At 60.2% G+C, this 56,504-nt stretch carries 55 protein-coding genes (2 of these 55 only partly in view); 27 read left to right on the top strand and 28 right to left on the bottom strand.

Annotation, left to right across the window (positions count from 1 at the left end; genetic code table 11):
• The 3 genes in view from H8F22_RS24355 to H8F22_RS24345 are tightly spaced (at most 3 nt apart) and all read left to right on the top strand, a layout consistent with a single transcriptional unit that may run on beyond the window.
• Nucleotides 1-978, top strand: the 3' portion of a protein-coding gene (locus H8F22_RS24355) for an alpha-2-macroglobulin family protein (protein WP_194940776.1). The gene continues 3,588 nt to the left of window position 1, outside the view; the window shows 978 of its 4,566 coding nt (coding positions 3,589-4,566); the start codon falls outside the window, past its left edge; it ends in the stop codon at nt 976-978.
• 1 nt (nt 979) lies between these two features.
• Nucleotides 980-2,599 carry a DUF2300 domain-containing protein gene (locus tag H8F22_RS24350; RefSeq protein WP_194940775.1) on the top strand — a complete coding sequence of 540 codons (1,620 nt, stop codon included), beginning with the start codon at nt 980-982 and terminating at the stop codon, nt 2,597-2,599.
• Nucleotides 2,600-2,602: 3 nt separating this feature from the next.
• A complete protein-coding gene (locus H8F22_RS24345) occupies nt 2,603-3,418 on the top strand; it encodes a YfaP family protein (protein WP_027924324.1) in 816 nt (271 codons plus the stop codon).
• A gap of 380 nt (nt 3,419-3,798) precedes the next feature.
• Here H8F22_RS24345 and H8F22_RS24340 read toward each other — a convergent pair whose 3' ends face one another.
• The 9 genes from H8F22_RS24340 to exaC form a co-directional block, all read right to left on the bottom strand.
• Nucleotides 3,799-4,545 carry a S24 family peptidase gene (locus tag H8F22_RS24340; RefSeq protein ID WP_027924323.1) on the bottom strand — a complete coding sequence of 249 codons (747 nt, stop codon included), beginning with the start codon at nt 4,543-4,545 and terminating at the stop codon, nt 3,799-3,801.
• Nucleotides 4,546-4,774: 229 nt separating this feature from the next.
• Complete coding sequence (ppa, locus tag H8F22_RS24335; RefSeq protein ID WP_027924322.1) at nt 4,775-5,302, bottom strand: inorganic diphosphatase; 528 nt, start codon at nt 5,300-5,302, stop codon at nt 4,775-4,777.
• A gap of 113 nt (nt 5,303-5,415) precedes the next feature.
• Nucleotides 5,416-6,228, bottom strand: a complete 813-nt coding sequence (locus H8F22_RS24330) for a M90 family metallopeptidase (protein ID WP_194940774.1) — start codon at nt 6,226-6,228, stop codon at nt 5,416-5,418.
• A gap of 6 nt (nt 6,229-6,234) precedes the next feature.
• On the bottom strand, nt 6,235-6,891 hold the full coding sequence (locus tag H8F22_RS24325; protein ID WP_027924320.1) for a DedA family protein: 657 nt from the start codon (nt 6,889-6,891) through the stop codon (nt 6,235-6,237).
• A 223-nt stretch (nt 6,892-7,114) separates the two neighbouring features.
• Entirely contained in the window at nt 7,115-7,576 is a 462-nt protein-coding gene (locus H8F22_RS24320) for a GNAT family N-acetyltransferase (protein WP_027924319.1), read from the bottom strand.
• Nucleotides 7,577-7,691: 115 nt separating this feature from the next.
• Complete coding sequence (eutC, locus tag H8F22_RS24315) at nt 7,692-8,516, bottom strand: ethanolamine ammonia-lyase subunit EutC (RefSeq protein ID WP_194940773.1); 825 nt, start codon at nt 8,514-8,516, stop codon at nt 7,692-7,694.
• Nucleotides 8,517-8,524: 8 nt separating this feature from the next.
• Nucleotides 8,525-9,919: an ethanolamine ammonia-lyase subunit EutB gene (locus H8F22_RS24310; RefSeq protein WP_194940772.1), complete on the bottom strand. Its 1,395-nt coding sequence runs from the start codon at nt 9,917-9,919 to the stop codon at nt 8,525-8,527.
• Between the two features lie 137 nt (nt 9,920-10,056).
• A complete protein-coding gene (gene eat, locus H8F22_RS24305; protein ID WP_027924316.1) occupies nt 10,057-11,427 on the bottom strand; it encodes an ethanolamine permease in 1,371 nt (456 codons plus the stop codon).
• Nucleotides 11,428-11,692: 265 nt separating this feature from the next.
• Complete coding sequence (gene exaC / locus H8F22_RS24300; protein WP_027924315.1) at nt 11,693-13,213, bottom strand: acetaldehyde dehydrogenase ExaC; 1,521 nt, start codon at nt 13,211-13,213, stop codon at nt 11,693-11,695.
• A gap of 423 nt (nt 13,214-13,636) precedes the next feature.
• Here exaC and H8F22_RS24295 point away from each other — a divergent pair, with 423 nt between their 5' ends.
• The 4 genes from H8F22_RS24295 to H8F22_RS24280 all read left to right on the top strand — a co-directional run bounded on the left by H8F22_RS24295 (nt 13,637) and on the right by H8F22_RS24280 (nt 17,994).
• Entirely contained in the window at nt 13,637-15,550 is a 1,914-nt protein-coding gene (locus H8F22_RS24295; protein ID WP_027924314.1) for a sigma-54-dependent Fis family transcriptional regulator, read from the top strand.
• 188 nt (nt 15,551-15,738) lie between these two features.
• Nucleotides 15,739-17,088 (top strand): UDP-N-acetylmuramate:L-alanyl-gamma-D-glutamyl-meso-diaminopimelate ligase, encoded by a 1,350-nt coding sequence (gene mpl / locus H8F22_RS24290; RefSeq protein ID WP_027924313.1) that lies wholly within the window; start codon nt 15,739-15,741, stop codon nt 17,086-17,088.
• Nucleotides 17,085-17,717, top strand: a complete 633-nt coding sequence (ubiX, locus tag H8F22_RS24285; RefSeq protein WP_027924312.1) for a flavin prenyltransferase UbiX — start codon at nt 17,085-17,087, stop codon at nt 17,715-17,717. The genes mpl and ubiX overlap by 4 nt, the downstream gene beginning before the upstream one ends.
• The gene (locus H8F22_RS24280) at nt 17,710-17,994 is read left to right on the top strand and encodes a YceK/YidQ family lipoprotein (protein WP_027924311.1); all 285 of its coding nucleotides are present in this window, start codon (nt 17,710-17,712) and stop codon (nt 17,992-17,994) included. Before ubiX ends, H8F22_RS24280 begins: the two co-directional genes overlap by 8 nt.
• A gap of 39 nt (nt 17,995-18,033) precedes the next feature.
• On the opposite strand, the gene H8F22_RS24275 is transcribed toward H8F22_RS24280, so the two are convergent.
• The 3 genes from H8F22_RS24275 to H8F22_RS24265 all read right to left on the bottom strand — a co-directional run bounded on the left by H8F22_RS24275 (nt 18,034) and on the right by H8F22_RS24265 (nt 20,978).
• A complete protein-coding gene (locus H8F22_RS24275; protein WP_027924310.1) occupies nt 18,034-18,675 on the bottom strand; it encodes an oxidoreductase in 642 nt (213 codons plus the stop codon).
• A 27-nt stretch (nt 18,676-18,702) separates the two neighbouring features.
• Complete coding sequence (locus tag H8F22_RS24270) at nt 18,703-20,421, bottom strand: C13 family peptidase (protein ID WP_194940771.1); 1,719 nt, start codon at nt 20,419-20,421, stop codon at nt 18,703-18,705.
• Between the two features lie 101 nt (nt 20,422-20,522).
• A complete protein-coding gene (locus tag H8F22_RS24265) occupies nt 20,523-20,978 on the bottom strand; it encodes a MaoC family dehydratase (protein WP_027924308.1) in 456 nt (151 codons plus the stop codon).
• A 196-nt stretch (nt 20,979-21,174) separates the two neighbouring features.
• Between H8F22_RS24265 and H8F22_RS24260 the strand changes: the two genes are divergently transcribed.
• Genes H8F22_RS24260 through H8F22_RS24250 form a run of 3 tightly spaced genes read left to right on the top strand, consistent with a single transcriptional unit; the run spans nt 21,175 to nt 22,851 of the window.
• The gene (locus H8F22_RS24260; protein ID WP_027924307.1) at nt 21,175-21,537 is read left to right on the top strand and encodes a CidA/LrgA family protein; all 363 of its coding nucleotides are present in this window, start codon (nt 21,175-21,177) and stop codon (nt 21,535-21,537) included.
• Between the two features lie 2 nt (nt 21,538-21,539).
• Nucleotides 21,540-22,250: an LrgB family protein gene (locus tag H8F22_RS24255; protein ID WP_172825967.1), complete on the top strand. Its 711-nt coding sequence runs from the start codon at nt 21,540-21,542 to the stop codon at nt 22,248-22,250.
• A 10-nt stretch (nt 22,251-22,260) separates the two neighbouring features.
• Nucleotides 22,261-22,851 carry an LON peptidase substrate-binding domain-containing protein gene (locus H8F22_RS24250; protein ID WP_027924305.1) on the top strand — a complete coding sequence of 197 codons (591 nt, stop codon included), beginning with the start codon at nt 22,261-22,263 and terminating at the stop codon, nt 22,849-22,851.
• 41 nt (nt 22,852-22,892) lie between these two features.
• On the opposite strand, the gene H8F22_RS24245 is transcribed toward H8F22_RS24250, so the two are convergent.
• Nucleotides 22,893-24,209 (bottom strand): bifunctional DedA family/phosphatase PAP2 family protein, encoded by a 1,317-nt coding sequence (locus tag H8F22_RS24245; protein WP_027924304.1) that lies wholly within the window; start codon nt 24,207-24,209, stop codon nt 22,893-22,895.
• Nucleotides 24,210-24,383: 174 nt separating this feature from the next.
• Nucleotides 24,384-25,082: a DNA-3-methyladenine glycosylase gene (locus H8F22_RS24240; RefSeq protein WP_194940770.1), complete on the bottom strand. Its 699-nt coding sequence runs from the start codon at nt 25,080-25,082 to the stop codon at nt 24,384-24,386.
• Between the two features lie 189 nt (nt 25,083-25,271).
• Between H8F22_RS24240 and H8F22_RS24235 the strand changes: the two genes are divergently transcribed.
• The 13 genes from H8F22_RS24235 to H8F22_RS24175 all read left to right on the top strand — a co-directional run bounded on the left by H8F22_RS24235 (nt 25,272) and on the right by H8F22_RS24175 (nt 38,002).
• The gene (locus tag H8F22_RS24235) at nt 25,272-26,543 is read left to right on the top strand and encodes a glutamate-5-semialdehyde dehydrogenase (RefSeq protein WP_194940769.1); all 1,272 of its coding nucleotides are present in this window, start codon (nt 25,272-25,274) and stop codon (nt 26,541-26,543) included.
• A 1-nt stretch (nt 26,544) separates the two neighbouring features.
• The gene (nadD, locus tag H8F22_RS24230) at nt 26,545-27,234 is read left to right on the top strand and encodes a nicotinate-nucleotide adenylyltransferase (protein WP_228758930.1); all 690 of its coding nucleotides are present in this window, start codon (nt 26,545-26,547) and stop codon (nt 27,232-27,234) included.
• A gap of 71 nt (nt 27,235-27,305) precedes the next feature.
• Nucleotides 27,306-27,800 (top strand): ribosome silencing factor, encoded by a 495-nt coding sequence (gene rsfS / locus H8F22_RS24225; RefSeq protein WP_194940768.1) that lies wholly within the window; start codon nt 27,306-27,308, stop codon nt 27,798-27,800.
• Between the two features lie 9 nt (nt 27,801-27,809).
• The gene (gene rlmH / locus H8F22_RS24220; RefSeq protein ID WP_007937439.1) at nt 27,810-28,277 is read left to right on the top strand and encodes a 23S rRNA (pseudouridine(1915)-N(3))-methyltransferase RlmH; all 468 of its coding nucleotides are present in this window, start codon (nt 27,810-27,812) and stop codon (nt 28,275-28,277) included.
• Between the two features lie 10 nt (nt 28,278-28,287).
• Nucleotides 28,288-30,183, top strand: coding sequence for a penicillin-binding protein 2 (gene mrdA / locus H8F22_RS24215; RefSeq protein ID WP_027924299.1), 1,896 nt, complete (start codon nt 28,288-28,290; stop codon nt 30,181-30,183).
• 31 nt (nt 30,184-30,214) lie between these two features.
• On the top strand, nt 30,215-31,318 hold the full coding sequence (gene rodA / locus H8F22_RS24210; RefSeq protein ID WP_050590204.1) for a rod shape-determining protein RodA: 1,104 nt from the start codon (nt 30,215-30,217) through the stop codon (nt 31,316-31,318).
• Between the two features lie 17 nt (nt 31,319-31,335).
• A complete protein-coding gene (mltB, locus tag H8F22_RS24205) occupies nt 31,336-32,346 on the top strand; it encodes a lytic murein transglycosylase B (protein ID WP_027924297.1) in 1,011 nt (336 codons plus the stop codon).
• Complete coding sequence (locus tag H8F22_RS24200; protein ID WP_027924296.1) at nt 32,346-33,359, top strand: septal ring lytic transglycosylase RlpA family protein; 1,014 nt, start codon at nt 32,346-32,348, stop codon at nt 33,357-33,359. Before mltB ends, H8F22_RS24200 begins: the two co-directional genes overlap by 1 nt.
• A 322-nt stretch (nt 33,360-33,681) precedes the next feature.
• A complete protein-coding gene (locus tag H8F22_RS24195; protein WP_027924295.1) occupies nt 33,682-34,839 on the top strand; it encodes a D-alanyl-D-alanine carboxypeptidase family protein in 1,158 nt (385 codons plus the stop codon).
• A gap of 87 nt (nt 34,840-34,926) precedes the next feature.
• Nucleotides 34,927-35,202, top strand: coding sequence for a DUF493 domain-containing protein (locus H8F22_RS24190; RefSeq protein WP_027924294.1), 276 nt, complete (start codon nt 34,927-34,929; stop codon nt 35,200-35,202).
• Entirely contained in the window at nt 35,202-35,849 is a 648-nt protein-coding gene (gene lipB, locus H8F22_RS24185; RefSeq protein ID WP_027924293.1) for a lipoyl(octanoyl) transferase LipB, read from the top strand. The genes H8F22_RS24190 and lipB overlap by 1 nt, the downstream gene beginning before the upstream one ends.
• 1 nt (nt 35,850) lies before the next feature.
• A complete protein-coding gene (gene lipA, locus H8F22_RS24180; RefSeq protein WP_027924292.1) occupies nt 35,851-36,876 on the top strand; it encodes a lipoyl synthase in 1,026 nt (341 codons plus the stop codon).
• Between the two features lie 175 nt (nt 36,877-37,051).
• A complete protein-coding gene (locus tag H8F22_RS24175; RefSeq protein WP_027924291.1) occupies nt 37,052-38,002 on the top strand; it encodes a S66 peptidase family protein in 951 nt (316 codons plus the stop codon).
• Nucleotides 38,003-38,132: 130 nt separating this feature from the next.
• On the opposite strand, the gene H8F22_RS24170 is transcribed toward H8F22_RS24175, so the two are convergent.
• From H8F22_RS24170 to leuS, 5 genes are all read right to left on the bottom strand, one after another.
• Nucleotides 38,133-39,455, bottom strand: coding sequence for a lytic murein transglycosylase (locus tag H8F22_RS24170; RefSeq protein ID WP_194940767.1), 1,323 nt, complete (start codon nt 39,453-39,455; stop codon nt 38,133-38,135).
• A 61-nt stretch (nt 39,456-39,516) separates the two neighbouring features.
• The gene (gene arfA / locus H8F22_RS24165) at nt 39,517-39,681 is read right to left on the bottom strand and encodes an alternative ribosome rescue factor ArfA (protein ID WP_003176285.1); all 165 of its coding nucleotides are present in this window, start codon (nt 39,679-39,681) and stop codon (nt 39,517-39,519) included.
• Between the two features lie 140 nt (nt 39,682-39,821).
• Nucleotides 39,822-40,859, bottom strand: a complete 1,038-nt coding sequence (gene holA / locus H8F22_RS24160; protein WP_027924289.1) for a DNA polymerase III subunit delta — start codon at nt 40,857-40,859, stop codon at nt 39,822-39,824.
• 39 nt (nt 40,860-40,898) lie between these two features.
• Complete coding sequence (locus H8F22_RS24155; RefSeq protein WP_027924288.1) at nt 40,899-41,504, bottom strand: LPS-assembly lipoprotein LptE; 606 nt, start codon at nt 41,502-41,504, stop codon at nt 40,899-40,901.
• A gap of 88 nt (nt 41,505-41,592) precedes the next feature.
• Nucleotides 41,593-44,199 carry a leucine--tRNA ligase gene (leuS, locus tag H8F22_RS24150; RefSeq protein WP_027924287.1) on the bottom strand — a complete coding sequence of 869 codons (2,607 nt, stop codon included), beginning with the start codon at nt 44,197-44,199 and terminating at the stop codon, nt 41,593-41,595.
• Between the two features lie 279 nt (nt 44,200-44,478).
• Here leuS and H8F22_RS24145 point away from each other — a divergent pair, with 279 nt between their 5' ends.
• Both H8F22_RS24145 and H8F22_RS24140 read left to right on the top strand, forming a co-directional pair.
• Complete coding sequence (locus tag H8F22_RS24145) at nt 44,479-44,799, top strand: hypothetical protein (RefSeq protein ID WP_027924286.1); 321 nt, start codon at nt 44,479-44,481, stop codon at nt 44,797-44,799.
• Nucleotides 44,800-44,915: 116 nt separating this feature from the next.
• Nucleotides 44,916-45,677 (top strand): YdcF family protein, encoded by a 762-nt coding sequence (locus tag H8F22_RS24140; RefSeq protein WP_027924285.1) that lies wholly within the window; start codon nt 44,916-44,918, stop codon nt 45,675-45,677.
• A gap of 40 nt (nt 45,678-45,717) precedes the next feature.
• Here H8F22_RS24140 and lnt read toward each other — a convergent pair whose 3' ends face one another.
• From lnt to miaB, 5 genes are all read right to left on the bottom strand, one after another.
• Entirely contained in the window at nt 45,718-47,241 is a 1,524-nt protein-coding gene (gene lnt, locus H8F22_RS24135; RefSeq protein ID WP_059182105.1) for an apolipoprotein N-acyltransferase, read from the bottom strand.
• A gap of 8 nt (nt 47,242-47,249) precedes the next feature.
• Nucleotides 47,250-48,089, bottom strand: coding sequence for an HlyC/CorC family transporter (locus H8F22_RS24130; protein WP_027924283.1), 840 nt, complete (start codon nt 48,087-48,089; stop codon nt 47,250-47,252).
• A 5-nt stretch (nt 48,090-48,094) separates the two neighbouring features.
• The gene (gene ybeY, locus H8F22_RS24125) at nt 48,095-48,589 is read right to left on the bottom strand and encodes an rRNA maturation RNase YbeY (RefSeq protein ID WP_027924282.1); all 495 of its coding nucleotides are present in this window, start codon (nt 48,587-48,589) and stop codon (nt 48,095-48,097) included.
• The gene (locus H8F22_RS24120) at nt 48,582-49,586 is read right to left on the bottom strand and encodes a PhoH family protein (protein WP_027924281.1); all 1,005 of its coding nucleotides are present in this window, start codon (nt 49,584-49,586) and stop codon (nt 48,582-48,584) included. The genes ybeY and H8F22_RS24120 overlap by 8 nt, the downstream gene beginning before the upstream one ends.
• Nucleotides 49,587-49,729: 143 nt before the next feature.
• A complete protein-coding gene (miaB, locus tag H8F22_RS24115) occupies nt 49,730-51,058 on the bottom strand; it encodes a tRNA (N6-isopentenyl adenosine(37)-C2)-methylthiotransferase MiaB (RefSeq protein WP_032833561.1) in 1,329 nt (442 codons plus the stop codon).
• Between the two features lie 134 nt (nt 51,059-51,192).
• On the opposite strand from miaB, the gene H8F22_RS24110 reads away from it, so the two are divergent.
• Nucleotides 51,193-51,522: a DUF1820 family protein gene (locus H8F22_RS24110; RefSeq protein ID WP_007894425.1), complete on the top strand. Its 330-nt coding sequence runs from the start codon at nt 51,193-51,195 to the stop codon at nt 51,520-51,522.
• 64 nt (nt 51,523-51,586) lie between these two features.
• On the opposite strand, the gene H8F22_RS24105 is transcribed toward H8F22_RS24110, so the two are convergent.
• From H8F22_RS24105 to H8F22_RS24090, 4 genes are all read right to left on the bottom strand, one after another.
• Nucleotides 51,587-52,141, bottom strand: coding sequence for a tetratricopeptide repeat protein (locus H8F22_RS24105; RefSeq protein WP_027924279.1), 555 nt, complete (start codon nt 52,139-52,141; stop codon nt 51,587-51,589).
• 225 nt (nt 52,142-52,366) lie between these two features.
• Nucleotides 52,367-53,650: a glutamate-1-semialdehyde 2,1-aminomutase gene (hemL, locus tag H8F22_RS24100; RefSeq protein ID WP_027924278.1), complete on the bottom strand. Its 1,284-nt coding sequence runs from the start codon at nt 53,648-53,650 to the stop codon at nt 52,367-52,369.
• Nucleotides 53,651-53,665: 15 nt separating this feature from the next.
• Nucleotides 53,666-54,289: a thiamine phosphate synthase gene (gene thiE, locus H8F22_RS24095; RefSeq protein ID WP_027924277.1), complete on the bottom strand. Its 624-nt coding sequence runs from the start codon at nt 54,287-54,289 to the stop codon at nt 53,666-53,668.
• Between the two features lie 32 nt (nt 54,290-54,321).
• Entirely contained in the window at nt 54,322-55,119 is a 798-nt protein-coding gene (locus tag H8F22_RS24090; protein ID WP_027924276.1) for a hydroxymethylpyrimidine/phosphomethylpyrimidine kinase, read from the bottom strand.
• A gap of 325 nt (nt 55,120-55,444) precedes the next feature.
• On the opposite strand from H8F22_RS24090, the gene H8F22_RS24085 reads away from it, so the two are divergent.
• Nucleotides 55,445-56,504, top strand: the start of a protein-coding gene (locus tag H8F22_RS24085; RefSeq protein ID WP_027924275.1) for a hybrid sensor histidine kinase/response regulator. Its footprint extends 1,325 nt past the window's final position; 1,060 of the gene's 2,385 nt are visible here — the first part of the coding sequence; it begins with the start codon at nt 55,445-55,447; the stop codon falls past the right edge of the window.

Genomic DNA, 56,504 nt, shown 5'->3' with positions numbered 1-56,504 from the left:
GGTAATGCCGCGAACCTGATGGAAGATGGCGAAGACAGCATCGTCATGAGCGATCCGGATTCGGCGCTCGGCCTGGCCGCTGCCCGTGTGTTGACGGCATCGCTGGCGCGTCAGTCCAAGGTGACGCTGCCGGAGGCTTTCAATCGTCAACTGGCGGATGCGCAACAGCGTCTGGCGGTCAGCTCGCAGCCGTTCGCCGAAGCGCTGAACCTGTCGCTGCAACCCTTCGATCAGGCACACGCGCAAGCCTTGCTGCAACGCTTGCTGCCCCAGCAATCGACGCTGGAGCGCGCCCTGGCGTTGACCTGGCTGCAACGCAGTATTGAACAAGCTTCGCCGACCATCGCACTGGCGCCGGGTGAAGGCTGGAAGAAACAGTACGGCGATACCGGTGAGATGTACTGGACGTGGCAGGGTGCTGCGCCCGTGCCAGCGGTGTTGTCCTTGGCCGGGACGCAGGAGCGGCCATTGCGTGCCGTGTTGAGCTTCCAGACCAAACAACCTGCGATTGATCCGATGGCCGTGACCATCACTCGTCGCCTGTCGCGCTTGGTGCCGGGTGATGAAGCCTTCACCTTCAAACTCGAAGCGGTCGGCACCCAGCCGTTGTCCAGCGACAGCCTGTATCTGGATGAAGTGATCATCACCAGCAAAGCCGCGAAACCGTTGCGCTACGGCATGCTCGAAGTGCCGCTGCCGCCGGGCGCCGATGTCGAACGCACGACGTGGGGCATCAAATTGATGGGCAAGGCCGGCACCGAACCGACCGCGCTGGAGAAGGCGCGTTTTGAGCCGGGTCAGATGGCTTATGCGATTCCGGTGGATGCCTTGAGCGGTGAGTTGCGCCTGCGACATTTGGTGCGCTTCTCGCAGAAGGGTCAGTTCAATCTGCCGCCGGTGCGCTTCACGCAGGTCTATGCGCCGCAACATCAGGCGCAGGAACAGAAACCGGCCCTCGGTCAGGTCACGGTCAACTGACATGACCCGGCCTCTGGTCTGGTTGCTGCTGTGTTTGATTCCTGCGCTGGCGACAGCGCAGGACGAACCGCTGCGGCTGGGCTTCAAGGGTGAACTGATTTCGTTGAACCGGACTCAGGTTATTTCACGCGAGCCCTTGCCTGCTGATGTGCAGGCGCCGTTGGGCAGTTTGTGGAAGTTGTTTGTGTACGGTTGGCTGGTGGATACCGGCGCCCGTGAACCTGCGTATGAATGTCGCGGGCAGTCGAAAGATGAAGTTTATTGCTGCACCGCCGGCGGCAAGATCGCGCGTGATCAGGCATTGGTGAAATCGTGCGGTTTGTATTTTGAACCGGCACGCTTGGGCATCACTGCCACTGACTGGCGTACGTATTGGCAGGCGCGACAGGCGCCGGAGTGGTTGCTGGACTTGCCGTCGTTAAAGCCCTCTACGCGAGTGTCCGTCGCTGAATTGCTCAAGGTGTTGGCCGTGATGCCGGCGCAGGATCAGGCGCGGCGGGTGTTGCTGGACGTGGTGCTTAATGCCGCCGACGGCAATGTCGTGGGCGAACTCGGTGGTCGGTTGCGGGTGAAAACCTGGAGCTGGCTGGGGGATCAGGATCCGTCGTCGCGTCAGGGCGGTTTTGCCGGTTGGATGGTGGACGGCACGCCGATCTGGGCGGGTGGGCGCGGGACCAGTCAGAGGGTGCTGCGTCATTACGCTGAAGCGTTGGCCGCAGTGCTGCCGGTTGATTGGCCCGCGGACACGGGACGCTGCGTCGAAGTCGGACTGTTTTCTCGCTATCCGATTGAGCGGGTTCTGGCGGGGGATCGTGTTGTTTCTTCCGGCCCATTGCAGGGCGACTATCGAGTCGAATTCAGCAACGGCAACCAACTCGATATCCACAGTGACGGCGAACTCTTCTTGCTCAAGGATCAGCTTGTCGCCCGTCTGGACCGCGAAGAATACGTCGCCCGCGTCCTCCAGCGCGAAGCCAAACCTGAGCCCGTCGAAGCCGCCAAAGCCCTGGCCATCGCCATCCGCACCTACCTCCTGCAAAACGCCACGCACCACGGCGACTGCCTGAGCATCGACGACAGCAGCAGCCGTCAACGCGTCGCCCCGCGCCCGGCCACCAGCGAATCACGCCATATCGCCGCATGGACCAGCGACCTCGTATTGGCCGGCAGCACCGTCACCTACCATTCCGACCAACCCGGCCCGGACAAACTCGCCTGGCAGCAAGCCGTCGAACAGGCCAACGCCGGCCAGCGCTACGACGCCATTCTGCTGCACGCCTACCCACGCGCCAGCCTCAGCCGCTGGGACAATCCCGTCGCCTCCTGCGAAGCACTGCCCTCCGCGCAAGACTGGCTGCAAACCCAACGCCGCGGCTGGCGTGCGCGGCTGGAAAGCGAGGTTGGCTACAACGAAGTCAGCACCTTCGCCGTCTGCCGCCTGACCTTCGGCCGCCCCTATGTCGACCGTGAACGCCAGCGCATCTACGTGCGCGGCGTGCTGTCGCTGCAAGACCGCCTCGACCTGACCCACGAATACCTGCACCTGGCCTTCGAAGCACACCCCAACGGCCAGGATGAAACCTACATCGAAGGGCTCGCCCGCCACCTCTTGCTGGAATAGGCCATGAAACTCCGTTATCCACAGGTCTTCCTGTTCCTTTGTACTCTTTGCGCGATGCCGACGATGTTCGCCGCAGACGCCGCCGTCAAACTCGACACCCCCGTCGGAGGCTGGCGCACGGGCGCGGTTGAAGGCGAAGGTGAAAACTTCCGCCAGACCGTCAACTATCCCGCTTCATCGGTGAACACCCCGGTAGGGCAGGCCAACACCGCGCGCATCAGCGGCCAGATCAAATCCACGCCCAAATCAAAGGAGCCTGGTCGTTTGATCGTCAACGGCGTGAGCATGCCGCTGAAGATCGATCCCGCCGGCCGCTTTGATCGCCCGTTCTCGTTTCCCAATGGCAGCAACAGCGTCGAAGTGCGCAGCCCTGATGGACAACAGCGGCATCGCACGCAGTTCCTCAATGCCAGTGGTGGTGCCACGCCGGCCAAGTTGCGGGTGTTGTTGTCGTGGGACAGTGACGGCACGGACCTCGACCTGCATTTGATTACGCCGGATGGGGCGCATATCTGGTACGGCGATCGGGTTGCGCCCAATGGTGCGGCGCTGGATGTTGACGTGACGACCGGGTATGGGCCGGAGATCTTTGCCATGCCAGCGCCGATCAAGGGGCAGTATCTGGTGTATGTGAATTACTTTGGCGGTGGGTATAGCCGTGATGAGGAAGGACAGGAGGATGCGGTTCAGCCGCTGACGACTGCGCAGGTGACGGTGATTACCGAGGAAGGGACGCCGAGCGAGAAGATGGAGACGTTTCTGGTGCCGATGCGGGCGGTGGGGGAGTTGACGTTGGTTAAGTCGTTTAGTTATCCGTGAAGTTGTATGACGGTTCCTCAAATCGCAGGCATTAAAAAGCCGGCTTGTGGCCGGCTTCTCGGGGACTGGCTTGGTTCATTTTTGGTAAACCGCGCCAGCCTTCAAAACGTACACCCGGATCTGCGTCCGGCTGTGGGACTCGGCGAGAAAATCATCTGCCTTGTCGGTGCGATCTGAGCCGCGGGGCGGGTCGATGCGCAAATGTGGGGCGCAGCATACTGATTATTTGAGGAAATTCCCAGCGTGGAGTGTGGTGTAGAGCGATTGGTGCATTGAGTTCAGTCACCCGTCCGGGTTTGTAGGGCGAATGTTCAGCCGCCATCGCGAGCAGGCTCGCTCCCACATTTGATCGCATTCCAATGTGGGCGCGACGGCGTGTGTTACAGGAACGGCACCGCCGGTCGCCGTTTGTTGAGTGTCGACCACCAGAACACCCACCCCAGCACCCTGATGTTCTGCTTATCAATCTGCTCGGCACTGAAAATCTCATCCGGGTGCTCGGTTTTGTTGTAGCTGCGTAACCGCAGCGCATTCCCGGGCATTCGGTGCAGGTATTTGATGCGCAGCATCCCGTCATGGTCGAGGGCGTAAATCTCCCCATCAATCACTTTGGTCAGCCCACGGTCGATGGCGAGGATAGAGCCGTCCTCAATCCTTGCGCCCATGCTATTGCCGAGCATGTGAATACAGATCGCATCGGCATGGTTGATTTCCAGGGAGTCGAGGTGGCTTTTGGGGAGGCGGATGAATTGGCCGGTGTCTTCCACGATGTGGGTTTTGTGAGACCCCGGGGCGATGGGTGTTTCTTTGTAGAGGGGCAGTTCGACGTCGGTCGGCTCGATCACCGTGTAGATGCCACGAATCGCCTGGGCGTCGAAGGTGTTGCCGGACTCGTCGAGCAGGCGCAGGTGTTTGGCGTCTTCCGGGCCTTCGCCGGTTTTGAGCCAGTGGCTGTTGACCGAAAGTAATCTGGAAACCTCTTCCATGCGGTAAGCGGGCACACCACGGGTGTACCAGTTGTGGATGTTTTGAGCTTCCGTGTCGAAAAAAGCGGCAAATCCTGTCGTCGTGATCTTGGCTTTTTCGAGCAATGCTTTGAACCGTGGGCCGCTAGTGTTCTTTTTCATAAACACGAGTCTACGGGCGCAGGGCGGGGCTTTGAATAAACGAACCGTTCAAATTTCGAGGGAAATTTACGACCGGATGTAAGACGTATTTGGAACAAATTAAACAGAGAAAAACCGCAGTGGCGAAAAGATAAACACGCTGTTTAAAGCCCTTTATGAGCGCCCACAAAAAACCCCGGATCAACCGGGGTTTTTTTCAAGTCGTCAGTGGCGCAAGGCCAATGGCGTCTTAGCCTTTGTAGGCGGCAGCCGACTTGGTGATCGCTTCGCGGGCGGCATCAGCGCCGGCCCAGCCTTCGATCTTCACCCATTTGCCTTTTTCGAGATCTTTGTAGTTCGCGAAGAAGTGCTCGATCTGCTGGATCAGCAGTGGTGGCAGGTCGGTGTATTCCTTCACGTCGACGTACAGCTGGGACAGCTTGTCGTGTGGGACTGCGATGACTTTGGCATCGCCGCCGCCGTCGTCGGTCATGTTCAGGATGCCGACTGGACGAGCGCGGATGACCGAGCCTGGAGCAACCGGGTAAGGGGTTACAACCAGCACGTCGAGGGGATCACCGTCGTCAGCCAGGGTGTTCGGGATGTAACCGTAGTTGGCCGGGTAGAACATCGGGGTGGCCATGAAACGGTCAACGAACAGGCAATCGCTGTCTTTGTCGATTTCGTATTTGATCGGCGCGTGGTTGGCCGGGATCTCGATCGCGACGTAGATGTCGTTCGGCAGGTCTTTGCCAGCCGGAATCTTGCTGTAGCTCATTGGGCGGTGCCCCCGTTAGTTGACCAAAAACACTTGGCCGGATTGACCAAAAAGTGGCGGCGATTATAGGCATATTCCGCCGATGACGCCATGTGCCAGAAGTCGTGTAGACCTTAGTCGCGTGCCTGATAGACCGGGTCCTCGGCCAGAAGTTGCTGCAACCGGCTCAGCGGGTCCTGTCGGTAAAACAACTTCAGCTGTTCATACACCTTTGGATAAGCCTCATGCAGCAAATCCGGGGCACTGAAGAAGTATTCGCTGGTGACGGCGAAAAACTCGGCAGGGTTTTCCGCCGCATACGGATCGATCGCGGTTTCGGCGTCCGGATTGCGCTCCAGTTGCCGGTCGAGGTCGTCGTAGGCCTCTTGCATCACCTTGGCCCAATCGCTGACCCGCATGTCCGGGTGCAGCGGCGGCAGGCCGTTGGCGACGCCGTTGAGCATGTCGAGTTTGTGCGCGAGTTCGTGGATGACCAGGTTGTAGCCTTCCCAGCCACCACTGGCCATCACGCCCGGCCAGGCGAGGATGATCGGGCCTTGCTGCCACGCCTCGCCACTGTGTTCGCCGTCCCACTCGTGCTCAACGCCGCTGGCATCGCGATGGCGCTGGGGGCTGAGGAAGTCGTCGGGGTAGAGGATGATTTCGTGGAAACCCTGGTACCAGTTCAAATCGCCCAGGTTCAGCAGCGGCAATTGCGCTTGCGCGGCCAGCAGCAGGCGCTGCTCCTGGTGCAGTTCGACGCCGGGCAGGGCGGTCAGGTGTTTGTCTTCGAGGAACAACACACTGGCTTCGCGCAACCACTGGTCTTCAGTGGCGCTGATGCCATCGAGGAAGCTCAGGTGATGGCGCACCCGCTGCCACATGTCGTCGGCAATCGGGTGCTTGGCCAGGGTGCGCTGGCGACGCCAGGCGCTAAGCGACCACATCGCCTGTCAGCGCGATTGGGCTTTGGACGCGGCGTTGCCGAGGCGGCTGCGGACCATGCTGATGATCATCGGCACCAGCGACAGCAGGATGATGCCGACCACCAGCAACGACAGGTTTTTCTTGATGAACGGTACGTTGCCGAAGAAGTAACCGAGGGTCACCAGGCCGCCGACCCAGAGGATCGTGCCGAGCACGCTGAAGAAAAAGAACCGCGGGTAAGGCATCTTGCCGACACCGGCGACGAACGGTGCAAAGGTACGAATGATCGGCAGGAACCGCGCCAGGGTCACGGTTTTACCGCCGTGCTTGTCGTAGAAATCGTGGGTTTGTTGCAGGTAGTCACGGCGGAAGATCTTCGAGTCCGGGTTACTGAACAGTTTTTCGCCGGCCGTTCGACCAATCAGGTAGTTGGTGCTGTCGCCGAGAATCGCCGCGAGCATCAACAGGCCGCCCAGCAATACCGGATCCATGCCGCCACCGGCCGCCACGGCACCGGCGATGAACAACAGCGAGTCGCCCGGCAAGAACGGCATGACCACCAGACCGGTTTCACAGAAAATCACCAGAAACAGGATGGCGTAAATCCAGGTCCCATAGTTGGTCACCAGCATGTCGAGGTAAACGTCGAGATGCAGAACAATATCGATCGGGTTGAAATCCATGGGGGCACCTGTGGTGACGGCCCGACTCAGCAGGCCTGTGCGGATGACTGCGTATAAGACTACACGGGGGTGTAGTTTTTCTTACAAGTCGGAAAGATCGGGATTATACGGACTGAAAAGTGAAAAGAGCGTTCAGTTTGTAGCGGGGGATGTCGCATTAGACCGATGGTCCAGGCAGGTTTTCTGTGGGAGCGAGCTCGCTCCCACAATCGACGGTCGGGGCTCAGAGCTCGTCGCTGATCGGCAACACGTAGTTCTTGAACTCGGTGTCTTCCTTGAACCCGATGGATTCATAGGTTTTACGCGCGACTTCGTTGTTGCTGCTGGTGGAAACGCGCATGCGCACGGCATTGGTTTCCTTGGCCATTTTTTTTGCGGTACGGATCAAGTTGTCAGCCACCAATTGGCGGCGGGCGTCTTCGGCGACATAAATGTCGTTGAGGATCCATACACGTTTCAGCGAAAGGGACGAAAAGCTCGGGTACAACTGGCAGAAACCCATCAGTTTGTTGCTATCGTCATCGGACAACGCCAGATAAATCACCGACTCTTTGCGGCGCAGGCGTTTTTCGAGGAACGCTCGGGACGAGTCCGGGTACGGCAGGGATCCATAAAATTCACGATATTTGACGAACATTGGCGCCAATAGGTCCAGGTGTTCGAGGGTCGCTTGAATAATCCGCATGGTAGGTCTCGTCTTCAAGTGGCTGTCTTACGTGCGTTGACGGCGATGGGAAACCCGTGGCGGCCGTTCGTCGATCCTGCCTGAAACCCATTCCCAAACGCAATGCGGAAACGGTTCAGGCATCTGACTGTCCCAACAGGAAGTTTCGTTTCATGTCCGCTCCGGCGTCCGATTCCAGCGTCTGAAGCTGCGCTTCGTCCTTGAGATTGACTCCCGACAGCTGTCTACGGCAGGCCTCTCGCATCAAATACAGCAAACGGTGTGCGGCCATGCCGTAACTCAGGCCCTCGAGCCGAACGTTGGAGATGCAATTGCGATAAGCATCCGTCAGGCCAACCTTTGGATTGTAAGTGAAATATAAACCCAGACTATCGGGGGAGCTGAGCCCGGGGCGTTCACCGATCAGGATGACCGTCATTTTCGCCCCCATCAGTTCACCGATCTCGTCGGCCACCGCGACGCGGCCCTGTTCCACCAGCATCACCGGTGCCACAGACCAGCCTTCAGCCAGCACCTGCTCTTCCAGGCGTGAGAGAAACGGCAGGGTATGGCGATGCACGGCCAGTGCCGACAGTCCGTCGGCCACCACAATCACCAGATCGATGCCGCCGGGATTGGCCGTCGCATACGTGCGCAGGGTATGCGCGGATTCATCGCTCAACTTGCGCCCCAGATCAGGGCGCTGCAAATAGCTGTCCCGGTTCGTGGCGGCGCTGTGCAGCAACAAACTGTCGCGCCCGATCTCGGTCAGTTGAGCGCTGAGCCCCGCCGAGTCGAACGGCAAATGCACCGCATCCCGTGCCTGCGCATGGGCGTACTGGAAGTCCAGTTGGGCGCTGGTCGGCATGCTGGTGCCTGTGCGCCCCAAGGCAATCCGCGCGGGTGTCAGCCGGCGCAACTCCAGCAGCGGGTTCTGCGGATCAACGGGTGGTTTATCCATGAATGCACTCATCCCAATTGCGCCATCGCCTGGCGGAAAGCCGGGGGCAGGCTGTCGCCGAAGTGAATTTTGCCGTCCGTCTGGGTAAAGATGCCCATTTTCGTCAGCCACTGCTCGAATTCCGGCGCGGGTTTCAGGCCCAGCGTCTGACGGGCGTAGAGGGCGTCGTGGAACGAGGTGGTCTGGTAGTTGAGCATGATGTCGTCGGAACCGGGGATGCCCATGATGAAGTTGATCCCGGCCACGCCCAGCAAGGTCAGCAGGGTGTCCATGTCGTCCTGGTCGGCTTCGGCGTGGTTGGTGTAGCAGATGTCACAGCCCATTGGCACGCCCAGCAACTTGCCGCAGAAGTGGTCTTCGAGGCCGGCGCGAATGATCTGTTTGCCGTTGTAGAGGTATTCCGGGCCGATGAAACCGACCACCGTGTTCACCAAAAACGGCTTGAAGTGGCGCGCCACGGCGTAGGCGCGGGTTTCGCAGGTTTGCTGATCGATACCGTGGTGGGCGTTGGCGGACAGCGCACTGCCTTGGCCGGTTTCGAAATACATCAGGTTCTGGCCCAGCGTGCCGCGATTCAGGCTCAAACCGGCGTCGTAACCTTCCTTCAACACATTCAGGTTGATGCCAAAACTGGCGTTGGCCGCTTCGGTGCCGGCAATCGACTGGAACACCAGGTCCAGCGGAACACCGCGATTAATTGCCTCGATCGAGGTGGTGACGTGGGTCAGCACACAGGCCTGAGTCGGGATTTCATAGCGCTGGATGATCGCGTCGAGCATGTCCAGCATGGCGCAGATCGAGGCGATGCTGTCGGTAGCCGGGTTGATGCCGATCATCGCATCGCCGTTTCCGTAGAGCAGGCCGTCGAGGATGCTCGCCGCGATACCGGCGGGTTCGTCGGTGGGGTGATTGGGTTGCAGGCGCGTGGATAAGCGTCCGCGCAAGCCCATGGTGCCGCGAAACTTCGTGACCACGCGGATTTTCTGCGCTACCAGCACCAGGTCCTGGACGCGCATGATCTTCGACACGGCGGCGACCATTTCCGGGGTCAGGCCGGGGGCGAGCGCGCGCAGGCTCTGTTCATCGGCGGCATCGCTGAGCAGCCAGTCGCGAAAACCGCCGACGGTAAGGTGGCTGACCACGGCGAAGGCGTGTGTGTCGTGTGTGTCGATGATCAGTCGGGTGACTTCATCGGACTCATAGGGAATCAGTACTTCCTGCAGGAAGTGGCTCAGCGGGATGTCAGCCAGGGCCATTTGCGCGGCCACACGCTCGCCATCGTTGAGCGCGGCGACGCCCGCCAGGAAATCCCCGGAGCGCGCCGGACTGGCCTTGGCCATGACGTCCTTGAGGCTCTCGAAGCGGTAGGTCTGAGCGCCGACGGAGTGGGCAAATGCGGCCATGGGGCGATTTCTCCAGTTTTGGACAAGTCTCAATAACAGTGACATTCCCTGTGGGAGCGAGCTTGCTCGCTCCCACAGGGGCTTGCATGCACTTCAATAACGCAGGCGCCAGGCTGCAAGCCCGGCGCCGGTGCAACTTAAATGCCTTCGAGCATCGCATCGGCCGGCGCGTCGGCGCGTTGCTTGGCGGTCAGCTGGAAATACAGGTAACCGGCGGCCATGAAGCCCAGGAACACACAGCCAATCAGCGTGTTGAACCACGCCATCGCCACCAGGCACACCACCGCCAGGAACAGCGCGATCCCCGGAACAATCGGGTAGCCCGGTGCGCGGAAGGTGCGTTCCAGGTTCGGTTCGGTTTTACGCAGTTTGAACAGGCTCAGCATACTGATGATGTACATCACGATGGCACCGAATACCGACATGGTGATCATCGCCGCCGTCAGGGTCATGCCTTGCAGGTTGACCAGGCCATCGCTGTAAATCGCCGCGATGCCGATCACGCCGCCGGCCAGAATGGCGCGGTGCGGGGTCTGGAAACGCGAGAGTTTGGCCAGGCCACTCGGCAGGTAACCGGCCCGCGCCAGGGCGAAGAACTGCCGCGAGTAGCCGAGGATGATCCCGTGAAAGCTCGCCACCAGGCCGAACAGACCGATCCAGACCAGCATGTGCATCCAGCTAGAGTTGTTGCCGACCACGGCTTTCATCGCTTGAGGCAGCGGATCGTTGATGTTCGACAGCTGACGCCAGTCGCCGACGCCGCCGGCCATCACCATCACGCCGATGGCCAGGAACACCAGGGTCAGAATGCCGCTGACGTAAGCCTTGGGAATCGTGCGTTTCGGGTCCTTGGCTTCTTCAGCGGCCATCGCCGCGCCTTCGATCGCGAGAAAAAACCAGATCGCGAAGGGAATGGCGGCAAAGATGCCGGGAATGGAAGCGATGGTGAATTCATTGGAACCCGACCAGCCATTGAGCACGAAATTACTGAAGCTGAAGCCCGGAGCCACGACGCCCATGAACACCAGCAACTCGGCGACCGCCAGCACGGTGACCACCAGTTCGAAGGTGGCCGCGATGCTGACGCCGAGGATATTCAGGCCCATGAACACGAAATACGCGCCAACCGCCGCGATCTTGGGGTCAAGTTCCGGGTACTGCACGTTGAGGTAGGCACCAATCGCCATCGCAATGGCCGGGGGGGCAAACACGAATTCGATCAGGGTGGCGATGCCGGCGATCAGTCCGCCTTTCTCGCCAAACGCCCGCCGGCTGTAGGCAAACGGCCCTCCAGCGTGGGGGATCGCGGTCGTCAATTCGGTGAAGCTGAAGATGAAGCAGGTGTACATCGTCGCTACCATCAGGGCGGTGACGAGAAAGCCCAATGTGCCGGCGGTGCCCCAGCCGTAACTCCAGCCGAAGTACTCGCCGGAAATCACCAGGCCGACGGCAATACCCCATAGGTGCAGGGTGCCGAGTGTGGGTTTGAGCTGTGTGGAAGAAGTCATAAGTCCTCGCTGTCTTTTTTATTGTTTGATCTTTTGGACTTGCGGTACGACGTTTGGGTGTGGAGCGGGCACGCAAGGCCCGTGCCAGTGGGGCAGGGCGATGTTTTGATGTTGTCGTTAAGGGCGCCATCGCGGGCAAGCCCGCTCCCACAGGGTATTGGGGTAAACCAATATTTTGGGGATAACCACAAATCACTGTGGGAGCGGGCTTGCCCGCGATGGCATTCTGAAGGGCGACACAGGAATACCTGTATCGCCCCCGGTTTTAGAAGAAGCCCAACGGATTGATGTCGTAGCTCACCAGCAGGTTTTTGGTCTGCTGATAGTGGTCGAGCATCATTTTGTGGGTTTCACGGCCGACACCGGACTTTTTGTAACCGCCGAACGCGGCGTGCGCCGGGTACAGGTGGTAGCAGTTGGTCCACACGCGGCCGGCCTTGATGGCGCGGCCCATGCGATAGGCGCGGTTGATGTCGCGGGTCCAGAGGCCGGCGCCGAGGCCGAACTCGGTGTCGTTGGCGATGGCCAGGGCTTCGGCTTCGTCCTTGAAGGTGGTGATGCTCACCACCGGGCCAAAGATTTCTTCCTGGAACACCCGCATTTTGTTGGTGCCCTTGAGCAGGGTCGGCTGGATGTAATACCCGGTCGCCAGGTTGCCCTCGAGTTTTTCGATTTTCCCGCCGGTCAGCAGCTCGGCGCCTTCGCCCTTGGCGATTTCCAGGTACGAAAGGATTTTGTCGAATTGCTGCTCGGACGCCTGGGCGCCGACCATGGTGTCGGTGTCCAGCGGGTCGCCACGTTTGATCGACAGGACTTTTTTCATCACGACTTTCATGAAGTCGTCGTAGATCGACTCTTGCACCAGCGCGCGCGACGGGCAGGTGCAGACTTCGCCCTGGTTGAAGAACGCCAGCACCAGGCCTTCAGCGGCTTTCTCGATGAAGGTCGGCTCGGCTTGCATGATGTCTTCGAAGAAGATGTTCGGCGACTTGCCACCCAGCTCCACGGTGGACGGGATGATGTTTTCGGCGGCGCATTTCATGATATGCGAGCCGACCGGGGTCGAACCGGTGAAGGCAATCTTGGCGATACGTTTACTGGTGGCGAGGGCTTCGCCGGCTTCTTTGCCGAAGCCTTGCACCACGTTCAGCACGCCCGGCGGCAGCAGGTCGCCGATCAGCTCCATCAGCACGGTAATGCCCAGCGGCGTCTGCTCGGCAGGCTTGAGCACCACGCAGTTACCGGCGGCCAGGGCCGGGGCGAGTTTCCAGGCGGCCATCAGGATCGGGAAGTTCCACGGGATGATCTGCCCGACCACGCCCAGCGGTTCGTGTATGTGATAAGCCACGGTGTTGCCGTCGATCTCGGCGGCGCTGCCTTCCTGCGCGCGGATGCAGCCGGCGAAGTAGCGGAAGTGGTCAGCCGCCAGCGGGATGTCGGCGTTGAGGGTTTCGCGGACGGCTTTGCCATTGTCCCAGGATTCGGTGATTGCCAGCAGTTCCAGGTTCTGCTCGATGCGGTCGGCGATTTTCAGCAGCACCAGCGAGCGAGCCTGGGCGGACGTGGCGCCCCAGGCATCGGCGGCGGCGTGGGCCGCGTCCAGGGCCTTGTCGATGTCTTCGGCGGTGGAGCGTGGGAATTCGGCAATCGGTTGGCCATTCACTGGCGAGGTATTGGTGAAGTACTGACCTTTGACAGGCGCGACGAACTCGCCGCCGATGTAGTTACCGTATTTGCTCTTGAACGAAACGATAGCGCCTTCAGTACCGGGGTGAGCGTAACGCATGGTGGGGTTCTCCTTGGCTTTTGTGCTTATAAGGGAGAGCGCATGTGCGCTTGTATAAGCGTAGAGCAAAGGTCGGGCCACCGCCTTGCAGGGCAGGTAAATCAAGGCCTTGCGCAGTTTTTGTCGGACCGGCGGAGGCGCGCTGTGACGCTTTCGGTACGGCGCCCGTGACACTTTGTACCGCTTGTGGCACAGGGTGTGACTGGCGGGTCTTGCCAGCATTGCAATGCGGGCCAGGCTGGAGGATGCTCGGACACGCGCTTCCTGTAGCAGCTGCCGAAGGCTGCGTCCGAGAGCGCAGCGCTTGCCTCGTTTTCGGCCCTGCACACGGGACACAGGTTTTACGACTGCTTCGCAGCCGGACGCAGCCTTCGGCAGCTGCTACACGGGGCGAGCCAGACCTTGTGGAGAGAATAATAAGAAATGCACGACAACCATTTGAGTCGCCATGCCCGGCAGGTCCTGACCGTCACCCAGGGCAAATCGCACCTGCATGGCCCCGGCAGCGATCCTTCCATCGCCCGGTCCTGGCTGCGCTGTCTTGAGGACTATCACCTCGACCCGGCCCTGACCATCGCGCCCACGGTGCTGGAACATGGCCGAGTGCTGGAGAGCCGCGAACGCTTGCAGCAAGTGCTGCAGATCGCCGGCAATGAAATGACCAGCCTCCATCAACAACTTTCCGGCGCCGGCCACGCCGTGCTGCTGACAGATGCCCGTGGCGTGATCCTCAATTGCGTCACCGCCCCCGCCGAACGGAAGATTTTCGAGCGTGCCGGCCTCTGGCTTGGCGCTGACTGGAGCGAGGCCTGCGAAGGCACCAACGGCATCGGCACCTGCCTGGTGGAGCGCCAGTCTCTGACCATCCATCAAGACGAACATTTTCGCGGTCGCCACACCGGCCTGACCTGCTCGGCGAGCCCGGTGTTCGACCCCCATGGCGAATTGCTGGCGGTGCTCGACGTGTCATCGGCGCGCCACGATGTCTCGCGCCAGAGTCAATTCCACACCATGGCCCTGGTCAATCTGTCGGCGAAGATGATCGAGAGCTGCTATTTTCTGCGCTATTTCGACAATCAATGGTTGCTGCGTTTTCACTTGCAGGCCGAGTCCGTCGGGCTGTTCAGCGAAGGGCTGCTGGCGTTCGACGGGGAAGGGCGGATCTGTGCGGTCAATCAAAGTGCGCTGAACCTGCTCGGGCACATTCGCGGCGGCCTGCTGGGCAAACCGGTGGAAGCGTTTTTCGATTGCTCGCTGGATGAGTTGCTCGGTCGCGCCAGTGTGAATGCCAGCGCCAGTTGGCCGCTGCGCACCCGTGACGGTCGCAGTCTGTTTGCCGTTTTACGTGGACAACCTCGCAGTATCCCGGTTCCGGTGGTGCAACGCCCGGCGATTGCCGAGCGTCCAAGGCTGTCGGGCATCTGCATCGGTGATGCTGCGCTGCAGGAAGATTTTCGCAAGTCGCTGCGGGTGTTCGAGCGCGATGTACCGCTATTGATCAACGGCGAAACCGGTTCCGGCAAAGAAGCCTTCGCCAAAGCCGTGCATCAGGCCAGTCAACGGGCGGAAAAAGCCTTCGTCGCCCTTAACTGCGCGGCCATTCCTGAAAGCCTGATCGAAAGCGAACTGTTCGGTTATCGCGGCGGCAGCTTCACCGGCGCGCGCAAGGAAGGCATGCGGGGCAAGTTGCAGCAGGCCGATGGCGGGACCCTGTTTCTCGACGAAATCGGCGACATGCCCTTGGCCTTGCAGACCCGGCTGTTAAGGGTGCTGGAGGACCGACAGGTGGTGCCGATTGGCGGCGAGCCGGAGGCGGTCAACGTTCGAATCATCAGCGCGACTCACCGTAATCTGCTGGACCGGGTGCAGGACGGCAGCTTCCGTGAGGACTTGTATTACCGGCTCAACGGGCTGGAAGTCGCGTTGCCGGCGTTGCGTGATCGCAGTGATAAATCCCGGTTGCTCGATTTTTTGCTGGCGGAAGAGGCGGGTGGGGAAACGGTTTTGATCGACGGGCCGGCGCGGGAAGCCTTGTTGGGGTTTGCCTGGCCGGGCAACGTGCGGCAGCTGCGCAATGTGCTGCGTACGTTGGCGGCGTTGTGTGACGGCGGGCGAATCGGGCTGGAGGATTTGCCGGCGATGATTCGTCAGGCGCGGCCGGCGGTTTCATCGACGGTCGAAGCGCCGTCCGAGCATCCGTTGGACGATGCCGAGCGGCTGGCGTTGTTGAATGCGCTGGAGCATACGCGTTGGCATATGACCCATACCGCCGAGCAGCTGGGTGTCAGCCGTAATACGCTTTATAGAAAGCTGCGTAAGCACGGTATCGAGCGCTAGACCGCGTCGCGGCCATTCGCGAGCAGTCTCGCTCCCGCATTTGATCTTCAGCGGACACACATTATGTGAGCACCGCTGAACCCCTGTGGGAGCGAGCCTGCTCGCGAAGGCGTCTTCAAATCCGAAACACAAGGTGCGATTTTCCCCTCCCTACGCTAACCTGCGGCCATGTTTTACGAGGTCGACTAATGCACATTCATATTCTGGGTATCTGCGGCACCTTCATGGGTTCGATGGCGGTTCTGGCCAAGGAACTGGGCCATCACGTGACGGGTTCCGACGCCAACGTCTATCCGCCAATGAGCACTCAGCTTGAGGCTCAGGGCATTGAGTTGACCCAAGGCTACGACCCTTCCCAGCTCGATCCGGCCCCGGACCTGGTGGTCATCGGCAATGCCATGTCGCGCGGCAACCCCGCCGTCGAATACGTGTTGAACAAAGGCCTGCCGTACGTTTCCGGCCCGCAATGGCTGGCGGATCACGTGCTGCAAGGTCGCTGGGTGCTGGCTGTCGCCGGCACTCACGGCAAAACCACCACCAGCAGCATGCTCGCCTGGGTGCTTGAGCATGCCGGCATGAGCCCGGGCTTCTTGATCGGTGGCGTACCGCAGAACTTCTCGGTCTCCGCTCGCTTGGGCGGCACGCCGTTCTTCGTGATCGAAGCCGACGAATACGACAGTGCCTTCTTCGACAAACGCTCCAAGTTCGTTCACTACCGTCCGCGCACGGCGATCCTGAACAACCTTGAGTTCGATCACGCAGACATCTTCCCCGATTTGCCAGCCATCGAGCGGCAATTCCACCATCTGGTGCGGACCATTCCAAGCGAAGGCCTGGTGATCCACCCGACCACTGAGCCGGCGTTGCAGCGCGTCATCGAAATGGGCTGCTGGACCCCGGTGCAGACCACCGGAGCGGGCGGGCAGTGGCAAGTCAAACTGTTGAGCGAAGACGGTTCGAAGTTTGAAGTGATGTTTGAAGGTGTCGCTCAGGGCGTGGTCGAGTGGGACATGACCGGTCAGCACAACGTGGCCAATGCCTTGGCTACATTGGCGGCCGCGCGCCATGTCGGCGTGGTGCCTTCCATGGGCATCGCCGCGTTGAGCGCGTTCAAAAGCGTGAAGCGCCGGATGGAAAAAGTCGCCGAAGTGCGCGGCATCACCATTTATGACGACTTCGCGCACCACCCGACTGCCATTGCGACGACCCTCGACGGCCTGCGCAAACACATCGGCGATGCGCCGTTGATCGCGATCATCGAGCCGCGCTCCAACTCCATGAAGCTCGGCGCGCACCGCGACGGCTTGCCGGAAAGCGTGGTCGATGCTGATCAGGTGATCTGGTACGCGCCAGCCAACCTCGGTTGGGACCTGGCCGGAACCGCCGCGCGGTGTACCGTGCCGTCGATTGTCAGCGATTCGCTGGAAGGCATTATCGAGCGCGTGAAGTGCCAGGCCCAGCCCGGTACCCACGTGGTGATCATGAGCAATGGCGGCTTCGGCGGCCTGCACGGCAAACTCGCCGAGGCGCTGCAATGAGCAGCGGCCCGGATCGCATCACGCTGGCCATGACCGGCGCTTCCGGCGCTCAGTACGGTTTGCGTTTGCTCGATTGCCTGGTGCGTGAAGATCGCGAAGTGCACTTCCTGATTTCCAAGGCGGCACAACTGGTGATGGCCACCGAGACTGACGTCACGCTGCCGCCAAAACCGCAGATGATGCAGGCCTTCCTCACGGAATACACCGGTGCTGCGGCCGGGCAAATCAAGGTGTATGGCAAGGAAGACTGGATGTCGCCGGTGGCTTCTGGCTCCGGTGCGCCCGCGGCGATGGTGGTGGTGCCGTGTTCGACGGGGACGCTGTCGGCCATCGCGACCGGCGCCTGCAACAACCTGATCGAACGTGCGGCCGACGTGACCTTGAAGGAACGTCGCCAGTTGATTCTGGTGCCGCGTGAGGCGCCGTATTCGAGTATCCATCTGGAACACATGCTCAAGCTGTCGAACATGGGCGTGACGATCTTGCCGGCTTCGCCAGGTTTCTATCATCAGCCGCAAACCATCGATGACCTGATCGATTTTGTCGTGGCGCGGATTCTCAATCTGTTGAACATCCCGCAAGACATGCTGCCGCGCTGGGGTGAGCACCATTTGAGCAGCGATGAATAAGCTACTGATTCTTCTGCTGGTCTTGCAACTGACCGGCTGCGCCACGGCGCGCACCCTTGATGCCGCCAAGCCCGGGGCGCCGCTGGTGTATGCGGGGACGCGTCTGGATTTGTATGCCATGAACGGCGGGTGCTGCGCCAAGGACCACTTTGGTGCCGAGGCGCCGAGTTACCCTGGCTTGGACCTGCCAGCCAGTGCGCTGCTTGACACGCTGCTGTTGCCGTTGTCATTGCTGACGGTGATCGGGGTGAGTTTTCAGGCGACGGGTGGGTTGTAGGAGAACGTTGTGGTGAGGGGCCAAGCCCCTCGCCACAGGTTACTTGCCTAGCTTACGCAACTCATCCGACTCGACAATCCGAACCCCATCCTGTTCTTCCAGCGCCAACCGCCACATCGCCCGGGCCAGTTGGCAAGCTTCGATGCCGTGGTATTTGCCCGGGATCAGGCGTGACAGCGGGCCGGCGACTTTCTCGCCCATGCGTGGCTCGATGCGATCGCCCAGTAACAGCGACGGGCGGCAAATGGTCAGTTGCGGCCAGTCCTGCGCGCGCAATGCGTGTTCCATCTCGCCTTTGACCCGGTTGTAGAAAATCGAGGACCTGCGATCAGCGCCCAGGGCACTGATTACGATCAGGTGGCGTGCGCCCATTTCCCGCGCACGTTTGGCAAACGCCACGACCATGTCCAGGTCCACTGCACGAAACGCTTCTTCGGAGCCGGCCTGTTTGATCGTGGTGCCCAGGCAGCAGTAGGCAATATCGACACGACCGTTGAGCTGCGGCAGAAACACTGCCGGGTCGCCAACCGGGTTTTCCAGGTGTGGGTGTTTGGCGAGTGGACGGCGTGAGGGGGCCAATACCCTTGAAATCGTAGGCTCGTTGAGCAGGCGATCAAGCAGATGTTCACCGGTCAACCCGGTAGCTCCGGCAAGCAATACATGCTGAGGCGTCAAGTACATAGTGTTTCCCCCTTGATACTGTTCAGCTTAGTTGCTCTTTGCATCCTTGCTGTCGATAGAGACACTTTGTAGCGCTTTTCGTGCCTGCTGCTTGCGTAGCAACTGCCAGTGCGAGATGACCGTTTTCGGGGCCCAGAGCTGCGGTTCAGAGGCTTCGAAGCTGTCCGCCAGTTCGCGTTCGGCGACGGTGGCCTTGGCCAGTTTGAAGGCTTGCTCCAGGTCGTCGGTCTGGTTCAGCGCCTGAGCAAACAGCGCGTCGCCGAAGTAGGTGAAGTTGGCTTCCTCGGAGCAGCCAAAGGACACGCGGTCTGCCCGCGTGGCCGTCATGATGAGCGTGCGTTCGTCTTTCAATGCCGGAATGAATCCACCGGAATAGCAGGAGGAAATCACGATGACCTTGTCGCGATTCTTCAACGGCGCCAGCACCGCGGCGAGTTCATCGGCCGGCAGGTCGGACAGCTCCATGCGCGGCTGGTCGAGCACCAGTTCGTGTTCGGCGGTGCCGTGGCTGGTCAGGTAAATGAAGATCAGGTCTTCCGGGCCGCTGCGCTCGGCCAGGGTTAATGCCGCACGGCGCAGGTTTTCCCGGGTGGCCATGGGCCGGTCGACGAGGTGGTCGCGATGATTCACCAGCCGGATTTGCCCAATTGCACCGAAGCGGCTGCTGAGCATGTTGCTGACGTAATCGGATTCGCGCAGGAACACGCTTTGTTTGCCGTCACCGCCCACTGTCAGGGTGTACAGCTCGACGGCCGGCGTCGAGGTCGGCACGTTGAGCAGGGCGTCGTCGAGCAAGCGACCCTGAGCCAGCAAGCCAAGCTCCAGGCTGTCGGGCAGCAACTTGCCATCGGCGTCACGCACACGCTGGCCATTGTTCCACGTGCCGCTTTGCACGGTGCCGTCAGTCAGCACCAGCGTGCCTCGACCTGAATAGCTGTCGCCGTCGAACTGGCCGGTATAAAAGCTGCCATCGGGCAGATTCAAACGGCCCTGGCCGGTGAAGCGCCAGTCGCTGAACTGGCCGATGTAGTGGCTGCCATCCGCACCGATCAACTCGCCCTTGCCGTTCAGCGAGCCTTCCTTGAACTGACCGAGCCAGACATCGCCGTCGGCATTCTCGTAGCGACCCTTGCCGTGCAATTGATTATTCTTGAAACCGCCCGCGTAGATGTCACCGTCGGCGCTGTTGAAGGTCCCGTTGCCTTCCAGTTGCCCATCGACGAAATGCCCGGTGAACTGATTGCCGCTGGCGTCGCCGCGCTGGCCTTCACCGTTGGGTTTGCCATGGGCGAACTGGCCCTGGTACGAGCTGCCGTCATCGAGTTCGAGATGACCGAGCCCTGAATATTGATCGGCCTTGAATTCGCCGCGATAGGTCATGCCGTTTTCTTTGAGCGTGCCTTCGCCCTCGCGCCGACCGAGTTTGAAACCGCCGGTGTAGCTGCTGCCCGGTGTGGTCAGCGTGCCCTCGCCGTCGAACAGGCCCTGATTGAAATTCCCGCGATAGACCTCGCCGTTGCTGCCATGCCATTCGCCCTGGCCATGCCATTGACCCTTGTCGAATTCGCCGGCGTACCAGCTGCCGTTCGGGTAGTCGATGCGACCCTGACCTTGCAGCAAGCCGTTGACCAGATCACCGCGATAGCGCCCACCGTCCGGCAGCCGGGCATCGGGAGGCAGCAGCGATTCGCCATCGCCGCAAGCGGTGAGCAACAGGGTCAAGGCAAGGAGTGCAAGTGAGCGCATAGCGGGATCCGGGCAATTAGGCGACCGAGTATGCCGCAGCTATGTGTCGTATATATAGAGAGGGTCGCGAAACAGCGTGAGCTGCTTCGCATCCGGGAGGTTTACACGAAGCAGAGGGAAAGTGATTCAGCGATATAGGCCGGTTTTTCCGAGCCTTCTATCTCAAGGGTGCAGATGGCCTTGAGCAGCCATTGACCGGGTTTTTTCTCGGTGGCGTCGCTGAGGTCGACCTTGAGCCGTACTTTCGAATCGACCTTGACCGGTTGAATGAAACGCACGCTGTCGAGACCGTAATTGACCACCATCTTCGCGCCTTGGGGGAGGATGAGGATGTCTTCGATCAGTTTCGGGATCAGTGACAGCGACAGGAATCCATGGGCGATGGTGCTGCCAAATGGCGTTTGCGCGGCTTTGACCGGGTCGACATGAATAAACTGATAATCACCTGTGGCTTCTGCGAACAGGTTGATGCGCTCCTGATCGATGGTGAGCCATTCGGAACGTCCGAGTTCCTTGCCGACATAATCTTTGAGCTCTGCAACGGGAACATGGGGCATTGAGACTCTCCTTGGGTTTCATCGGATTTATAGTTTTTCGAGTGGGGGGATTTGACCTCCCTGTGAACCACTTTAGATCAACATGGCAAATGGCTCCGGTCAACTCTCCATGCTTTTGGCGAATGCCGATCCATAGCGCTGACGTGCTTATAATGCTCGGCCCCTGCTTGGGGGGGGCGAGTGCGGGAGATGCCGGATGTTGTTACGTGGCCTGACCTGGCTGGTGCTGTTTCAATTGCTGGGCACAGCCATCAATCACCTGTTTTTACCGGTGCTACCGGGGCCGATTATCGGTTTGCTGTTGTTGCTGGTGTACCTGATTTCACGCGGACAAGTCGGCGAGCCGCTGAGCCTGGCGGCCAGCAGTCTGCTGCGTTACTTGCCGTTGCTGCTGGTGCCGCCGGCCGTGGGCGTGATGGTGTACTTCAAGGACATAGCCGCGGACTTCTGGGCCATCGTCGGCGCCTTGGTGTTGTCGCTGGTGCTGTCCATGGCGTTTGCCGGAGTGTTGATGCAACGCATGGTCAAGCGCCATGCCCCTCGCGGAGATGACCAATGATCCTGGATTGGCACGGCGCGCTCGACTCGGTGATTCATCATCCGTTGTTCGGCATCGGCATCACGTTGGGCGCTTATCAGTTGGTGTTGGCCGCTTTCGAGAAAACCCGCTGGATCTTCCTGCAACCGGTGTTGGTCTCGATGCTGGTGGTGATCGGTGTTCTGGTGACCTGCGGCCTGACCTACGCCGAGTACCGCAAGAGCACCGAGATCCTCAGCATCTTGCTCGGGCCTGCGACGGTGGCGCTGGCGGTACCGCTGTACCTTAATCTGCGACGGATTCGGCAGTTGTTCTGGCCGATATTTACTACGCTGGTGATAGGTGGCGTGGTCGCCACGGGCATGGGCGTGTTGCTGGGCTGGTGGTTCGGTGCCGAACACATGATCCTGATGACCATGGCACCCAAGTCGGTGACGTCTCCGATTGCCATGCTGGTGGCCGAGCAGATCGGCGGTGTCGCAGCGCTGGCCGCGGTGTTCGTGTTGATCACCGGCGTGATCGGTGCGATCTTCGGCCCGAGCCTGTTGACCCGGCTGGGTGTCCACAGCCCCGAGGCGCGCGGCATGGCACTGGGCATGACCGCCCATGCGGTCGGCACTTCGGTGGCCTTGCAAGAAAGTGAAGAGTGCGGCGCCTTTGCGGCGCTGGCGATGAGTCTGATGGGCGTGGCCACGGCGGTGTTCCTGCCGTTGGTGGTATCGATGATGGTGTAAGGAAATGTCTATGAGTTTGCCGCTTTTCCCGCTGAACACAGTGCTGTTTCCTGGCTGCATCCTCGACTTGCAGATCTTCGAGGCGCGCTACCTGGACATGATCAGCCGCTGCATGAAACAGGGCGGCGGCTTTGGCGTGGTGTGCATCCTTGATGGCGAAGAAGTCGGCATTGCACCGGCAGGTTATGCGCTGGTGGGCTGTGAAGCGCTGATCACCGATTTCAAACAGCAGGACAACGGCTTGCTGGGGATTCGGGTGCAGGGCGGGCGGCGGTTCCATGTCTTGCGCACCGAGGTGCAGCGTGATCAGTTGACCGTCGCTGATGTCGAGTGGCTGGAGGATGAACCTGAGCAACCGCTGCAGGATGAAGACGCGGATCTGGTGGCGCTGCTCAAGGCGTTGGCCGAACATCCGATGGTCGAAGCGTTGAACATGGGCACCGAAGCGACCGGGCAACAGTCGCTGGCCAATCAGCTCGCTTATCTACTGCCGTTTGCCGAGGTGGACAAGATCGATCTGCTGCAACTCGATGACCCGCAGCAGCGACTGGATGCGATCCAGGCGCTATTGGATGAGTTGCAAGGCGAGCTGTTTGCTTGAATCGCACCTGTAGCAACTGCCGAGCCTGCGAGGCTGCTACTTCAGTACGCATACCGCAACATCGCATGCGGTAAATGCCGTAACGCGAAGAACGCAAACAAAACCATCAGCGCTGGCAGCACCAGCCACCAGACTTTAGGCGGCATGGCGTTTAGCGGCGCCTGACGCTGGCTCACCCACAAGCTCGCTGCACACACGCACGCCGCCAGCATCGCGCCGGCCAGTACATCCGTCGGCCAATGCGCGCCCAGGTACACCCGCGACAGGGCAATCGCCAGCGCGGGCAAACATCCCAGCAGCAACCAGGTCAGGCGCATTCGCGGCGGTTGGCCGCGACCGGCCAGTACGGCGAGGGTCAGGAATAACGCGAAGGCGCCGGAGGCATGACCGCTTGGCATGCTGTAGCTGGTCAGCGGATCGCTCAGCACTTCCGGGCGTATACGGGCGAAAAATTGCTTGGTGAACGTGTTGCCTAGAGCGGTGACAAGCAGGGTGCTGCCAGCGAAAATCGCCTGTCGCCATTGCCGAGCGATCAGCAGAAGCGCGACCAGCAAGCCACTGAACACCAGCATGTTGCGGAACTCACCGATCAGCGTGAAGAGCACGGCCACTTCATCGAGCATCGGGCTGCGGTGTTCCTGTACCAGGGTCATGACGCCCTGATCGAGCGCGGTCAGGTGCGGATAGCCAATAAACAGTCCCAGCAGAATCAGAAAGCTCATCCCGGCAATCAACATCGTCGCCTTGCGATGGCGGCGCATGCTGCTGGTGATGCTCAGGCCGACCATGGCCGCAATGGCGCCAGCGACAACACCCGCCTCCGGCCAGAAGCCTTCCGGCAACGGCAAACGAATCGCCGCGCCCGTGGCCCAGCCGGGCAGCAGGTACGCCACACTCCAGCCAGCGGCAGCCAACAGACTGACGGCGAAAAATCGCGGGAAGGGCATGTCGAACATGCCGGCGACCATCGGCAGCATCGGACGCAGGGGGCCGATGAAGCGCCCGACCAACAGGCTGGCAATACCATAGCGCTGGAAATACGCCTCGGCCCCGGCAATCCATTCCGGATGATGGCGCAAACCCGGCAGGCGCCGAATGTTTTGATGGAAATGTCGACCGATGAAGTAGGACACGACATCGCCCAGTACGCCAGCGAAGAACCCTAACAGCAACGTTTCACTCAGCGACAGCGCGCCGCTGCCAGCCAGTACCGCCACGGCAAACAACATAACCGTACCGGGCACGATCAGACCGGCAATCGCCAGGCATTCGACAAAGGCCACGATGAACACCGCCGCCGCCAGCCATTGCGGGTTGACCGTCAACCAACCGGTCACGCTATCGAGCCATGGGCCCATAAAAACAACTCCATCAAATGTTCATTGGTCCCATGGGGGACGAACGCAATCTTCCAGACACTTCAGATCCCTTGTAGGCGTGAGCCTGCTCGCGATAGCTGACTGCCAGTCGACATAGATGTCGCCTGATACTCCGCTATCGCGAGCAGGCTCGCTCCTGCAGGTTTCTGGTCATCAAGACAGTAGAAAATAATCGCGACCTTCGACCTGCCCCCGTCGCAGCGGGTTCCGTGTGCAATACAGTGCATAAGCAGCATCGACGAAGCGGTACATCAAGTGTTCATCGCGCCCATGGGGGATCCCCAGGCGCGTGGTTTGAATGACGTGGGCTGGCGCCGGACCGACGTCCTCAACCAGCAACACCTCATGGTCAAATCGCTTGGCATCCCAGACCGGCACCTTCAAACCCAGCGCCTTGCACAGCAATGTCTGTCCGGCGCACAGCTTTTGCGTCGGGCGAGGGCGGCCTTGGGTGTCGGGGTTGTTCAACAGCATCTGCGCCAGGCTTGCCGGCCCGCTCAATTCGTCGACCCACGGATAGGCGGATTTGATCAGTACCGCGTTGCCCGGGCCCTGAGCGCTGAAGTTCAAGGAGTCGCCGCCACGGGCGTAATACATATAGATGTGACCGCCATCCAGAAACAAAGCCTTACGCTTTTCTGTGTAGCCGAGGGAGGCGTGGCTGCCTTTTTCTTCGAAGTAATAGGCTTCGGTTTCGATAATCCGGGCGCTGAGCCACAGGTCACCAACCCGGTGACGGATGATTTTGCCGAGTAAATCCCGGGCCAGTGTTTGTGCGTCGCGGTCGAAAAACGCATCCGGGAGCCCCGTGGGCAGGCTCGAAGCGGACGCTCGAACAGTCAGGTTGGACATGATGAACGGCGTTTATCAGGGCTGATTGAGCGGTGATGATAACAATTTGCAGCTTAATCCCGGCTGAACGTCGGCAAATTGCCCTCGATTTCGACCATCCGCCCGTCACCGCTGTTAGTCCCGGGACGCGACAGCTATAATCTGCCGCTTTACTCTTTACCAAGACCTTAGCAAAGACCACCACAGACCATGACTGAGTCCGTTCTTGACTACATGACCCGCCTGGGTCGCGCTGCCCGCGAGGCTTCTCGCGTCATCGGCTGCGCCAGCACCGCGCAGAAAAACCGCGCCTTGCAGGCCGCTGCCAATGCGCTGGACGCTGCACGCGCTGAGCTGACGGCTGCCAACGAACTGGATTTGGCCGCGGGTCGCGCTAATGGTCTTGAACCTGCCTTGCTGGAGCGTCTGGCGCTGACCCCGGAACGCATCGACGGCATGATCGTCGGCTTGCGCCAGGTGGCCGCATTGCCGGACCCGGTCGGCGCGATTCGTGACATGAGCTTTCGCCCGTCGGGTATTCAGGTTGGCAAGATGCGTGTGCCGTTGGGCGTGATCGGGATCATCTACGAATCCCGGCCGAACGTGACCATCGACGCCGCCAGCCTGTGCCTGAAGTCCGGTAACGCGACGATCCTGCGTGGCGGTTCCGAAGCCATTCATTCCAACCGTGCCATCGCCGCCTGCATCCAGCGCGGACTGGCCGAAGCCGAACTGCCGGCCGCCGTGGTGCAAGTGGTTGAAACCATCGACCGTGCCGCCGTTGGCGCGCTGATCAGCATGCCGGAATACGTCGACGTCATCGTGCCCCGTGGTGGCCGTGGCCTGATCGAACGCGTCAGTCGTGACGCCCGCGTGCCGGTGATCAAGCACCTGGACGGGATCTGCCACGTTTACGTGAGTGAGCATGCCGACCTGGCGAAAGCCCAGCGCATCGCGTTCAACGCCAAGACATACCGTTATGGCATCTGTGGCGCGATGGAAACGCTGCTGGTGGACCAAACCGTTGCCAAGGATTTCCTGCCGTCGATGGCTGCCCAGTTCCGCGAAAAAGGCGTTGAACTGCGCGGCTGCGAACGCACGCGGGCGATCATCGATGCGGTCACGGTTACTGAAGAAGACTGGACCACCGAATACCTGGCGCCGATTCTGTCGATCCGCGTGGTCGACGGGCTGGACCAGGCCATCGAGCATATTAATAAGTACGGCTCCCATCACACCGACTCGATTGTCAGCGAAAACCTCGCCGATACGCGGCGTTTCGTCGCGCAAGTCGATTCATCGTCGGTAATGATCAACACCCCGACGTGCTTCGCCGATGGCTTTGAATACGGATTGGGTGCCGAGATTGGCATTTCTACTGATAAGCTGCACGCCCGCGGCCCGGTGGGCCTCGAAGGTCTGACCTGCGAGAAGTACATCGTGGTCGGTGATGGCCAGTTGCGCGGCCAGGCGTCGGTCTGACTTGGGCGACCTCGACCCGACAGCCCCAGCCACCGCAAACGAGCCTCAACCTCGGCGCATTGGCATGCTGGGCGGCACGTTCGACCCGGTGCACATCGGCCATCTGCGCGGTGCGCTGGAAGTCGCCGAGTCGTTGGCACTCGATGAATTGCGTCTGACACCCAGTGCCAGGCCGCCGCATCGCGGTACGCCGCAGGTGTCGGCAAAAGACCGTCTGGCGATGGTCGAGTGCGCGGTGGCCGGTGTGGCACCGTTAGTGGTGGATGCCCGCGAATTGCAGCGGGACAAACCGTCCTACACTATCGATACCCTGGAACTGATGCGCGCCGAACTGGCCGCCCAGACCCAGGTTTTTCTACTTTTGGGCTGGGACGCATTTTGCGGCCTGCCCACTTGGCACCGCTGGGAAGAGTTGCTCCAGCATTGCCACATCCTGGTGCTGCAACGCCCGGATGCCGACAGCGAACCGCCGGATGCCTTGCGCAACCTGCTGGCAGCGCGCTCGGTGAGCGACCCGCTGGCCCTCAAAGGGCCGAGCGGACAGATTGCATTCGTCTGGCAGACACCGCTCGCGGTATCCGCCACCCAGATCCGTCAACTGCTGGCCAGCGGTAAGTCGGTACGTTTCCTGGTGCCCGACGCGGTCCTGGCCTACATCGATGCGCACGGACTTTACCGTGCGTCGAACTGAAAAGAGGCGCGCTTCAAGCACGTGATCACGTGTATCGAAGCCCCCGAACATACGAGCAAAACGAGTTTTATATGACTGACAAAGACGTAGCTAAAGTAAAGCGCAAAGGCACATTCAAAAGCGCTCCACTGCCAGTAGAGGCGCCAACCGGGCCGGAGCTGCGCGGTGAAGAACTGGTCAAGGTTGCCGAAGCCGCCCTGGAAGACGTCAAGGCCCAGGACATTCTGGTGATCGACGTTCGTGAAAAGCAGAGCATCACTGACTTCATGATCATCGCTACCGGTACTTCCAACCGCCAGATCGGCGCGATGCTGGATAAGGTCCGCGAGGCGGTCAAGGCTCTGGGCGTCAAGCCGTTGGGTGAAGAAGGCAAGGGTGACAGCGACTGGGTGTTGCTGGATATGGACGATGTCATCGTACACATGATGACGGCCAGCGCTCGTCAGTTCTATGACCTGGAGCGGTTGTGGCAGGGTGCCGAGCAGAGCCGTGCCGGCAGCGCCGCGCACCACAGCCCGGAAAACACCCACGAGCATTTCATCAAGCTCAACAAAGACCAGCAATAAGGGCCCGCTGTGCGACTGCGACTGATCGCCGTCGGTTCACGGATGCCCAAGTGGGTGGAAGAAGGCTGGCATGAATATGCCAAGCGTCTTCCGTCCGAGCTGGCGCTGGAACTGGTGGAAATTCCGCTCAATACCCGTGGCAAGAACGCCGACGTGGCGCGCTTCATCCGTCAGGAAGGCGAAGCCATGCTGGCCAAGGTCGGGCCGAATGAGCGTGTTGTCACCCTCGAAGTCCACGGCAAGCCCTGGAGCACCGAGCAGCTGGCGGTCGAACTCGATCGCTGGCGCCTGGACTCGCGCACGGTGAATTTCATGGTCGGCGGTCCCGAAGGGCTGGCGCCGGAAGTCTGTGCCCGAGCCGATCAGCGCTGGTCATTGTCGCCGTTGACGTTGCCGCACCCGCTGGTGCGTATTCTGATCGGCGAACAGCTGTATCGTGCCTGGACAGTCTTGTCCGGTCACCCTTACCACAAGTAGTTCTGCCCTCATGTCTCAGCCGATCCGTATCAAGGACCACGAAAAAGACGCCCGTCTGGTGCGTGGCCGTGTCGTGTTCGGTGCCATTGCGGTCGTGACGCTTATTTGTGTGCTGATTGCGCGGCTGTATTTCCTTCAGGTCATCCAGTACGAGTACCACTCGACCCTGTCGGAAAACAACCGTGTCCATGTGCAGCCGATTCCGCCGACGCGCGGACTGATCTTTGACCGCAATGGCGTGGTGGTGGCCGATAACCGGCCCAGCTTCAGCCTGAGCATGACCCGCGAGCGCTCCGGCGACTGGCAGCAAGTGCTCGACGTGATCGTCGAAGTGCTGGAGCTGACGCCCGAGGACCGGGTGATCTTCGAGAAACGCATGCGTCAGGGGCGCCGGCCGTTCGAGCCGGTGCCGATCCTGTTCGAACTGACCGAAGAGCAAATCGCCCGGATCGCGGTGAATCAGTTCCGTCTGCCTGGCGTGGAAGTGGTGGCGCAGTTGGTGCGTCACTACCCGCAGGGCGCACATTTTGCGCACTCGGTCGGGTACATGGGGCGGATCAACGAGAAAGAGCTGAAATCTCTCGATCCGGTCAATTACAGCGGCACCCACCACATCGGCAAGACCGGCATCGAGCGCTTTTACGAGCCTGAGCTGCACGGTCAGGTGGGTTACGAGGAAGTCGAAACCAACGCACGGGGCCGCGTTTTGCGTGTGCTCAAGCGTACCGATCCGATTCCCGGCAAGGACATCGTCCTGAGCCTGGACATCAAATTGCAGGAAGCCGCCGAAGCCGCACTCGGCGGTCGCCGTGGTGCAGTCGTTGCGCTGGACCCGAAAACCGGCGAAGTGCTGGCGATGGTCAGTCAGCCGAGTTTCGACCCGAACCTGTTCGTGACCGGCATCAGCTTCAAGGCCTATTCCGAACTGCGCGACTCGATCGACCGGCCTTTGTTCAACCGCGTGCTGCGCGGACTGTACCCGCCGGGCTCGACCATCAAGCCGGCGGTGGCGATTGCCGGTCTGGATTCGGGGGTGGTCACCGCATCGACCCGCGTGTTCGATCCCGGTTATTACCAACTGCCCAACTACGATCACAAATACCGTAACTGGAACCGTACCGGCGACGGCTACGTGGATCTGGACACGGCGATCATGCGGTCCAACGACACCTACTTCTATGATCTGGCCCACAAGCTGGGAATCGATCGCTTGTCGGCGTATCTGGGCAAATTCGGTATTGGCCAGAAGGTCTCGCTGGACATGTTCGAAGAATCACCGGGCCTGATGCCGTCCCGCGAATGGAAGCGTGCGACCCGTCGCCAGGCCTGGTTCCCGGGTGAAACCCTGATTCTCGGAATCGGCCAGGGCTACATGCAGTCCACGCCGCTGCAACTGGCCCAGGCCACGGCGCTGGTGGCTAACAAAGGTGTGTGGAACCGTCCGCACCTGGCCAAGACCGTCGAAGGCGAGAAGCCGAAAGATGAAAACCCGATGCCGGACATCGTCCTGCGCGATCCGTCGGACTGGACCAAGGTCAACCACGGGATGCAGCAGGTAATGCACGGCGCTCGTGGTACCGCGCGCAAGGCATCGATTGGCGCGCAATACCGGATCGCCGGCAAAAGTGGTACGGCCCAGGTGGTCGCGATCAAGCAGGGCGAGAAGTACGATCGCTCCAAGGTTCAGGAACGCCACCGCGACCACGCCTTGTTTGTCGGCTTCGCGCCGGCCGACAACCCGCAAATCGTGGTGTCGGTGATGGTCGAGAACGGTGAGTCCGGTTCCGGGGTCGCCGCGCCAGTGGTGCGTCAAGTTATGGACGCCTGGCTCCTGGACCAGGACGGCCGACTTAAAGCCGAGTACGCCAGCCCTATCAGCGCAGAGGCTACAGCCCGTGATGAATAATTTTGATCGCATGCTCTCCAGTGAGGATGTGATGCGTCGTCGTGCCACGCTGTTGCAGCGCCTGCATATCGATGGCCCGTTGTTGATTCTGCTGCTGACCCTCGCCGCCGGCAGCCTGTTCGTGCTGTATTCGGCCAGCGGAAAGAGCTGGGACCTGCTGGCCAAGCAAGCCACGTCATTCGGCATCGGCCTGGTGTCGATGATCGTCATCGCACAGTTCGAGCCGCGATTCATGGCGCGTTGGGTGCCGGTCGGTTATGTGCTTGGCGTGTTGTTGCTGGTGGTGGTAGACGTCATGGGCCACAACGCCATGGGCGCCACGCGCTGGATCAACATCCCCGGTGTGATCCGCTTCCAGCCCTCGGAGTTCATGAAGATCCTGATGCCGGCGACCATCGCCTGGTACCTGTCCAAGCGCACTTTGCCGCCGCAACTCAAGCACGTAGCGGTCAGTCTGTTCCTGATCGGCTTGCCGTTCATCCTGATCGTGCGGCAACCGGACCTGGGGACATCGCTGCTGATCCTGGCAGGCGGTGCGTTTGTGCTGTTTATGGGGGGCTTGAAGTGGCGCTGGATCATCAGCGTGCTGGCGGCGGCCGTGCCTGTGGCCGTGGCGATGTGGTTTTTCATCATGCACGACTACCAGAAGCAGCGAATCCTGACGTTCCTCGATCCGGAGAGTGATCCGCTGGGCACTGGCTGGAACATCATTCAGTCGAAAGCCGCCATCGGTTCCGGTGGTGTGTTCGGCAAGGGCTGGCTGCTGGGCACCCAGTCGCACCTGGACTTCCTGCCGGAAAGCCACACCGACTTCATTATTGCGGTGTTGGGCGAAGAGTTCGGCCTGGTGGGTATTTGCGCGTTGCTGCTGATCTACCTGCTGCTGATCGGACGGGGTCTGGTGATTACCGCCCAGGCGCAGACATTGTTCGGCAAATTGCTCGCGGGCAGCCTGACCATGACGTTTTTTGTTTACGTTTTCGTCAACATCGGTATGGTCAGTGGCCTGTTGCCGGTTGTGGGGGTGCCGTTGCCGTTCATTAGCTACGGAGGAACTTCGCTGGTGACGCTGCTGTCAGCGTTTGGGGTTTTGATGTCGATCCATACCCATCGTAAGTGGATCGCTCAGGTTTGAATAAGGTGAAGAGTTCAATGCAAGTAATGCGTGGCTGGGTGACTCGATACGCGCCATGGGTCGGCCTGGTAAGCATCCTTGGCACAACGCAGGACGCGTTGGCCGGCGATTACGAAGGCTCACCCCAGGTGGCCGAATTCGTCGGTGAAATGACCCGCGACTACGGTTTCGCCGGTGAACAGCTCATGGGCGTGTTCCGCGAAGCCGAGCGCAAGCAGTCGATTCTGGACGCGATCTCGAAGCCCGCCGAACGGGTCAAGCAGTGGAACGAATACCGGCCGATGTTTATCACTGACGCGCGCATCGCCCGTGGTGTGGACTTCTGGCGTCAGCACGAAGCAGTGCTGGCGCGTGCCGAGCAGGAATACGGCGTACCGGCGCAGGTGATTGTCTCGATCATCGGCGTTGAAACCTTTTTCGGGCGTAATACCGGTAATTACCGGGTGATCGACGCGTTGTCGACCCTGGGTTTCGACTATCCTCCCCGTGCCGAGTTTTTCCGCAAGGAACTGCGTGAGTTCTTGCTGCTGGCCCGGGAAGAGCAGGTCGATCCGTTGACCCTCAAGGGCTCATACGCCGGCGCCATGGGCTTGCCGCAGTTCATGCCGAGCAGTTTTCGCGCGTATGCCGTGGACTTCGACGGCGACGGCCACATCAATATCTGGAACAACCCGGACGATGCCATTGGCAGCGTTGCCAGTTACTTCAAGCGTCACGGGTGGGAGGCCGGCGAGCCGGTGGTCAGCCGCGCCGATGTTCGGGGTGAACAGGTCGACGAAGGTTTGACCACGGGTATCGAGCCGGTTAAAACCGTAGGGGAGTTGCGGGCGCTGGGGTGGTCAAGTCATGATGCGCTGCGCGATGATATGCCGGTCACGGCTTTCCGCCTGGAAGGTGACAATGGCCCCGAGTACTGGATGGGCCTGAAGAATTTCTACGCGATCACGCGTTATAACCGCAGCGTGATGTACGCCATGGCCGTACATCAACTGTCTGAACAGCTGGTCCAAGCACGGGGCGTCAAGTAATGCGGGCATTGCCTATGAATAAACCCCTGAAGCTCATGGCTTTCGCCGCATTGGCGGTGCTGCTTGCCAGTTGCTCGACCAGTCGCGCGCCGGCTCAGAAGTCCTCGTCCACCGCCGTGCGTGCTACGCCGGGGCTGGACATCAACCGCGCCCACAAAGATGGCGCGCCATGGTGGGATGTCGACGTATCGCGCATCCCGGATGCCACGCCGACCCTGCACACCGGTCCTTACAAGGCCAACCCGTACACGGTGCTGGGCAAGACCTATTTCCCGTTGCAAGAATCCAAGACCTACGTCGCCTCGGGCACGGCGTCCTGGTATGGCACCAAGTTTCACGGCCAGAACACCGCCAATGGCGAGGTGTATGACCTGTACGGCATGAGTGCCGCACACAAGACATTGCCACTGCCAAGTTACGTTCGGGTGACCAACCTGGACAACAACAAGAGCGTGATCCTGCGGGTCAACGACCGTGGGCCGTTCTATTCGGACCGCATCATCGACTTGTCCTATGCCGCCGCCAAAAAGCTCGGTTATGCCGAAATCGGCACGGCGCGGGTCAAGGTCGAGGGGATCGACCCGCAACAGTGGTGGGCACAAAAAGGCCGTCCGGCGCCTTTGATGCTCAACGAGCCGCAAGTTGCGCAAAATAGCGCGCCGGTGATTACGGCCTCGGCCGGCACCGTCGAGCAATGGACGCCGCCACCGCAGCAACACGCCGCGGCCGTCGTGCCTGTTCAGCTTGATGCAAAAAAAAACGCTTCTGTACCAGCCTCTGGCCAGTATCTGCAGGTGGGCGCGTTCGCCAACCCGGACGCTGCAGAACTCCTGAGATCGAAGCTCAGCGGGATGGTGAGCGCTCCGGTGTTCATCAGCTCGATCGTGCGCAACCAACAGACACTGCATCGGGTGCGTCTGGGGCCGATCGGTTCTCCGGGTGAAATCCAGCAAGTGCAGAACAGCGTGCGCATGGCCAATCTCGGTTCGCCGAGTCTGGTTACCGCCGAGTAATACGTAGTACTTGATTGAAGGTTCGCTTGCAGTTTGGGGGGCGGACCTGGTTGTTGGCTCGTTAAAGAACAAAAGCCCGGCAAGGGTTCTGAGTGAACAACTGAACACGCGATGACCCGTAGGGTTTGTCCGAAAACTCGCCGAGCGGCGATCAGGCAAGGCAAAAACAGGTGAGGAAGCGGAGTGTAGGGGACCTACATGAGCATTCCGAGGCTGTTTTTAACGCCGCATGATCGTCGCGCAGGCAGTTTTGGACAAAGCCTGAAGGTTGTCTGAATAGTTTTGCCCCTGGGCAGTTTCCATTAGCGATTTCGAGAGACGGATGAACATCACCACCTTTGCCAAACGCCTGTTCCTGTTAGTCCCGCTGCTCCTCTCGCCCGCCGCGTTCGCGGTCGAGGTGATGCCATCACCCCCACAACTGGCCGCCAAGGCCTATGTGCTCATGGATGCCAGCAGCGGCAACGTGCTGGTCGAGAACAATGGTGATCAGCGTCTGCCGCCGGCCAGCCTGACCAAGCTGATGACCGCGTACATCGCGACCCTGGAAATCCGTCGTGGCCAGATCGGCGAAAACGACCCGGTGACCGTCAGCGAAAACGCCTGGCGTACCGGCGGTTCGCGGATGTTCATCAAGGTGGGCTCGCAGGTCACCGTCAGCGACCTGCTGCACGGCATCATCATCCAGTCGGGTAACGACGCCAGTGTTGCGCTCTCCGAGCACATCGCCGGCAGCGAAGACGCTTTCGCCGACGTGATGAACAAAACCGTGGCTGACCTGGGCATGACCAACACCCACTTCATGAACCCGACCGGTCTGCCAAACCCTGAGCACTACTCGTCGGCTCACGACATGGCCGTGCTGGCTCGCGCGATCATCCACGAAGACCCTGCTCACTACGCGATCTACTCGCAGAAAGAGTTCTTCTGGAACGGCATCAAGCAGCCTAACCGCAACCTGCTGCTGTGGCGCGACAAGACGGTCGACGGTCTGAAGACCGGTCACACCGACGAAGCCGGCTACTGCATGGTGTCTTCGGCCGTACGTGATGGCATGCGCCTGATCGCCGTGGTGTTCGGCACCAACAGCGAAGTGGCTCGCGCCGCCGAAACCCAGAAACTGCTGACTTACGGTTTCCGCTTCTTCGAAACCCAGACCTTCTATCAGAAAGGCGCCGAGCTGGCTCAGGCTCCTGTCTGGAAAGGCGCGACCAATCAAGTCAAAGCCGGCCTGGCTGAAGACCTGACCATGACCCTGCCAAAAGGCCAGCTGAAAAAGCTCGCCGCCAGCATGACCATGAACCCGCAACTGGTTGCGCCAATCGCCAAGGGCGACGTGATCGGTAAAGTCGAAGTGAAACTGGACGACAAAGTGGTGCACAGCGCCGACCTGATCGCTCTGGACGCTGTCGAGGAAGGTGGTATCTTCCGCCGCATGTGGGATAGCATCCGTCTATTCTTCTACAGCATCTTCAACTGAATACAGTGTGCACCTGCATGACTTCGCGCTGATCCGGCGCGGGGTCATGCCCGTCGCCACGGCTTACGCTTACGAGGCCGTTACGCCATGACCGATACCGAAGTAAAGGCGCCAAAGATCGAATTTCCCAACGTTGATTACCCGGTTAAGGTGATCAGCGATACTGGCGTGGGCAACAAAGACAAGATTATCGACATCGTCAAGAAGCATGCGACCATCAATGATGACCGCATCGACGAGCGTCAAAGCACCAATGGCAAATACACCACGATTCAGTTGCACATCGTCGCCACCGATCAGGACCAGCTGTACAACATCAACAGCGAACTGCGGGCTACCGGCTTCGTGCACATGGTGTTGTGATGTCTGGCACGCTGGGCTTTCGTGAGCTCGGCCAGATGGCTTACGAGCCGGTCTGGCATGCCATGCAACGCTTCACCAACGAACGCGGCACCGAGGCTGCCGACGAAATCTGGCTGGTCGAGCACCCGCCAGTGTTTACCCAGGGGCAGGCTGGCAAGGCCGAGCACTTGTTGCTGCCGGGAGATATTCCGGTGGTACAGGTCGACCGGGGCGGGCAGGTGACTTATCACGGGCCCGGCCAACTGGTGGCTTATCTGCTGCTGGACGTACGCAAACTCGGGTTTGGTGTGCGTGACCTGGTCACCCGCATGGAACTGTGCCTGATCGAACTGCTGGCGAGTTACGGCGTCACTGCCGCCGCCAAGCCGGACGCACCGGGTGTCTATGTCGACGGGGCGAAAATCGCGTCCCTGGGGCTGCGGATCCGCCACGGTTGTTCCTTTCATGGCCTTGCCCTGAACGTGGACATGAACCTGGAACCGTTTCGACGAATTAATCCCTGCGGCTACGCCGGGCTGGCGATGACCCAGCTGAGCGATCACGCAGGACCGATTGAATTTGCCGAGGTAAGTGCCCGGCTGCGCGCGCAGCTCGTCAAACACCTCGACTATGCTGAGCAGACGACCCTAACGGGCGGAATCGACTGATATGACTACTGATGCAGTGCAAACCATGATCCCGACGCTCGATGTCACCGAGCGTCCGGCCCCGCGTGCCAAGGTTGAAGCCGGCGTCAAGCTGCGCGGCGCCGAGAAGGTTGCACGTATCCCGGTGAAGATCATTCCGACCACCGAACTGCCGAAGAAACCCGACTGGATTCGCGTGCGCATCCCGGTTTCCCCGGAAGTCGACCGCATCAAGGCCTTGCTGCGCAAACACAAGCTGCACAGCGTGTGCGAAGAAGCGTCCTGCCCGAACCTGGGCGAGTGCTTCTCCGGCGGCACCGCGACGTTCATGATCATGGGCGACATCTGCACCCGTCGCTGCCCGTTCTGCGACGTCGGCCACGGCCGTCCGAAACCACTGGACGTCAATGAGCCGCAAAGCCTGGCCATCGCCATCGCCGACCTGAAACTCAAGTACGTGGTGATCACCTCGGTTGATCGCGACGACCTGCGTGACGGTGGTGCCCAGCACTTTGCCGACTGCATCCGCGAGATCCGCAAGCTGTCGCCTAACGTGCAGCTCGAAACCCTGGTCCCGGATTACCGTGGCCGTATGGACGTGGCGCTGGAAATCACCGCGGCCGAGCCGCCAGATGTGTTCAACCACAACCTGGAAACCGTGCCGCGCCTGTACAAGGCTGCGCGTCCGGGGTCGGATTACCAGTGGTCGCTGACCCTGCTGCAACGCTTCAAGCAGATGATGCCGCACATTCCAACCAAGTCCGGCCTGATGCTGGGCCTGGGCGAAACCGACGAAGAAGTCATCGAAGTCATGAAGCGCATGCGCGAACACGACATCGACATGCTGACTCTGGGCCAGTACCTGCAACCGTCCCGCAGCCACTTGCCGGTGCAGCGTTTTGTGCACCCGGACACCTTTGCCTGGTTCGCCGAGGAAGGTTACAAGATGGGCTTCAAGAACGTCGCTTCCGGCCCGCTGGTACGTTCCTCGTACCATGCCGATGAGCAGGCGAAGCTGGTCAAAGCCGAGCTGATCTCGTCCCTGTAATTTGGCGATGACATAAAAGGCGCCCGCATGGCTTTTCAGGCCTTGCGGGCGTTTTTTTGCCTGGCCAGCGCCAGCCAGTGTTTTTTCCTGTAACCGGCGGGCGACTGAGCCTCTTCTGTTTGTCCCCGTTCCTGACTACTGTGTGCTGAAGATTTTCGCGCAGGGAGATTCATGGATGACCGTTCGACCGACCCACACGCTGTATCCGCATAAACCTGTTCCAGCCTTGCCGTTGGAAGGGTTGATCGGCGTGATTGCACCCGCCGGCCCTGCCGGGCTGGACACTGACAAGGCCATCGCCTGGATGCGCGCTCGCGGCTATGCGCTGCGGGTATTTCCCGGGGTGTACGAGAAGGAGGGTTATCTGGCCGGCAGTGACGAGGTGCGGCTCAATGATCTGCACGCGGCGTTCGCGGATCCCGAGGTGGATGCCATCATCTGCCTGCGCGGTGGTTATGGCACGCCGCGTTTGCTTGACCGTATCGATTTCGAACTGCTGCAAAACAACGCCAAACCGTTCATCGGCTACAGCGACATCACGGCGCTGCATCTGGCGATCAGTCGTTATGCCGGTTTCGTGACCTTCCATGGTCCGTTGCTCAATGCCGATCTGCTGGGCGACAAGCAGAAACCTACCGAGTCATCGTTTTTCAACATGCTCAGAGGCCAGGTGAAGGCCGGTAGCGTCATTTCGCACCCGGTGGCCTGGCCGTTGACCACGATTGAGCCAGGCATCGCTCACGGGCGTTTGCTTGGCGGTAACCTGTCGATGATTGCCGCGACCATGGGCACGCCCTACGAATTGGAAGCCGAGGGCGTGATCCTGTTGATCGAGGACGTCAACGAGCCGCTGTATCGCATAGACCGGCTGCTGACCCATTTGCGGTTGGCGGGTGCGCTGGGCAAGCTGCGCGGGGTTTTGGTAGGGGATGTGGCGGGGGTTGATGCGGTCGCGCTGGAGCGGTTGCTCAAGCAGACCTTCGAGCCGTTGCGGATTCCGGTGCTGGCTGGTTGGCGTAGCGGGCATTGTGATCCGAACCTGACGTTGCCGATGGGGGCTTTGGTTCGATTGGATGCGGGGAAGAAGGAGTTGGTGCTGGAGCAGGATGTGGTGGTCAAGGCTTAGAGCTTCGTCGCCTGATAGTCCGTCATCGCGAGCAAGTCGAATCGTCGCGCCGTCGCTCCCACAGGTTTTGTGTCGTACACAGAACCAATGTGGGAGCGGGCTTGTTCCGGGCGGCGTTCCGACGATGCTTCTAGCGGTTACGCAAACCTTCCAGCAACTTGTGCGTCGGATATCCATCCGCCGGCCAGCCAAACGACTGCTGTGCACTGCGGATCGCTTTGCGTGTATTGGCGCCGATAATGCCATCCGGGATGCCCGCGTCGTAGTTCTGGGCACTCAACAGGCTCTGCAATTCCATGCGCTCGGTACGGCTCAACGGCAAATCATCTTTCGGCCAGGTGCCGCTGATCAGCCCCGAACCATTGAAGCGTTCGGACAACAGACTCACCGCCAACGCATAGGACGACGAGTTGTTGTACTTGAGAATCGCGCGGAAGTTGTCGAGCACCAGGAATGCCGGGCCACGGTAACCGGCCGGCAGCAGCAGGGCTGCGGAGAGGTGTTCCGAGCCTGGCGGAATCCGAGCGCCAGCGGGCAGAGAAACCCCCAGTTGCAACCATTCGGCAACGCTTTTGCGAATTGTGCCATCGGCCAGGACGTAGTTGAAACTGCTTGGCAGTTGCACTTCAAAGCCCCACGGCTGGCCGTTCTGCCAGCCGGAGCTTTGCAGGTAATGCGCGGTCGAGGCCAGGGCGTCGGCGGGGCTGTTCCAGATGTCACGGCGACCGTCACCATCGAAGTCGACAGCGTGGGTGTTGTAAGTCGTCGGGATGAATTGGGTCTGGCCCATGGCGCCGGCCCAGGAACCGAGCATCTTATCGGGTGTGATATCCCCCTGTTGCAGGATTTGCAGGGCGGCGATCAGTTGATCGTGGGCAAAGCCGGGGCGCCGGCCTTCGTACGCCAGGGTCGCCAGGGAGTTGATGACCGACTTGCTGCCCTGGAACTGACCGAAGTTACTTTCCATGCCCCACACCGACACGAGTGCCTGGCGGTCGACGCCATAACGCTGTTCGATGCTTTGCAGGAGGGCCGCGTTTTCGCTGATCAGCGCTTGGCCTTTACGTACTCGCAGTGGAGAAAGGGCGCCGTCGAGGTATTCCCACACTGGACGGGAAAATTCCGGTTGGCTGCGATCCGCACGGATTACGCTGGGGTCGAAACTGACATTGGCAAAGGCGTGGTCGAACAGATCGGCGCGGATACCGGCGTTCAGTGCGTCTTTGCGGAAACCTGCTTGCCATTCGGCGAACGTCTGGGTGGGCTGGATGTCGAGGTTTTCTCCGGCCGGCACCACGGGCGGAATGACCGCAGGGGCTGTCGCGACGGGAAGGGTTTGCAGTGGCTGGGCGTCGGCGGCGGTTGGTTTTTCCGCGCAGGCGACAAGCAAAATGAGGCTGGAGGCAGCGATCAGTTGGCGAACGGGCCAACGACGGGAAAGACGAAGGGGCATGCACAGGTCCAGAAGATACGAATCAGGTACAGACCTTAACATGTCGAAGGGGTGTTCTGCTTTACGCAGCCAGAAAGTAAGAAGCCTCCCAGCTATTAGACTGGAAGGCTTCGCGGCGGTAGCTGCCTTTGCCCTTGCCGGCTCGCTCCTGACGGCTGCGGAACAGTGGCTGGGCGATAATGGATTTGGCCTTGTTCGGGCCATGCTTTGATGGCTTTTTGCTCATGATGATTCTCGCGAGTGAGTGGTTTTTGCAGGGCAAATCATCGGCTGAAGTTGGGGTTCTGTCTAGTCCCCACAGGTTGTAGGACCTTTCGTCGATCGCAAAACCTGTACCAGCTGGCGAAGCCTGCTACAAGGGTGTGTTTATTCGGCGGGCAATGTCAGGCGTTGACCGGCCATCAACAATGACAATCGACTAAGGCTCATCCACGGCGAGCCGGCCGCCTGACCCTTGATCTGCGCGTCAATGCGCTGCGCTTCCAGCAACAACTGCGCCCAGCGTTGCGCCGAGTAACGTTGCAGGGCTTTGCTCATCAAGGGTTTTCGTTTGTCCCAGACCGGTGGGCGGGCTGAGCTGAAGGCTTTGTCCAGTGGCACGCCCTGGCTGTATTGCAACGACAGGTTGGCCAGCAGACGCAGTTCCCGGGCCAGCGCCCAGAGAATGACCGGAGGTTCGACACCTTCACCGCGCAGTCCTTCAAGCATGCGCAACGCGTGGGCCGCCTCGCCATTCAGGATGGCGTCGGTCAGACCGAATACATCGAAACGTGCACTGTCGGCCACAGCGGCCTGTACGGTTTCGACGGTGATCTGCCCACCTTCGGCCATCAATTTGAGCTTTTCGATTTCCTGCGCGGCGGCGAGCAGATTGCCCTCGACGCGCGCGGCAATCAGTTCGACCGCGTCCTGGCTGGCCGACAACCCGGCTTGAGACAGACGCTGGCGAATCCAGCTTGGCAGCTGGTTGGCATCCACCGGCCAGATTTGCACAAACTGCGTGTGCTGACCTTCGACCAGCGCCTTGCCCCACTTGGTCTTCTGCGCACTGCCATCGAGCTTGGGCAAGCTGATCAGCAATATCGTGTCTTCGGCCGGGCGCGAGCAGTATTCGATGAAGGCGGCAGCGCCCTTGTCGCCGGGTTTGCCGGAGGGCAGGCGCAGTTCCAGCAGGCGCTTTTCGGCGAACAATGACATGCTCGCACCCGCCTGCAACAACGTGCCCCAGTCGAAACTGGCGTCGGCGGCGAAGACCTGGCGTTCATCGAAGCCTTGTTGGCGGGCGGCGGCACGAATGGCATCGGCCGCTTCCTGACACAGCAACGGGTCATCGCCGCTGATGATGTAGACCGGCGCGAGGGCACCTTGCAGGTGTTTACCGAGTTGGGCGGGGGCGAGTTTCATAAGAAAGGGCCATCGGGGCGCCGGAGCGCCCCGAAAGTCTTACTGTTGCGGGATCTGGACAGGCGACTGGCGCGGAGTATTCGCTTCAGCCTTCTGTGCGGCTTCCAGCGCCTGGGCTTCGGCCTTGGCCTTGGCTTCGGCGGTCTGCTGCAGCTGATCCAATTGGGTCGGGGTGATCTGTTGCAGGCGCAGCATCATGCGCTGAATCAGCTCGCGACGAGTTTCTGCACGGGCAGTGTCGGCGTCCTGGTCGGACCCCGCCAGGTTGTTGCCGTCATGCATGAAGATCTTTTGCACTTCGAGCTTGTCGCTGATCAGTTGCAGATCATGTGCGCCACGAATGTCGTAGTTCAGAACAGTGGTGATCTGATACTCGCCAGTATGGCCGCCACCTGCGTAGCTGATGATGCGCTGGCTTTCCTGCTCATTGGTCAGCACGAGCTTGTAAGGTGCGCCGGTGTAGACCTTGACGCCACTGCCTTCCAGCACCTGACGCATTTGCTTCACGGTCTCGCCGTAGGCGTTACGGGCGCTCAGGTCGAGTTCCTTGATCGCCAGTTCAGTGGTGCCGGTGCCGCGCAGCTGGAAACCGCAGGCGCTCAACAGGACCGCAAGGCCCATCACCAGCAGATTGCGTTTGATCATTTTGTTGCTCCCCTTGAAACCATGTGGGCCGATCTTGCGGCCCGAAAGGTTTTACTCGGCGCCGGGCATGGCCCGGCGCCTGATCCAATTAGCTGGCGACGATGTTGACCAGTTTCCCGGGCACGACGATCACTTTGCGAATAGTCAGGCCGTCGACAAAGCGCAGCACGTTCTCGTTGATACGGGCCGCGGCTTCGACTTCTTCGCGCGTTGCGCTGGCCGGCATTTCGATCTGACCGCGCAGCTTGCCGTTGACCTGGATGACCAGCGTCAGGCTGTCCTGCACCAATGCGTTCTCGTCCAGCACCGGCCAGGCGGCGTCGATCACCGGGGCAGCGTGACCCAGTCGATTCCACAGCTCGTGGCTGATGTGCGGGGTGATTGGCGCCAGTAGCAGCGTCACGGTTTCCAGACCTTCCTGAACCAGTGCGCGATCCTGTTCGGTGCCTTGCGGGGCTTTTTCCAGCACGTTCATCAGCGTCATCACCTGGGCGATGGCCGTGTTGAATTTGTGGTTCTGGCCGACGTCGTGGCTGGCTTGCTTGATCGCCTGGTGGATCGAGCGGCGAATGACTTTCTGTTCGTCGTTCAGGCCGGCGACGTCCAGTTTGCCCGGCAGGCCCTGAGTGACGTGGGCTTGAGCCAGGCGCCAGACGCGCTTGAGGAAGCGGTGCGAACCTTCCACGCCCGAGTCGGACCATTCCGCGCTCATGTCGGGTGGCGAGGCGAACATCATGAACAGGCGGCAGGTGTCGGCGCCGAACTGGTCAATCATCGACTGTGGGTCAACGCCGTTGTTCTTCGACTTGGCCATCTTCTCGGTGCCGCCGATTTCCACCGGCAGGCCGTCCGCGATCAGCTTGGCGCTGATGACCTTGGCCTTGCTGTCACGCTCGAGTTCCACGTCCGCCGGGTTGAACCAGGTGTAGGCGCCATTGGCCTCACGGCGATAGTACGTCTCGGCGATCACCATGCCTTGGGTCAGCAGGTTCTTGAACGGCTCGTTGGAGCTCACCAGGCCTTCGTCACGCATCAGCTTGTGGAAGAAGCGCGCGTACAGCAGGTGAAGAATGGCGTGTTCGATACCGCCGATGTACTGATCCACCGGCAACCAATGGTCGGCCGCGGATTTTTCCACCAGGCCGCCTTCATAGTGGGGCGAGGCGTAGCGGGCGTAGTACCACGAGGACTCGACGAAGGTGTCCATGGTGTCGGTTTCACGCTTGGCAGGCTGGCCACATTTAGGGCAGCTGCACTCGTAGAACTCGGGCATGCGAGCCAGTGGCGAACCGGCGCCGTCGGGTACGACGTCTTCCGGCAGCACAACAGGCAACTGGTCTTCCGGCACCGGCACGTCACCGCAGCTAGTGCAGTGGATGATCGGGATCGGGCAACCCCAATAGCGCTGGCGGCTGATACCCCAGTCGCGCAGACGGAACTGGGTGCGCGAGGCACCAAGGTTTTTCTTGATCAGCGCGACTTCAATGGCGTCAAACGCGCCGGCGAAATCGAGGCCGTCGAACTCGCCGGAATTGATCAGCGTGCCGTGCTCGCCATACGCGTCCTGCCACGGAGCCGGGTTGGTGTCACCCGAGCTGGTGCGCACCACGGACTTGATCGGCAGGTTGTACTTGGTGGCGAACTCGAAATCACGTTCGTCATGCGCCGGGACAGCCATGACCGCGCCATCGCCGTAATGCATCAGCACATAGTTGGCGACCCACACCGGCAGTTTCTCGCCGGTCAGCGGGTGCTCGACGAACAGCGAGGTCGGCAGGCCTTTCTTCTCCTGGGTGGCGACGTCGGCTTCAGCGACGCTGCCGCCCTTGCATTCAGCGATGAACGCTTGCAGCTCAGGACTGTTCTGCGCGGCCAGGGTGGCCAGCGGGTGTTCGGCGGCCACGGCAACGTAGGTCGCACCCATCAGGGTGTCCGGACGGGTGGTGAATACTTTCAGCGCGCCGGCTTGGCCGATGGAATCGACGTTGTACGGGAACTGCACTTCCATGCCGCGGGACTTGCCGATCCAGTTGCGCTGCATGGTCTTGACCTGTTCAGGCCAGCCCGTCAGTTCGTCGAGACTCTCCAGCAGCTCATCCGCGTACGCGGTGATCTTGAAGTAGTACATCGGGATTTCGCGCTTTTCGATCAGCGCGCCGGAACGCCAGCCGCGACCGTCGATTACCTGCTCGTTGGCCAGAACGGTCTGGTCGACCGGGTCCCAGTTCACGGTGCCGCTTTTCTTGTAGATCACCCCTTTTTCGAACAGGCGAGTGAACAGCCATTGTTCCCAACGGTAGTAATCCGGCTTGCAGGTGGTCACTTCGCGGGACCAGTCCACCGCCAGGCCCAGGCTGCGCAGCTGGGTTTTCATGTAGGCGATGTTTTCGTAGGTCCACTTGGCGGGCGCTACGTTGTTCTTCATCGCGGCGTTTTCCGCCGGCATGCCGAAGGCGTCCCAACCCATGGGTTGCAGAACGTTCTTGCCTTGCATGCGCTGGTAGCGGGAGATCACGTCGCCGATGGTGTAGTTGCGCACGTGCCCCATGTGTAGCTTGCCGCTGGGGTAAGGGAACATCGACAGGCAGTAGAAAGTCTCCTTGCCTGGCTGTTCACTGACTTCAAAGGACTTTTGCTCGTCCCAGAACGACTGGGCGGCGGCTTCGATTTCACGGGGCTGATATTGTTCGTGCATGGCTACTTTTGAACTGAATAGGGGTGGCCTAATCCTCTTCAATGCGACGCTGGACGGTGAGCACGCCAAATCGGCGTTTCGGTGCCCAGACGAGCTGGAAGTGGAGTTACAGGAAGCGCCGTAGCATACATGACCGCACTCTACCGAGGGAAACCCTGATTACGCTCGCGCGTCTCGCAAAAACGGCTGCGAGGGCCGTTGGTCGCAGTGTTCAGCCGGTTTGTTCATGGAAGCTAAGCTCTAAATGGGGAGTGAGTCTTATCTTCAATGAGGTGAGGGATGGTTGAATCACAGCAAAAAGCCACAAAACCGGAACTGTACGAAAGACTGATCGATCGTTTGGGAATGGCCCTGGACGCTGCAAAAACTGCTGGCCGGCTGCGCGATGAGCGTCCCCTGGAGCTGGAACTGCGCGGCCTTAGCCCCGCAGAGTTTGAATTGGTCAAAGCCTATCTGGATCGCTGTGAACGTGAAACACACGGATGCTTGTCAGCAGCAGTGAAGCAACTCGATGCACCACGTTCGGCCAAAATCATCTGGCTCAAGGACAAAGTACCCGGCAGGGACGCGGTAAAGGTCCGGTCTCTGCAATTCAAGTAAGGGCACTTGAGGTCATGGCCCGGCTTCTTTTTTACTCTTTTGAAGCATAGTCCTTCCATATCTGTTGTCGCATTGCGTCAACCCACTTAGGCTTCGGGCATCTCTGGAGATGCTCGATGCCTTTTCGATATTTTGTGAAACAACTGCTGTTACCTCCCGGTATTCTTTTGCTGCTTTTGGTCCTTGCGTGGTGGTTGCGCCGCTCAAGGCCAAGGCTTGCGGGTGCGTGCTTTGTTCTGGGTGTCGGTGGTTTCTGGTTGATGAGCTTGCCCGTGGTAGTGCAGTGGAGTGCCAAAGCGCTTGAGCGTGATCCGCCGTTGTCACGCGACGAATGGGCGACCCTGGGCCAGCGCGCGGACGCCATCGTGGTGTTGGGTTCCGGGCGTGAGCGCGGCGACATTGCCTGGGGCACCGACCAGCCGACTGGCATAGGGTTGGAGCGTGAGCGATATGCGGCGCGTCTGGCCAAAGCTTCCGGTTTGCCTGTGCTGACCAGCGGTGGCCTGCATTACGGTACGCCACCCACCGAAGCGAAGTTGATGGCGGACTCGCTGCTCGATGATTTTGGCGTGACGGTACGCTGGCAGGAAGGGCGTAGCCTCACGACGTGGGAGAACGCGAAGTTCAGTGCCGAGGTGTTGTTGCCTCAGGGTATCAAGCGGGTAGTGGTCGTGACCCAGGCCTGGCACATGCCGCGGTCTGTCTGGAGTTTCCAGAAGGCAGGGTTTGACGTTGTGCCTGCGCCGGTGGGCTTTTTAGGCGTCGACAATGCCCGACCGCTGGGCGGCTGGATGCCGGAATTCAAGTCGATCTGGCAATCCGGACAATTGATGAACGAGGCGGTGGGACAGGTCGGGTATTCGCTTTTCTATCGCTGATGATCGTTCCCACGCTGAGCGTGAGAACGATCAGATGGGGTCAGACGGTTTTTGCCATCCGGCTAGCAATCAACGCCCAACCAAACAACAACACGCAAACGATGATCAACGGCCACGAGCGCCATTGCAGGTACGGCGTCAGGTTGTGCATCGGCACCACTTCGCCGTAGAGGATGCCGCGTTCGAACTGCGGGATCTGCGCGGTAATCTGGCCAAACGGGTTAATCAGCCCGGATACGCCATTGTTGGTGGCGCGGATCATCCAGCGGCCCGCCTCCAGTGCGCGCATCTGTGCCATCTGCAAATGTTGCAGTGGGCCGATGGAGGTGCCGAACCAGGTGTCGTTACTGATGGTCAGCAGCAAATCACTGCGCGCCGCAAGGCTGGCGGCGAATTCCGGGTAGACCACTTCGTAGCAAATGAACGGCGCAACCTGATACCCCTTGGCCTGCAACATCGGCTGGTCGGCCGGTCCACGGGCGAAATCGGACATCGGCAGGTCGAAGAACGCGATCAGTCCGCGCAGTACATCCTGCAACGGCACGTATTCGCCGAACGGCACCAGTTTTTGCTTGAGGTAAGTGCCATCGCCTTCGCCGACGACTGTAATACCGTTGAAGAAGCGTTTCTCGTGACGCACTTCCTGACGGATCGGTACGCCGGTAATCAACGCCGAATTACGCTCGGCGGCGAAGTTGCCCATCATGGTCAGGTAGCCCTCGGCGGACGACTTGAGCACCGGTACGGCGGTTTCGGGCCAGATCAGCAGGTCGACGCGTTTGGAGCTGAAGCTCATGTCGCGGTACAGCTCCAATTGCGCGTTGAGCTGCGCCGGGTCCCACTTCATGCTTTGTTCGATGTTGCCTTGAATCGCCGCGACGCTGAGCGCAGGGCCCGCCGGGCTGGTCCAGGCATGTTCTTTCAGGGCCAGGCCGGCCACCCACGGGCCGACCAGCAACAACGCGCCCGCTGCAATAAACCCTTTACGCCCGGTGCGCACCAGTCGCAACGCGTTGTAGATCAGTGCGGCCGTCAGGGCGAGAGTGAAGGAAATCAACCACATTCCGCCTAATGGCGCGAGCCCGGCCAATGGACCGTTAAGCTGACTGTAGCCGGAATAGAGCCACGGGAAACCGGTGAGGAACCAGCCGCGAAATGCCTCCTGGCCGACCCACAACGCTGCAAACGCCAAGGCATCTGCCAGCGGTGCTTCGTTGCGACGTAGCCAGCGCGCCCAAATCCAGGCCGGCAGGGCAAAGAACCAGGCAATCGCTGCGGTGAACGCCAGCATCAGCAAGCCCGCCAGCAACACCGAGGCGCCACCGAAGTTGTGAATGCTGTAGTAGATCCAGCTGGTGCCGGCGCCGAACAGGCCAAAACCGAAACACCAGCCACGGCCCAGGGCCTGACGTGGGCTCAGTTCGCGCAAACCGGCGTAAAAGAAGCCGACCGCCAGCAATGCCAGTGGCCAGATATCGAACGGCGCCAGCGCCAGGGTGGTGAGTGCACCGGCCGCCACGGCCAGCAGATTACCGGGCCAGCCGGGACGGGTGAGACGGTGCATGTCAGTCCTTAACGGGCAATTGGAGTCAGGCGCAGCAGATGAATTCGACGGCTGTCGGCGTTCAGGATGCGGAAGCGATAAGGGCCGATTTCAGTGATCTCGTTGCGTTTGGGCAAGTGCCCGAACGCGCTCATCACCAGGCCGCCGACGGTATCGAACTCATCGTCGGAGAATTCGCTGTCGAAAAACTCATTGAAGTTTTCGATCGGTGTCAGGGCCTTGATCAGGAAGTCACCGCTGGGCAACGGCTTGATGTAGCTGTCTTCCTCTACGTCGTGCTCGTCTTCGATGTCGCCGACGATTTGTTCCAGCACGTCTTCGATGGTCACCAGGCCAGCCACGCCGCCGTATTCGTCAATGACGATGGCCATGTGGTTGTGGTTGGCGCGAAATTCGCGCAGCAGCACATTCAGACGCTTGGACTCGGGCACGAACGTGGCCGGGCGCAGCAGGTCCTTGATGTTGAAGCTGTCGCCGTTCTCCTTGAGGATCAATGGCAGCAAGTCCTTGGCCAGCAACACGCCCATCACGTCATCGTGGCTTTCGCCGATCACCGGGTAGCGGGAGTGGGCCGAGTCAACCACGGCGGGCAGAAACTCGCGAGGGGTCTGGGTCGCCTTGATGCTGACCATTTGCGAGCGCGGGACCATGATGTCCCGTACTTGCAGGTCTGCAACCTGGATGGCGCCTTCGACGATGGCCAGCGCTTCGCTGTCCAACAATTTGTTCTGGTGTGCATCGCGCAGAAGCTCCAGCAGCTCCTGACGGTTTTTCGGCTCGTGGGCAAAAGCCTGGGTGAGCTTACCCAGCCAAGACTTCTGCCCGTTGCTCGATCGATCTTCGCTCATAGCGATTACTCTGAATCCTTTGTTGTAACGATAGGGGATGTTTCGGTTTCGTCGTCCGCATACGGGTCGGGATAACCCAACTCTGCAAGCAACGTTCGTTCCAGTGCTTCCATTTCTTCGGCTTCGTCGTCATCTATATGGTCGTAACCCAACAGATGCAAGCAGCCGTGAATGACCAGATGAGCCCAGTGGGCCTTCAATTCCTTGCCTTGTTCGGCGGCTTCACGCTCGACCACGGCCACGCAGATCACCAGATCGCCCAGCAGCGGGATATCAAGGAACTCGTCGGGCACGTCGGCGGGGAACGACAGAACGTTAGTGGCGTAATCCTTTTGCCGCCAGGTGTGATTCAGCTCGCGGCCTTCTGCTTCGTCGACCAGGCGGATGGTCATTTCGGAGTCGGCAGTGCGCTGGCGCAGGGCGAGTTCGCACCATTGGCGGAACTCGGCTTCGCTGGGGGCGGACGCTTGTGTAGCCAGTTGCAGATCAAGCTCAAGCATCGCGGCGGTTGTCCTTGGGTGCTTCTTCGGTCACGCGATTTTCGAAGCGCTCGTAGGCTTCGACAATGCGCTGCACCAGTGGATGGCGCACAACGTCCTTGGGCATGAAATGGGTGAAGCTGATGCCCGGCACGTCCTTGAGCACCTCGATCACATGGTGCAGCCCGGACTTGGTGCCTTTCGGCAGGTCGACCTGGGTAATGTCACCGGTGATGACCGCGGTGGAGCCAAAGCCGATACGGGTCAGGAACATCTTCATTTGCTCGACGGTGGTGTTCTGGCTCTCGTCGAGAATAATGAAACTGTTGTTCAGCGTGCGACCGCGCATGTAAGCCAGCGGTGCCACTTCGATGACCTGGCGCTCGATCAGCTTGGCGACGTGTTCGAAGCCGAGCATTTCGTAGAGCGCGTCATAGAGCGGGCGCAGGTACGGGTCGATCTTCTGCGACAAATCGCCGGGCAGGAAGCCGAGCTTCTCGCCGGCTTCAACCGCTGGACGAACCAGCAGGATGCGACGAATCTGCTCGCGTTCCAGCGCGTCTACGGCGCAAGCCACGGCCAGATACGTCTTGCCGGTACCGGCAGGGCCGATGCCGAAGTTGATGTCATTACCGAGAATTTCTTTCACATAGCGCAGCTGATTCAAGCCTCGAGGGCGAATCATGCCTTTCTTGGTGCGCAATGCGACGGAAGGTTCGGAGGGGGAGACGTTGTCCAGTTCCTCGACGGCCGATTCCTGCAGGAACAGGTGAACCATGTCCGGCGACAGCTCGGTACCCTTGGTTTCCCGGTACAGACGGCGCAGGAGGTTTTCCGCGGAGGTGGTGTGTTTAGGTTCGCCGATCAATTCGAACTGGTTTCCGCGGTTGCGGATCTCGATCGTCAGGCGCTGTTCGATCAAGCGTAAATGCTCGTCGAATTGCCCGCACAGATTGGCGAAGCGGCGAGCCTCAAAGGGCTCGAGGATGAAACGATGCGGTTCTATGGGTGCGTTCAAGGTCGTATTTAGCCGCCCTGGGGCAATTAAGATGAAATCAAGGATAACGCCAGTGGGCTGGGTGCGAAAGCTCTTAATATTCCAGCCTCAAACACGGACCCCTATGGGAGCGAGCAGGCTCGCTACCACAGGGTTACTCAGTGTTACTGGATCAGCGAGCCCCGCAGCGAGTGCGGTTGTGCGGCATCGATGTGCACGTCGGCGAATTGGCCAATCAAGGTTGGCGTGTCGCAGCGGAAGTTGACGATACGGTTATTCTCGGTCCGGCCTTGCAGTTCGCCGGGGTCTTTTTTCGAGTAATCGGTGACCAGGATCCGCTGGATCGAACCGACCATTTGTCGGCTGATTTCGAAACCTTGCTGGTTCAGGCGATGTTGCAGGGCGTTCAGGCGCTCTTTCTTCAACGCTTCCGGCGTCTCGTCGACCAGGTCGGCCGCCGGGGTGCCCGGGCGCTGGCTGTAGACGAACGAGTAGGAGAAGTCGAAACCGACGTCTTCGATCAGCTTCATGGTTTGTTCGAAGTCTTTTTCGGTCTCGCCCGGGAAGCCGACGATGAAGTCCGAACTGATGCAAATGCCCGGCACGGCGGCCCGCAGCTTGCGCAGTTTGGATTTGTATTCCAGCGCGGTGTGGTTGCGCTTCATCGCCGAGAGAATTCGGTCCGAACCCGACTGCACCGGCAAATGCAGGTGTTTGACCAGTTCCGGCACATCGGCGTGGGCCTGGATCAGGCTGTCGGAGAACTCCAGCGGGTGCGACGTGGTGTAGCGAATCCGGTCGATGCCATCGACGGCGGCCACGACACGAATCAGCTCGGCCAGATCGGCGAGGCGACCGTCATGCGTGGTGCCGCGATAACCGTTGACGTTCTGACCCAGCAGTGTCACTTCGCGCACGCCGTTTTCAGCCAGGTGGATGATCTCGGCAATCACATCGTCGAACGGCCGGCTGACTTCTTCGCCACGGGTGTACGGCACCACGCAGAAGGTGCAGTACTTGCTGCAGCCTTCCATCACCGACACATAAGCGCTTGGGCCATCGATGCGCGGCTCGGGCAAATGGTCGAACTTTTCGATTTCCGGGAACGAGACGTCAACTTGCGGCAGCTTGGTGGCGCGTGCGGCGTCGATCATTTCCGGCAGGCGGTGCAAGGTTTGCGGGCCGAAGACCACGTCGACATACGGCGCGCGATCACGAATGGCTGCGCCTTCCTGACTGGCCACGCAACCGCCGACGGCGATCACCATGTCCGGGTTGGCGAGTTTCAGTTCACGCCAGCGGCCTAACTGGGAATACACCCGGTCCTGGGCGCGCTCGCGAATGGAGCAGGTGTTGAGCAGGATCACGTCGGCGTCTTCAGCGCGGGCGGTGACTTCCAGGGCCTGGTGTTCGCCCAGCAAGTCGACCATGCGCGAGCTGTCGTACTCGTTCATCTGACAACCGTGGGTTTCGATGTAAAGCTTCTTGGCCATGGACAGAGTCATCACGTGATTCAAAGAACCGCGCATTATAGGGAACATGTCCCAAGGTTCCTACCGCTGTGCGTCCGGTGGCTATGCTATAGTTCGCGCCCTCATTTTTATCCCAAATGTGTTGCTCGCCCACCATGACCAAACGTGAAGCTCCAATCTACAAGGTGATTTTCCTCAACCAGGGCCAGGTGTACGAAATGTATGCCAAGCAGATCTATCAAAGTGATCTGTGGGGCTTTCTGGAAGTGGAAGAGTTCGTCTTTGGCGAGCGCACGCAAGTGGTCGTCGATCCGAGCGAAGAGAAGCTCAAGGCTCAGTTCGAAGGCGTGGTACGCAGTTTTGTGCCGATGCATTCGATTGTGCGCATCGACGAGGTCGAGCGCCTGGGTACGCCGAAAATCAGCGAAGCCCGTGGCGCGGTCGGCAATGTCATGCCGTTTCCGATGCCGATGCCTGAAAAGTAAGCCTTAAAACCGAGTCGCCCCATTCGACTTGCTCGCGAAGGGGCCTGTCATTTCGCCGCAGAAATCAGGGTAGCGGTGCAAAAGGCGTTCGCCCATCCGCATTCTGCAATTCCATCAGGTATTTACGAAAGATTTGCCCCAGCACCTGAGTCGCCACTTCCAGCTCTTCGCGCGGCATTTTCTCGGTGACTTCGTCGGCGGTGTCCAGCGCATCTTCAGCACCGTTGACCGCAGCCATTTTCAGCAGAATGTAAGCCTGAACGTTATTGGCCTGAACACCTTCGCCATGGAAGAACATGGTGCCCAGTTTGAATTGCGCCTGGGCGTGGCCTTGCAGCGAGGCTTTTTCGAAATAGCTGAGGGCTTGATTGAGGTCGCGAGGCGCGTTTTTGCCTTCGTAGTAGAACTCACCCAACTCGTATTGCGCTTGTGCATCCCCTTCATCCGACGCTTTCTGGCAGGCGGCGAGCGCTTGCGTCAGGTCTTGCGGCTGAGTATTGAGGGTGCAGCGACCCATCGCTGGGATTAACAACGAGTTGCCGCCTGCTTGTGCGTGCGCGAGCAGGGGCTGAAGGAGCAACAGGCAGCCCAGTGCAAGGGCGCGGCCGGTGCGGTTCATGAGAATCGACTTACCTCTGAAGGGCGCGCGGACCCATCGAGGGATCCAATAAGCGCGCATTATGAAATAAGCAGGGCCAACCTTACAAAGTCTTTACTCGTTTTTCTGCTGCGCGGGGAATATATCGCCCAATTTGCGGGAGATTATTGGCAGAAGCGTAGGAATAAGGGTGTGAATGCAGGTAAAAGCTGACGCTGGCAGTCGCCAACGTCAGCGGCAGAGCGATTATTTCAATGCGGCGAATGCACGCTCAGCGGCATCCAGCGTCAGTTTCAACTCGGCGTCGCCATGGGCGATCGAGGTAAAGCCGGCTTCGAATGCGCTCGGCGCCAGGTAAACGCCACCTTCAAGCATCAGATGGAAGAAGCGACCGAACAGCGCCGCGTCGCTGGCCATTACGTCATCGAAGGTCACGATGTCGTCGGCGCCACTGAAATACAGGCCGAACATGCCGCCCGCCTGCGTGGTCACGAACGGAATACCCGCCGCATCGGCGCGTTGTTGCAGGCCATCGAGCAGGCGACTGGTGTAGTCGCTCAGCTCGGCATGGAAGCCTGGACGGCTGATCAGGCGCAGGGTGGTCAGGCCAGCGGCCATGGCCAGCGGGTTACCCGACAACGTGCCTGCCTGGTATACCGGACCCAGTGGCGCGATGTGCGACATGATTTCGCGTTTACCGCCGAAGCAGCCGACCGGCATGCCACCGCCGATAATCTTGCCGAAGGTGCTCAGGTCCGGCGTTACGCCGAAATGCGCTTGTGCGCCGCCGAGGGCGACGCGGAAACCGGTCATCACTTCGTCGAAAATCAGCACCACACCGTGCTTGTCGCACAGGGTCCGCAGGCCTTCGAGGAAACCTGGCGCCGGCGGTACGCAGTTCATGTTGCCAGCGACGGGCTCGACGATGATGCACGCCACGTCCTGGCCGACTTCGGCGAGCATGGTTTCCACCGCGTCGATGTCATTGAATGGCAGGGTCAGGGTGTGTTTGGCGAAGTCCGCCGGCACGCCGGCCGAGCTCGGTACGCCCTGGGTCAGCGCGCCGGAGCCAGCCTTGACCAGCAGACTGTCGGAATGACCGTGGTAGCAGCCTTCGAACTTGATGATGCTGTCGCGGCCGGTGAAACCACGGGCCAGACGGATCGCGCTCATGGTCGCTTCGGTGCCGGAGCTGACCATGCGCACCATTTCCATCGACGGCACGATCGAGCAAACCAGGTCCGCCATTTCGGTTTCCATCGCGGTCGGGGCGCCGTAGGACAAACCGTGTTCCAGCTGTTTACGCACCGCGTCCAGCACGTCCGGATGGCTGTGGCCGAGGATCATCGGGCCCCAGGAACCGACGTAATCCACATAACGCTTGTCGTCTTCGTCGGTGACGTAGGCGCCTTCAGCGTGTTTGAAAAACAACGGGGTGCCGCCGACGCTTTTGAACGCGCGCACAGGCGAATTCACGCCACCGGGAATGTGTTTCTGGGCATTGGCAAACAGGGTTTCGGAACGAGACATGGTCGGGCTCTCAAATCAGACTTTAAGTAATTCGTTAAACGCGCGAGCGCGGCGGGTCACTTCGGCTGCGCTCTCGGCGCCAAACAGACCGTGGACAACCGCCAGCAGATCAACTCCGTGGGCCACCAATGGCGCGGCATTTTCCAGGGTGATGCCCCCAATCGCGCAGATTGGCAGGTGCAGTGTGCTGCGGGCCTGATCGAGCAAGTCGAGGCTGCAGGTCGGTGCGCCGGGTTTGGTGTTGGAGTTGAAGAAACGGCCGAAGGCGACGTAACTGGCGCCTTCTTTTGCAGCCTGTTCGGCGAGTTCGAGTTGCGCGTGGCAAGTCGAACCGATGATGGCTTGGCGACCGAGCAGGGCGCGGGCCGGGGTCAGTGGGCCGTCGGTCTGGCCCAGGTGCACGCCAACGTTCAGGCGCGCAGCGAGCTCGGCATCGTCGTTGATGATCAGGTGAGTCTTGTAGCGTTCGCACAAATCACGCAGCGCCTCAGCCTCACGCAGACGCCGTGCCTCGTCGCTGCTCTTGTCGCGGTATTGCAGCAGGGTGACGCCGCCTTCCAGCGCCGCCTCCACGTACGAAAGAAATTTACCGGCCAGCAACTGGCTATCGGTAATGGCGTACAGGCCACGTAGTTTCATCGGACAAGCCTCGGCGCTTTACGCTTCAATAGTTACGAGCAGAAATCCAGGGGCAGACGGCGCGGCACGAACTGGCCTTTGCCCAGCTGCTCTGCATCACGCAGGGTTCGCCATGTGTAGTTAAGCGCGGTCTGTACCGCACTGGCGAGGTTTTCACCCTGGGCCAGACGACCGGCCAAGGCGCTGGCCAGCGTGCAACCGGAACCGTGATAGCTGCCGGGCAAGCGCTGGCAGGTAAAGGTTTCGCGGCGACCGTCGCGGCTGTAGAGGCGGTTGTGGATTTCGTGTTCGTCGCCATGGCCGCCAGTGATCAGCAGGTGTTTGACGAACGGCAACAGTTTTTCGGCGCATTCGTCGGCCGTGCCTTCTGGCAGTTCGGCGAGGATGCGCGCTTCGGGAAGGTTAGGGGTGGCGATGATGGACAGGGGCAGCAGGCGTTCGCGCATGGCGTAGCCGACTTCGTCCTTGCCCAGTCGTCCGCCACCGCCGGCGCGCAGCACCGGGTCGCAGACCACCGGCAAATGCGGGTGCGCCGAGAGCAGTTCGACAACGGTGTCGACCATCTCCAGGGAACCGAGCATGCCCAGTTTGACCGCAGCGACTTCGGAATCGTTGAGCACGGCATTGGCCTGGGCCAACACCCACTCACGGTCGAGGACGCGAAAGTCAGTGACGTTGACCGTATCTTGCACGGTCAGGGCAGTGACGGCCGGAGCCGCATGGCAACCCTGGGCGAGCAGGGCTTCGATATCTGCCTGCAAGCCGGCGCCACCACTTGGGTCGTGGCCGGAGAGACAGAGGACAACGGGGCGAGAGCTGTAGATATTCATGGTGCGCGAGCTTACCACCAGTCGACCAGCGAGTCATGAGACGGACTTGTAGCGGCTGGCGAAGCCTGCGTCCGGCTGCTACAGGGATATGTAAAACGGCCGATGCATTGATAGAACCTGACCAACCACGCTGATTTTGCGCAAAATTTGTCGCTGGAACGCCCGTACTAGAGCCTCTGCAGTAAATTTTTCAATGGTGTTCAATGGCCACCAGCGGCTATGCTAGAGTGGATCCAAACCAATAACAGGTAATGCCGGTTTTACGTCTACTCAAAGGGAATGAGGGGCTTCCTGAGATAACCGGACAGGCCACGCTGGGGCTTAAATGCGCTATTTGCTGATGTTGCTGCTTTGCTTGCCCCTCATGGCGAGCGCCGTCGAGTTCGACGAATTCACCCAGAGCCTTCCCCTGGGCCGAGTCATGCAGGTGTACGAAGACGCGGGTGGTCAGGCGACCATCGCTGATGTTCGTGCGCAGGCTGCGGCCGGAAACTTCAAACCCCACGACAAAGCCACGCTCAACGCCGGGTACTCGCGTTCGGTGTTCTGGCTAAAAATCGATCTGCATTACCGCCCGACCAACCCCGCGGCGCAGCGCACCTGGTTGCTCGAGCTGGCCTATCCGCCCCTCGATCACCTTGATCTGTACTTGCCCGATGCAACCGGCAGCTATCAATTGGTGCGGCAGACCGGTGATGCCTTGCCGTTTGCCACTCGCGAGATCCGCCAGAACAACTACCTGTTCGATTTGAATTTCACCCCAGACCAGGCGCAAACCGTCTACTTGCGCCTGCAAAGTGAAGGCTCGATTCAGGCGCCGGTGACCTTGTGGTCGAGCACCGCGTTTCTTGAAGAACAACCGGTGCGCCTCTACGTTTTGGGGCTGATCTACGGCGTGTTGCTGGGGATGTTGGTGTACAACCTGTTCATCTACCTCAGCGTGCGAGACACCAGTTACCTCTATTACATCTTCTACATTGCCTCGTTTGGCCTGTATCAGCTGTCAGTCAACGGCGCGGCCGTGGAGTATTTCTGGCCGAATAATCCCTGGTGGGCCAACGCGGCCACGCCGTTCTTCATCGGCTGTGCCGGGCTGTTCGGCAGCCAGTTCGCCCGCAGCTTCCTGCAGACCGGGTCCTACGGTCGCTGGCTCGACCGCTTGTTGCTGGCATTGATTGCATTCGGCGCGGTGGTGATCGGGTTGTCATTGATGGCCAGTTACGCCCTGGCCCTGCGCCTGGCCACAGCGTTGGCCTTGACCTTCACCGTGGTGATTTTCGCCGCCGGGTTGTGCGCCTGGCTTCGCGGCCTGCGGGTGGCGCGCTACTTCATCATTGCCTGGTCGGCGTTTTTGCTCGGCGGCATCGTCAACACGCTGATGGTGC

Source organism: Pseudomonas mucoides, assembly GCF_015461845.1.
Classification (GTDB): Bacteria; Pseudomonadota; Gammaproteobacteria; order Pseudomonadales; family Pseudomonadaceae; genus Aquipseudomonas; species Aquipseudomonas mucoides.
This window is presented reverse-complemented; position numbering and strand designations above follow the sequence as displayed.

Bases quoted from the DNA above. Each gene is read 5' to 3' on its own strand.
- rodA (WP_050590204.1), top strand. From the start codon at position 30,215: ATGCGTCGTCGTGCCACGCTGTTGCAGCGCCTGCATATCGATGGCCCG.
- H8F22_RS24110 (WP_007894425.1), top strand. From the start codon at position 51,193: ATGACCAAACGTGAAGCTCCAATCTACAAGGTGATTTTCCTCAACCAG.
- H8F22_RS24130 (WP_027924283.1), bottom strand. From the start codon at position 48,089: ATGAGCGAAGATCGATCGAGCAACGGGCAGAAGTCTTGGCTGGGTAAG.
- eat (WP_027924316.1), bottom strand. From the start codon at position 11,427: ATGACTTCTTCCACACAGCTCAAACCCACACTCGGCACCCTGCACCTA.
- miaB (WP_032833561.1), bottom strand. From the start codon at position 51,058: ATGGCCAAGAAGCTTTACATCGAAACCCACGGTTGTCAGATGAACGAG.
- H8F22_RS24250 (WP_027924305.1), top strand. From the start codon at position 22,261: ATGAGTTTGCCGCTTTTCCCGCTGAACACAGTGCTGTTTCCTGGCTGC.
- leuS (WP_027924287.1), bottom strand. From the start codon at position 44,199: ATGCACGAACAATATCAGCCCCGTGAAATCGAAGCCGCCGCCCAGTCG.
- H8F22_RS24320 (WP_027924319.1), bottom strand. From the start codon at position 7,576: ATGCGGATTATTCAAGCGACCCTCGAACACCTGGACCTATTGGCGCCA.
- H8F22_RS24275 (WP_027924310.1), bottom strand. From the start codon at position 18,675: ATGTACTTGACGCCTCAGCATGTATTGCTTGCCGGAGCTACCGGGTTG.
- arfA (WP_003176285.1), bottom strand. From the start codon at position 39,681: ATGAGCAAAAAGCCATCAAAGCATGGCCCGAACAAGGCCAAATCCATT.
- mltB (WP_027924297.1), top strand. From the start codon at position 31,336: ATGCAAGTAATGCGTGGCTGGGTGACTCGATACGCGCCATGGGTCGGC.
- H8F22_RS24190 (WP_027924294.1), top strand. From the start codon at position 34,927: ATGACCGATACCGAAGTAAAGGCGCCAAAGATCGAATTTCCCAACGTT.
- mrdA (WP_027924299.1), top strand. From the start codon at position 28,288: ATGTCTCAGCCGATCCGTATCAAGGACCACGAAAAAGACGCCCGTCTG.
- H8F22_RS24090 (WP_027924276.1), bottom strand. From the start codon at position 55,119: ATGAATATCTACAGCTCTCGCCCCGTTGTCCTCTGTCTCTCCGGCCAC.
- H8F22_RS24155 (WP_027924288.1), bottom strand. From the start codon at position 41,504: ATGATCAAACGCAATCTGCTGGTGATGGGCCTTGCGGTCCTGTTGAGC.
- H8F22_RS24145 (WP_027924286.1), top strand. From the start codon at position 44,479: ATGGTTGAATCACAGCAAAAAGCCACAAAACCGGAACTGTACGAAAGA.
- eutC (WP_194940773.1), bottom strand. From the start codon at position 8,516: ATGGATAAACCACCCGTTGATCCGCAGAACCCGCTGCTGGAGTTGCGC.
- ubiX (WP_027924312.1), top strand. From the start codon at position 17,085: ATGAGCAGCGGCCCGGATCGCATCACGCTGGCCATGACCGGCGCTTCC.
- lipB (WP_027924293.1), top strand. From the start codon at position 35,202: ATGTCTGGCACGCTGGGCTTTCGTGAGCTCGGCCAGATGGCTTACGAG.
- H8F22_RS24200 (WP_027924296.1), top strand. From the start codon at position 32,346: ATGCGGGCATTGCCTATGAATAAACCCCTGAAGCTCATGGCTTTCGCC.
- lnt (WP_059182105.1), bottom strand. From the start codon at position 47,241: ATGCACCGTCTCACCCGTCCCGGCTGGCCCGGTAATCTGCTGGCCGTG.
- H8F22_RS24170 (WP_194940767.1), bottom strand. From the start codon at position 39,455: ATGCCCCTTCGTCTTTCCCGTCGTTGGCCCGTTCGCCAACTGATCGCT.
- rsfS (WP_194940768.1), top strand. From the start codon at position 27,306: ATGACTGACAAAGACGTAGCTAAAGTAAAGCGCAAAGGCACATTCAAA.
- lipA (WP_027924292.1), top strand. From the start codon at position 35,851: ATGACTACTGATGCAGTGCAAACCATGATCCCGACGCTCGATGTCACC.
- H8F22_RS24350 (WP_194940775.1), top strand. From the start codon at position 980: ATGACCCGGCCTCTGGTCTGGTTGCTGCTGTGTTTGATTCCTGCGCTG.
- holA (WP_027924289.1), bottom strand. From the start codon at position 40,859: ATGAAACTCGCCCCCGCCCAACTCGGTAAACACCTGCAAGGTGCCCTC.
- H8F22_RS24310 (WP_194940772.1), bottom strand. From the start codon at position 9,919: ATGGCCGCATTTGCCCACTCCGTCGGCGCTCAGACCTACCGCTTCGAG.
- ppa (WP_027924322.1), bottom strand. From the start codon at position 5,302: ATGAGCTACAGCAAGATTCCGGCTGGCAAAGACCTGCCGAACGACATC.
- H8F22_RS24105 (WP_027924279.1), bottom strand. From the start codon at position 52,141: ATGAACCGCACCGGCCGCGCCCTTGCACTGGGCTGCCTGTTGCTCCTT.
- H8F22_RS24270 (WP_194940771.1), bottom strand. From the start codon at position 20,421: ATGCGCTCACTTGCACTCCTTGCCTTGACCCTGTTGCTCACCGCTTGC.
- H8F22_RS24325 (WP_027924320.1), bottom strand. From the start codon at position 6,891: ATGGATTTCAACCCGATCGATATTGTTCTGCATCTCGACGTTTACCTC.
- ybeY (WP_027924282.1), bottom strand. From the start codon at position 48,589: ATGCTTGAGCTTGATCTGCAACTGGCTACACAAGCGTCCGCCCCCAGC.
- H8F22_RS24330 (WP_194940774.1), bottom strand. From the start codon at position 6,228: ATGTGGTCGCTTAGCGCCTGGCGTCGCCAGCGCACCCTGGCCAAGCAC.
- H8F22_RS24195 (WP_027924295.1), top strand. From the start codon at position 33,682: ATGAACATCACCACCTTTGCCAAACGCCTGTTCCTGTTAGTCCCGCTG.
- H8F22_RS24235 (WP_194940769.1), top strand. From the start codon at position 25,272: ATGACTGAGTCCGTTCTTGACTACATGACCCGCCTGGGTCGCGCTGCC.
- H8F22_RS24265 (WP_027924308.1), bottom strand. From the start codon at position 20,978: ATGCCCCATGTTCCCGTTGCAGAGCTCAAAGATTATGTCGGCAAGGAA.
- H8F22_RS24260 (WP_027924307.1), top strand. From the start codon at position 21,175: ATGTTGTTACGTGGCCTGACCTGGCTGGTGCTGTTTCAATTGCTGGGC.
- H8F22_RS24175 (WP_027924291.1), top strand. From the start codon at position 37,052: ATGACCGTTCGACCGACCCACACGCTGTATCCGCATAAACCTGTTCCA.
- H8F22_RS24340 (WP_027924323.1), bottom strand. From the start codon at position 4,545: ATGAAAAAGAACACTAGCGGCCCACGGTTCAAAGCATTGCTCGAAAAA.
- H8F22_RS24240 (WP_194940770.1), bottom strand. From the start codon at position 25,082: ATGTCCAACCTGACTGTTCGAGCGTCCGCTTCGAGCCTGCCCACGGGG.
- H8F22_RS24280 (WP_027924311.1), top strand. From the start codon at position 17,710: ATGAATAAGCTACTGATTCTTCTGCTGGTCTTGCAACTGACCGGCTGC.
- H8F22_RS24245 (WP_027924304.1), bottom strand. From the start codon at position 24,209: ATGGGCCCATGGCTCGATAGCGTGACCGGTTGGTTGACGGTCAACCCG.
- H8F22_RS24140 (WP_027924285.1), top strand. From the start codon at position 44,916: ATGCCTTTTCGATATTTTGTGAAACAACTGCTGTTACCTCCCGGTATT.
- hemL (WP_027924278.1), bottom strand. From the start codon at position 53,650: ATGTCTCGTTCCGAAACCCTGTTTGCCAATGCCCAGAAACACATTCCC.
- H8F22_RS24295 (WP_027924314.1), top strand. From the start codon at position 13,637: ATGCACGACAACCATTTGAGTCGCCATGCCCGGCAGGTCCTGACCGTC.
- H8F22_RS24345 (WP_027924324.1), top strand. From the start codon at position 2,603: ATGAAACTCCGTTATCCACAGGTCTTCCTGTTCCTTTGTACTCTTTGC.
- exaC (WP_027924315.1), bottom strand. From the start codon at position 13,213: ATGCGTTACGCTCACCCCGGTACTGAAGGCGCTATCGTTTCGTTCAAG.
- mpl (WP_027924313.1), top strand. From the start codon at position 15,739: ATGCACATTCATATTCTGGGTATCTGCGGCACCTTCATGGGTTCGATG.
- thiE (WP_027924277.1), bottom strand. From the start codon at position 54,289: ATGAAACTACGTGGCCTGTACGCCATTACCGATAGCCAGTTGCTGGCC.